Source organism: Desulfogranum mediterraneum DSM 13871, from assembly GCF_000429965.1.
In the GTDB taxonomy this organism is placed as follows: Bacteria; Desulfobacterota; Desulfobulbia; order Desulfobulbales; family Desulfobulbaceae; genus Desulfogranum; species Desulfogranum mediterraneum.
Map to the genome: position 1 here is coordinate 115,344 of NZ_AUCW01000015.1, position 57,671 is coordinate 173,014.

The window sequence follows — 57,671 nt, forward strand, 5'->3', positions numbered from 1 at the left end:
CACCAGGGGCATGGCCCCCGAGATGCCGAAGGTCCCGGCCAGGGCTGAACTGGTCCTGCTCCTGGACATGCTCCACTACCTGGATGAGCAGACCGCAACCGCCCTGCTCCAGGCAAGCCGCCGCTGCCTGGACCCAGGCGGCCGGGTGGTGATCCGCTCGGTACTCGCTCCCCCTGGGCGACGTTCCTGGTCCTGGTGGCTGGAAGAGTACCGGATCCGGCTCTCGGGCCACCGGGCCAGCTACCGCAGCCAGGCACAGTTGGCCGAACTCCTGAGCAGAACAGGCTACCGCGTCACCATGAGCCAACTCAGCCCTGCAAACCCCGAACTGTTCTGGCTGGTGGCCTGCTGCGATCATCAGCCCTGCGAATCCCCCTGACCATGCAAGGACCGAGATTTTCCAGGGCAGAGCAGTGCGGATTCCTGGCCCTGGGCCTGGCCCTGGTGATGGCCTGGATCCATCCCCTGCTCCCCCTGATCCCCCTGCTCTTTTTTCTGCTCTGCTGCCTGGTGGCCCCCTTTCTCCCTGGATATGGTTTCTACCTGGCCATCACCCATCGGGCGCCGGCCAAAACCAAGCGGGTCGGACTCAGCTTTGACGACGGCCCCTCAGCGGCCACCACCCCGGTGGTGCTGGAATTGCTGGCCCGCTACCAGCTGCAGGCCACCTTCTTTTTGATCGGAGAAAAGGCGGCAGCTGCCCCTGAGCTGGTCCGGGCCATCCTGGAACAGGGCCACACCATCGGCAACCACTCCTGGCGCCATGACCCCCTGCTGATGCTGCGCTCCCCGGCCACCATCTGCCAGGACCTCAGGGCCACCCAGGAACTGCTGGCCCGCTTCGCCATCCGCCCCCTGCTCTTCCGCCCTCCGGCCGGAATCACCGGCCCCCGACTGCGACAGGCCCTGGCCCGGGAGCAGCTGACCACGGTGACCTTCAGCTGTCGGGCCCTGGACCGGGGCAACCGACAGGTCAGGGACCTGGCCAGGAGGATCCTGAGCCGAGTGCGTCCCGGTGACATCATCATGCTCCACGACCTGCCGCCCCAGCCAGAGGAACTGCTGCCGCTCTGGCAGCAGGAACTGGAGCAGCTCCTGGCCTCCCTGGCAAGCCAGCAGCGGGTGGTGCCCCTGGATGAGCTCCTGGGACGAGCGGTCATGGAGAGCAACTGTGGTGCGGAGGGGAAAACGGCCGCCCCCCTTGCCAAAGGCAGAGCATCCGGTCTATAGTAGGCTACCTTGGCCGGAGACCAGCCAGGGAGCACAGGATCCAGGCCTGCAGTAGGCTGCCGGAGCCTTGCACTTCACTCGTATCAAAAACGACACAGGAGGCGCCATGAAGAGCCGCATAAAGATCTGGAGAGAGCCGCAGGGATGTCCGGGCCAGCCACGGCCCTGCACGCCTCTACAGCTGTCCACTGCAGCCCTTATGCTCGTCCTGCCCCTGCTCCTCACCCTGCTCCTGACGGCCCTGTCCCCAAGCACCCTGGCAAGGGCCGCCGAGTTCTCCCAGGACAGCTCCCGGGACCGCTGGGCCCTTTTGGGAGGCTATGGTCAGAGTTTCCCGGGCTGGGGCCGCACCACTCAACGGGTGGAGACCATCGACCTGGTCCCCCGCTACCGTCACATCATCTTCGACCAGCTGGGCTCCGGCTGGTACCGAGGCTTCCACTCCATCCTGGTGGAGGCCCCCCTGTCGGTGGTGCTCCGCCCGGAGGTCTCTGCCATGGTGGCGGTCAACTTTCTGGCCGCCTACACCTTCACTGCCCACGATCTCTGGCAGCCCTACCTCTTTGGCGGCGGCGGTCCGGTCTACTCCTTTGCCGATATTCCGGGCATGGGAGCAGACCTCAACGGCAACTACCAGTTCGGCCTGGGCCTGGAGTATCGCGGTAACCCTGCACACCGTCTCCTCCTGGAGCTGCGCTATCATCATATCTCCAACGCAGGCAGCAAAGAGCCCAATGAGCCCCTCAACTCCTGCAAGCTCCTCCTGGGGATCACCTTCTAATCACCTTCTAAAGTGACCATGAACCAAGACAGCAGCAGCCCCGATGAAGATATCGCCCAGGGGGTGACCACGGTCAGCTACGTGGCTGACGCCTGCGGCAGGCAGCAACTGACTCCAGGCAGCTTCTGGCAACCGGTCGAGGTGGTCAACCGCCAGGCCTGGCTCGTAATCGAGCAACAGGTCGCCCGTTCCAAGGCCCAGGTCGCAGCCGGCAGGCGCAGTCGCCTCCACTACTATATGACCGCCAACCAGATGAACCCCGGCCTCCTGGCCCGCTACACCGGCCAGCCACGCTGGCGGGTCCTGCTCCACCTCTGCCCCTTTTTTTTCCAGAGAATGGCCGCCCAGACCATCACGCGCTATGCCCAACTCTTTCAGATTAGCCCGGAGGAGCTGATGAGCGGCCTGCTCAAGCCAGCGATCCCCAGCCGCCAGGACAACAGCCACCATGCAGACTGAATTCCCCCACAACCAATCTGCCCACTGCGAGAGCGGGGTCGCCGCCAACCTGCTCAGCCACCGGGGGATCCCCTTGAGCGAGGCCATGGCCTTTGGCATGGGCGGCGGCCTCTTTTTCGGCTATCTGCCCTTTATCCGGATCAACCAGCTGCCCCTGGTCACCTACCGCTCCGCCGCCGGCTCCATCCTCAAACGACTGGCCAGGGCCCCGGGGGTCAGACTCCACCAGCGCACCTTTCGCAGCCAGCAACAGGCCATGGAGGCGCTGGATCAGGCCCTGGCCCGGTCCATCCCGGTGGGTCTGCAGACCGGGGTCTACTGGCTGCCCTACTTTCCCCGGGCCCTGCGTTTCCACTTCAACGCCCACAACCTGGTGGTCTTCGCTAAAGAGGGAGACGACTACCTGATCAGCGATCCGGTCTTTCCCCAGCCGGTCCGCTGCCCGGCAGCAGACCTGGCCCGGGCCCGCTTTGCCTCCGGAGCCCTGGCCCCCAGGGGCAAGATGTACTACCTGGAACAGGTGCCCGAGTCGCTGGAACCGGCCCCCCTGATCCGTGCAGGGATCGGCTCTGTCTGCAGGATGATGCTGAAGAGCCCCTTGCCCCTGATCGGGGTCAAGGGAATCGACTTCCTGGCCCGACGCCTGGCCAGCTGGCCCCGAAGGCTGGGCCGGGAGCGGGCCGACCTCCACCTGGGCCATGTCGTCCGGATGCAGGAAGAAATCGGCACCGGCGGGGGCGGCTTTCGCTTCATGTATGCCGCCTTTCTCCAGGAAAGTGCGGCCCTCCTGGCCGAACCCGGCCTGGAGGCGGCTGCCAGTGCACTCACCGCAGTCGGTGACCGCTGGCGCAGCTTTGCGGTGATGGCCGCCCGGATCTGTAAGGATCGGCCCCAGGCAGAAGACAGCTACCCGGCCATGGCCGCGATCATCCATGACTGTGGTGCCCGGGAACGACAGGTCTATCAGGAGCTGTCGGCATGGCTGCGCTCAGCCCCGTGCCGATGAACAGCATCCAGCCCGCAGCCCCTGGAGCGACCAGGGCCCTGGTCGCCCGAAACCTGGTCAAACACTACCAGGGGGCCCCGGCAGCGGCCCTGAACCAACTCTCCCTGGAGATCAACCAGGGAGAGTTCTACGGCCTCCTGGGGGCCAACGGGGCCGGCAAGAGCACAGCCGTGGCCATCTGCAGCGGCCTCTTTGCTCCGGACAGGGGCACGGTCTCGATCCTGGGCCGGGATTACCTCCACCAAGCCAGGAGAACCAGGGCCCTGATCGGCCTGGTCCCCCAGGAGCTGGCCCTCTACCAAGGGCTGACCGCCCGGGAAAACCTCTCTTTCTTTGGCCGCCTGGCAGGACTCAGCGGCAGCAGCTTGCAGCAGGGGGTGAACCAGGGGCTGGAGTTTGCCCGCTTAGAGGAGCAGGGGCACCGCCGGGTGGTCACCTTTTCCGGGGGCATGAAACGGCGCCTCAACCTGGCCGCCGGCCTGCTCCACCGGCCCAGACTGCTCTTTCTGGATGAACCCACCGTGGGCATCGATGCCCAGTCCAGGCACCTGATCCACCGGCAGCTCAGAACCCTCAACCAGGAGGGTACCACCATCCTCTACACCAGCCACTACCTGGAAGAGGCCAGGGAGCTCTGCAGCCGGATAGGGATCATCGACCAGGGGAGTCTGATCGACGAGGGCACCACCGACCAGCTGCTCCGCCGCCACAACTGTGAGCGTTTGGAAGAACTATTTCTGAACTTGACAGGTAAAGAGCTTCGCGATAGATAGTGGCTGTCCCTAAAAAGTCACTCAGTCTCGGCATCATGCTCAAAAGAAGATCCTCGAAATATCATTGCGTTTCGATGTCTGCGCCGCTTTTTTCCGCACCCCTTGACCTTAAGGATACCTTAAAAAATGAGATTTTTCGATCAAGGTCAAGGCGCGCGATAAATTTTTCCGCAGACATATATCTGATATTCCGAGGATAAAATTTTGAATGCAACGCCGAGATTGGAAGGAAAGGCCATTTTTCAAGGTGACCTTAAGCGAATTAAGCGAACTATCTCAGTTATGGCCAGCCAGGAGATAAGGATGCCTTAAAAGAGGTGCCCCGGACCCGGCGAAGCCCCATTTCCAGCGGCCCCGAGCTACTTCGCGGACATTGGCACAGACAAGACCGTACCAGGCCCATAAACACGTCCAGCCCTGCTCCAAGGGCCCTGAATCATTACCCCATGCCAAAACTCTTCACAGCCACGGCCAAAGAACTACTCCTCCTGAAGGGTGACCGCAGTGGTCTGTTGGTCCTCTTCATGATGCCGGCCCTGCTGGTGCTGATCATTACCCTGGTTCAGGAGAATGTGCTGGAACTCACCGGCCAGTGCCAGGCCAGGGTGGCGCTGCTGGACCAGGATGGCGGCCCCCTGGGGGCTGCCCTGAGCCAGGCACTGGTGGCCGAGGGGGTGGAACTGGTGCGCTGGGACCCTCAGCTGAAAAGCCCGGCAAAACTGGAGTCTGCGGTCAGGGCCGGCCGCTACCAGGCAGGGCTGGTGCTCTCGGCCGGTGCCTCTGTTCGCCTTGAGCAGGCCGCAGGCCAACTCTTCAGCGCCTCGGCCGGCGGGCTCACGCCCCCGCCGCTGCAACTGACCCTGTTTTTGGATCCGGGGATGATGCCGGCCTTTCGCTCGGCCCTCCAGGGACAACTCCGGCTGAACCTGGAGGCCATAGCCCTGGAGCGCAAGCTTGAGCAGTTGAGTGCCCGACTCGGGACCCTCTTTGCCGGGAAAGCACTCCCTGCCGGAGCTGCCCTGCCCGCCCGGGAAGAGCTCCGGCAACAACTGCAACGTCCCCTGCTCCAACTGGAACAACCTGCCCCCCGGGAGCAGGGGGAGCTGCCTCCCTATAATCCGGTGCAACAGAATGTACCGGCCTGGGCCCTGTTTGGGATGTTTTTTACGGCCATCCCCATTGCCGGCTCCCTGCTGGAGGAGCGAAAATCAGGCATCTGGATCCGGCTGGCCACCCTGCCGGTCTCTTCCCTGGAACTCCTGGGCGGCAAACTCCTGGCCTACCTGGGGGTAAGCTGCGCTCAGTTTGCGCTGATCACCCTGATCGGGACCCTGCTCTTTCCCGCTCTCGGCCTGCCGGCCTTTACCCTCAGTCACAACCTGCCGGCAGTAGTGCTGATCGTCCTCTCTGCCGGCCTGGCTGCCGCTGGCTTTGGTCTCCTCCTGGGCATGATCTGCACCAGCTATGAACAGGCCTCCACCCTGGGGGCAACCGGCGTGGTGACTGCCGCGGCCCTGGGCGGGGTGATGGTGCCGGTCTATGCCATGCCCCTGCCGATGCAGCAGCTGAGCCGGATCTCCCCTTTGAACTGGGGATTGACCGCCTTTAACGACCTCTTAAGCCGGGGCTACAGCATGACCGCCATTGGTGATGAACTCGGCCGCTTGCTCAGCTTCTTTGTCCTGAGCCTGGCTGTCGCCCTGCTGCTGGCCAGGTCCCGGAGCTAAGCTCAGCTGCCGCGCAACAGAGCGACGGCGTCCTCTGCGAACTGCCACCATTGTCAAATCCCTGTTCACCCTTACCCTAACCGAGCCATCGATAAATGCCCATGGAACCACTTGAGCGAGAACTACTGGAACTGATCTGTACCACCTGCAACCTCCGGGAGGTGGAGATCGACCGCTTGGAGGGGGATATCCCCCTGATCGGCCCGGACTCCCCTCTGGGGACCGACTCCCTGGACGCCCTGGAGATCGCGGTCACCGTCCAGCAGCACTACGGGGTACGGATGGATTCGGAAAACAACAGCCGGGTGGTCCTCCAGTCCCTGGCCAGCCTGGCGGCCTATATCCGGGAACAGGGCGGGGCCAAACCCTAGAGCAGCTGGGCCCCTTAGACCACCTCCAGCCCCAGCCAGCCCACGGAAAAGCGACCGCTCTCCGGGACCATGGCCAGGATGCGGTCACCGGGCTGCAGTCTGCCCGAGGAGACCAGCTCTTCCAGGATGATATAGAAGGAGGCGGAACCGGTATTGCCCTTGGTGCCCAGGTTGGTAAACCAGCGCTCTTCAGGGATGGGAAAACCGATGGCCTCCAGTTGGGCCAGCAGAGGGGCCCTGAAATACTCGGAAGAGTAATGGGGCAGGAACCAGTCCACCTGTTCTGGCCTGAGGCCATGTTTGGCCGTCACCTGGGGCAGACTCCTGCCCACGGTGACATCAATGATCTCCCGGTTGAGCAGGCGGGCGTCCTGCTTGATGGTCATCACCCCCTGATGTTCCAGGCCTCCGCCTGCGAGGCATTCCCGCCAGCCCAGCAGGCTGCCGTCGGCCTGCTTTACCCCGCCGGCATACATACAGGCCTCCAGGCGATGGGCATGGGAGATACTCTCGATCCAGTCTATCCGCAGGCTGGGCCCCTCTCCTCGGGGAGTGGCCTCCACCAGCACGGCGCCGGCGCCGTCGGAGAGCATCCAGCGGAGGAACTCGGCTGCAAAGGAGAAGGCCGGCCCCTGCTCCTGCCCCCCCTGCTCCCCGGCTCTGCCGCTCATCCGCTCAAAAAAGTCCTGGCGGAGAAAGGTGGAGGCCAGCTCTGAACCGCTGGCCACCGCCTGACGGTGCTGTCCCAGGGCCACGGACATGGCCGCATAGTTCAGGGCGGTCACCCCGGTGAGGCAGACCCCGGCCGCACTCATCACCTCACAGGGGCCCAGGCCCAGTTCCCCCTGGACCATGGAGCCATGACCGGGAAGGAGCTGATCCGGTGTGGAGGTACCGCAACAGAGACAGTCGATGCCGGCTTCGCCCCCCTGATGATTTTGCCCGCAGTCAGGCCTCAGCCCTTTGAGCGGCAGCCGGCGCACCGCCTCGGCAGCCAGTCGGGCATTGGAATAACTGGTCCGGCCGCTGGCCGGATCGATGGCATAGTAGCGGCTGCGGATGCCGTTGGTGGCCAGGATGATCCGGCGGGTCTTGGCGGAAACAGCCGAAGCTGTTCCCAGGTAACGGTCCAGGTCCTGGTTCTCCACCGGCAGACCCGGCAGAAATGCTGATACGGCGTTGATATAGGCATTCATGGCTTACAGTCGTGCATGTTCATGACCCTGTTGAAGGAGTTCCGCATAGCGCGAATAAAAACGTTGCTCGGGCAGGCGGGTGGCAGTGACCGCATTGGTCAGGGTATAGTAGTCGAGGTTATGGTTGATGATCGCGCCCTGTTGACGCCGATAGAGCGGTGTCCCGGGCAGGGGGGTCATCACCGTCAGCATGGGCAGGTCGATCCGCTGACTGCCGAGATAGCCTGCCAGACGATCGAAGTCCTCTTCCCCGTAGTCCGGGGAGAGGATGAAGTCACCGACAATGGTGATCCCCAGCTGGTTGAGGATCGCGATGGCCTCGGTATTGCTCCGGACCTGGTTGGCCTTGTTCATGGCAGCCAGGCCGCTATCGCTGATCTCCTCAAAGCCGATGATCACCGCCCGCAGGCCGGCCTCTTTCCACTCCTCCAGCATCTCCGGATGACGGACCACGGTATCGGAACGGATATCCGCCAGATAGTGTTTGTTCAGAGCGGCATCACGCAGGGCCCTGCCCAGGGCCCTGGCCCGGGGAAGGTCGCCAAAGGTGTTGGCATCGACAAAACGGATCACCGGGATATCTTTGAGCAGGCCGATATCACGGATCACGCTCTCCACACTGCGGCTCAGGTAGCGGCCACCGGTCTGCCCCTGGATCGCACAGAACGAGCAGCGGTGTGGGCAGCCCATGGCCGAGACCACAAAACCCATATCCAGCCCCAACTTCTCCAGCCGGTAGTGGGAGCGATACTTCTGGACCAGCTGATAGGCAGGCGGCCGCTCTTCCACCAGATCCTGATGGCTGTTCTCCACCCTGGCTGCCCGGATGACATTGCCGGGGCGGGTGGGGATGACCCCAGGCAACTCGGACGCCGGAACCTGGCCGCGCTCAAGGGTCGCGACCAGCCGGGCAAAGACCCTCTTGCCCACCCCGATCACGATATAATCCACGCTCCTCTGGTTAAAGAAGGCGGGATCATTGCTGGCATGGATGCCGCCGACCACCACCACGGCACCACAGCCCTCCTTGACCTGTGCGGCCAGCTGCAGCATGGTATTGGCCTCACAGGTGACCCCGGTGATGCCCACCAGCTCGGGACGGAAACGGTTCAAGGCCTCTTCCAGGGTGCCTGGAGCGGCCTTGAGGTCAACAATCCGGACCTCATGGTCGACGAGATTTCCGGCCAGCTCTTCCAGGGCCAGGGGTTCGCCTCGAAAAATCTGCTTCAGGGAGTCTATCCCGAACCGCTCTTCGGGAATGCTCCGCCCACAGTTTGGTGGATTAACAAGGAGTATCTTCATCGTGTCCCCATCGTGTCCCCGTCAACTCCCGCCGGGCGGGCGCAGCGCCCCGGCTTCATGCCCTGGCCTGTACCCACCGCCTGCTTTCCGGCCGCAACGGCAGCCATGGTTCTCTTCTTCCCAGCCGGCACCTCTCCGGGCCGTGCTCCCATCCCTCTCCTGAAAAATAGCTGGGGCCTATTTACCCCAAAGACGGAGCAACTACCAGCTTAAAAACAAGGATTCTCAGCGGGCAGAGAACAGAGCGGGGAGGGGTGAAGCCGAGGCAAGATCCACAGCAGGGAGAGCAGCACGACAACTTGAAAAGCATGCGGGAAAAGCAGCGCAGCCCAGGAGGGAACAGGGCTGCTCAGGCCAAGGCCTCTTTGACGGCCTGGCCCAATTGGCGCAGGGAATAGGGTTTACCCAGAAAACCGCAAGCACCCAACTCAAGGGTGGCCTTGACATCGCTGCTTGCCGAGAAACCGCTCACCACCAGGGCGCGCTGGCCGGGAACCAGTTGGACCATCTGTTCGTAGGTGAGCCGACCATTCATCCCGGGTGCCATCAACATATCCAACAGGACCAGATCCACCCGGTGCGCCTGGAGATACGCCAGGGCCTGTTCACCCGAACCAGCGGTGACCACCTGGTAGCCGTAGCGGTTCAGCATGGAAGAGGCGATCTCCCGCTGCTGCTTCTCATCATCCACCACCAGGATCCGCTCCCCCCTGCCCTGGAGGATGGCTGGCAGGGCGTCCTCTCCATGGTCAGAGGCAGGCCCAGCCGGCGTCTCGGCAAGGGGAAGATAAAGTTCAAAGCAACTGCCCTCTGTTCCACTTACCACCGTCACCCCGCCGCCATGATCTCTCATGGTATTCCAGACCACGGAGAGTCCCAGGCCGGTACCGCTGGTCTTGCCCATGACCTTTTTGGTGTAAAAAGGTTCAAAGATATGGGCCAGATCCCTGGGAGCAATCCCCTCGCCGCTATCCTCCACCCGCAGGACCAGATACTCTTTGGCCTCCAGGCCGTTGGCTATTGCCCAGTGGTGGAGCGGACACTGCCAGGAGGTGCTCAGGATGACCCTGCCCGGTCCTGCAATGGCCTCGGCTCCGTTGGCCATCAGGTTCATGATGCACTTGCTGAGATGGACCGGAGAGCAGGAAATCTGGGGAATCCCGGGAGACAGTCGATGTTCGAACCTGATCTCGGGATTGGCAGACCTGAGGTAGTGGAACTCAGCTGAATCCAGATAGCCGAGGACCAACTGCTCCAGGGAGTGCACCTCTTTGCGACTGGCGATCCCCCGGGCCACGGTGAGAAGATCGGCGACCACGGCAGCGGCACGTTCGCCGGCCTGCTTTATGGTCTCCAGGGGCTGACGCAGCTCGCTGTGGGGCGGCAGATCACAGAGCAGCAACTCGGGATAACTGACGATGGCAGAGAGGATATTATTCAGGTCATGGGCCACCCCACCGGCAAGCAGACCGACAGCCTCCATCTTCTGGGCAGCCTGCAGCCGCTGCTCAACCGCCGACTTCTCCTCTTCCACCTCTTTCTGGGCGGTAATATCATCAAACACGGAAACCAGCTCCCCGCTGGGCAAACGGTAGGCCCTGACCTCCCGCCAGCCCTGCAGACGATCATCCGAGTAATAGGCGTTGGCTAGAAAAAACGGCTCCCCGCTCTGCCAGACCCCTTGATACCCCTCCAGCAGGCCGGACTCTTTGACCCCGGGAAAGGCCAGGGAGAGACGCTGGCCGATGAGCTGCTCCCGCGTGATCCGATCGATCCGTTCTCCGGCCCGGTTAAAATCCCTGAACACAAAGTCAGCCCCGTCGTCAACCGCCTCATAGACGGCCACCCCACTGCTGGAATGGTCAAAGAGCTGACGATAGAGAAACTGGCTCTGCAGACGCTCCTGTTGGGCCAGTTTCAGCTCGGCCAGGTCGATATCAACACAGTACATCACAGGTTCATCTCCATCGTACTGGACCACATGGGACGAATAGACCACCACAGCGCTGCCGTCTTTATGGCGCAGGGTGAGCTCAGAGGAGGGGATATTGCTCCTCTGGGCAAAACAGTTGTCAATATCCCGGATCACCGCCGCCTGCATGGACTCGGGAATAATAAGCTCCTCCAGTTGCCTGCCCATGGCCTCTTCAGCGCTGTAGCCGTAGAGGAGCTCACTGGTCCGGTTCCAGTAGATCACCCGCCGCTGGCGGTCATAGCCCTGGACCGCTATTTTGGGCAGGTCCTGGAGCAGATAACGGAAGCGTCGTTCACTGACGGCCAGTTCCAGGGTACGCTGTTCCACCTTCTTTTCCAGGTTCTCCACCAGATCTTCAATCCTGGCCGCCATATCATTGAACATGGCAGCCAACTGGCCCAACTCGTCCCGGTTCCGGCCCGGGACCCTGGCATCCAGGCGACCGCAGCTGATGGCGTTGGCTGCTGCGGTCAGGTCCAGGATCTGGAGGGTGATGCTGTTGTGCATCACCCTGGCCAGGAGCACCAACAGGCCGATGGCGGCCATGGTCAGCGCGGCCATGATCATCCCGGTGATCCGGTAGGCCTGCTCTATCCGCTCTTTAGCCTGGGATACCTGGCCACGGGCCTGCTGGACCATCTTCTCTGCGATCGGAGACACGCTCTCTTCCTGGAGGACAAAGTCCCGCAGCTTGGAGTGTATCCCCCTATCCAGTTCAAGGAGCTCGTCGGCATCGGTATAAAACTGTGTTATGATCCGGGCCACAGCCTGCCCTTTGGACGGGGACAGGAGCTCTTGCCCTGCCAGGGCCCGCTCAATGGTCTGGAGAGCGTTCAGGGCGGACTGGAGCAGAGAACGTCGCCCCTTAAGCAGATATTCAGCCAGATAGAGCGCGGCCTGATTCTGCTGCAGCCAGAGTTCCGGGTAGGGGGAGAGGAGCAGATCCAGCGCCGAACAGGCCGAGTCCAGCCTGCTTTCCACCCCCCTCTCGGGGGCGGCGCGGGCGGTGATCAGTTCCACCGCCTCAATGGAGGTATCGGCAAAGCGGCGGGCAGAGGCCAGGTAGAGGTTGAGATCCGCTGGCCTGATGCCGGTGATAGGGCTGGCTTGGCCTTGAAAGAGCACCTGCTGGAGCCTCTTGCTCAGGGTAATCACCCGGGAAACCTCACGCACCGAGGCCTGGGCATACTGCTCATGGGCCTGTTGGAGGCCAAGGGCGTGGTACTGGAGAAAAAAGGCAGCGTGCAGACGCCTGGATCGCTCCAGGCCCCGGTCCATCTCCAAGACCAGCTGCTCTACCTGGACGCTGTTGCGGATGTCAGCCTCACCCCCTCTGACATAGAGCAGCGAAAGAGAGCCGGTCAGGGCCAGCACCACCACAAAGAGCAGCAGCAGGCTGAACACCAGGGTAAACTTCCGGGTAATCCCCAGATCTCTCCAGCGAGGTTTGATCCTCTCGATGAATGCACTCCTGGACACAGCTCCCCCCTATTCCGCAGGTTTCCATGAGTAGAGCACGTTACGCTCCAGACCGGCAAGTCCCTGCTCATGGTCATCCAGTCGGAGGACATTGAAGGCAGGGGAGCTGCAGTCACCAAAGCGGTCACAACTCAGGGAACCGCCTAGCCCCTCATAGTCCCTGACCGCGTGCAGGGTGTCACGCAGGGCCTGCCGGCCAACCAGCAAGGAGCCGTCCCTGGCCGACAAGGCGCACTGCTCTATGGCATGGAAGAGCAGATCTGCGCCCTCATAGCCGCTGAGATAATAACTCACCCTGGGGGCTTCCCCGTAACTGGCGCGATAGGCACCATCCAGCTGCTCAACCCTGGGACCCTCGGGCCGACGGGGACCGATAAAGTAGAGGCCTTCAGCGGCCACGCCCACATCATCGAGAAAACTCTGCTCAATCAGGGCGCCGTCGCTGATCAGGACGATATCCTGCAGGGCCTCGATCTTGCGGGCCTGGAGCAGCACCCTGTTCCCTTCGGGTTGGAACAGGGGAAAAAAAAGAAGCTGGGCCCCGGAACGGGCCACTGCGGTGAGTACAGGAACCATGTCACGGTCCCCCTTATGGATCGAGGTTTCCAGGACCAGCTCCCCTCCCAACTCGAGGAAGGCCTTCTTAAAACTCTTGGTCAGACCCCTGGTATAGATATCGTTGTCATTGATGGTGGCGGCTCGACGCAGGCCGAGTTGATGATAGAGATAGCCGGCGGCAGCCTTGCCGGCATTCTCCTCATTGGTGGCGGTCCGAAAATACCCCGGTTGTCGTCCCGGGGCTGCTTCGCCGCCGATGGAGGTGAGATAGGGGGCCGAGTTGTTGCCGGACACCATGGTCAGGTTGGCCGAGGACATGGCCTTGGCCGCAGTGGCAGCGGCCCCGGAGCAGGTGGTACCGAAGATGGCCACGGTCTGCGGATCGGCGATCACCTTGAGGGCGGCATTGGCTCCCCCCTCGGCCGTGCAGCCGGTATCTTCTATCTGGAGGACCACCTGATGGTCCAGCAGCCGATGGCCCCGGGCAGCCAGGGCCAGCTCCAGCCCCCTGAGCTGGGCCTCTCCCAGGGGTGCGACCTGACCCTTCAGGGCCTGGAGCACTCCGATCTGAACAGGCTCCTCCGGGGCGATCCGGACGCATCCCAGGGGATCGCTGCACTCTAAAGGCGGGGTGTCCTGGGTGGAACAGGAAGAGAGCCAGGGGGGCAGCAGGAGTGCCCCAATCAGCAGCCAGCAGCGCTTCTCAACTCCAGTGAGCATGGAGTCACCTCCGGAAAAAATTATTGAGTGGACAAGCCGGGTCCGGCAAGCTATAGCAAGGCTATCTATAGATAGTAGAAGATATGACAGGGAAGGTCAATGCGCCAGCAGGAGCGCTCTTCTTCCTGGATTGCAAGGCCTACGCAGCTGTCCCCTGTACAGTGACCATACCCAAAAATCAACCGCAGCTCACCCGGAAAACCGATGCCATCACCTTTTCTTCCACCGCCAGGCCTGCGCAGCCCTCACCTGCAGACCACCCTGGCCTCCCTGTTCCCTCGCAAACTGGCAAGCCGGGCCCGTACCCGCCGGCTGCGTGCCGAGAGCCGGGAACATATCCTTGACTGTGGACAGGGGGTGCGGCTGTCAGGGGCCTTTAGCCCGGCTCAGCAGCCGGCCAAGGGGCTGGTGACCCTGCTCCATGGCTGGGAGGGCAGTATGGACTCCGCCTACCTGCTCTCTGCAGCAGGGGTCCTCTATCAGCACGGCTACAGCATCTTCCGCCTCAACCTCAGGGACCATGGCCACAGCCACCACCTTAACCGTGAACTGTTCAACTCCAACCGACTCACTGAGGTCGTCCGGGCAGTGGCCGAAATTCAGGGGCGATTCCCCCATGAGCGGACCTTTCTGGTGGGCTTTTCCCTGGGCGGGAACTTTGCCCTGCGCATCGGCCTGGAGGCCCCTGCTGCAGGGATCCACCTCAACGGGATAGCAACCGTCTCCCCCCTGATCAATCCACAGACCACCACCGACCAGCTGGAGGCGGCACATCCCCTCTATCACCACTACTTTGTCCGCAAATGGAAGAGATCGCTTCACAAGAAGCATGGCTATTTCCCTGAGCTGGGCCTGGATCAGCAACTGCTGCGGCTCAACTCTCTCTCCAGGATGCACGACCACTTTGTCCCCCGCCACACCGACCATGCCACCACCCGGGAGTATCTGGCGAGCTACCGGCTGAGTCCGGCCCGACTCCAGGCCCTGACCATCCCCAGCCACCTGATCGGCTCAAAAGACGACCCCATCACCCTGTATCAGGATCTGGCTCCCATCCAGCCGGCCTCCCAACTGCAGGTAGAGGTGGTTGACTACGGCGGCCACTGTGGTTTTCTCCAGGATTACCGGCTCACCAGCTGGGCCGACAACCGCCTGAAGGAGATCCTTGACGCTTACTGCGGCTGAACGGATCACGATACTCAGGAGCCGTGTCCCTTGCCCCCTCCCCTGCCCGGGCCGCTGAGATGAAAGCCCACCAGGCGGGCAACGAAGATGGCCACAAACATCTGGCCGACCAGGGCCTCAAGGATGGTCAGGGTCCTGGCCATGTTGCCGGTGGGGGTGATCTCGCCAAAGCCCAGGGTGGTCAGGGTAACGAAACTGAAGTAGCCCAACTCAGCCCGCAGGGACTGGATAGTATCCACCTGCTCGCCCAGGGCAAAGGAGCCGGGTGCCAGCAGCTCGACCATCACATAGAGTTCAGCCCATAGGAAGGCCAGGAAGAGGTAGATACAGACTCCTCCATAGATGGTGTCCGGCCGCGGCTTTCGCTGGTGCATGATGTAGTGGAACAGGGCATAGGCATTGAAGAGCATGAAGGCGGCCGAGGAGGCCGAAGAGAAGAGGAGCAAACCCTCCTGGGGCCAGTAAAGATACCACCAGCGCAGGACAGAGGCGGGCAGGAGGATCAACAGCCCGACCAGCAGGATCTTACGATTGTGGAACAGGCTCCAGATACCGGCAAAGAAGACCGCAGAGTAGACCAGATCAACCAGGATCGGCCTCTGATGGCTCTCGGCAAAGGGCGAGACCAGGATCAGGATGAGCAGACAGAGCAGCAGGGTGAGGAAGCTGCCGCTCTGTTCCCGGGGTGTGTTATGGAAGAGCATGATGGTCACCGCCCCCCGCTCTCTTTGCCTTCAGGGGCTGATGCCTCCATTTCTGCCCCCTCGACCCCCTCGGCCTGCTCGACTACATGGTCGACAAATCCCGCCCCAGCCTCGCCATAGAGATAAAAGACCCGTTCAACGCCACCCTGCCGCAGGGCCTGGAGCTCATCATCGTAGCGGGCCGTAGCAGCGATCACCATGGATTCCCGGCCCAGGGCCTCCTGGATGTTTTTAGCGGCCTTCAGGTTTGAGGGGTGGGACATGGTCAAGAAGAGCATGCTTAGCTGCCCCGGATTGGCGATCCCCCGCTGCCAGAAGATCTCGTCGGCCGCATCCCCCTGGATGACAGCTCGGCCTGCGGCCTGGTGGGCCGCCACCCGCTCCTCGTCGAAATCCAGGCCGATCACCCGGTAGCCATAGCGATCGGTCAGCTGCTCGTAGGCCCCGGTACCGACCCGGCCCATCCCCAGAACCGCCACCCTTGCCCCGCCGATATCCACCGCCTCCTCACCGCTCAGCCGCCTGCGGGTTTCACACCTCTTCAAGAGTCCGGCCCAACGTCTGTAGAACACTGGTGCCAGGCTGTTCAGGGGTGAGGCGGCCACCATGGAAAAGGAGACCGCCACGGCAATGATGACCAGCCACTCACTGCCCAGCCAGCCCTGGGTCACCCCGATGGTGGACACAATCAAGCCGAATTCACTGTAGTTGGACAGGTTGAGGGAGGAGAGCAGGGAGGTGCGGGCCCGGAGCCGAAAACGGGTCAGGAGGAGAAAGAAGAGCACGCTCTTCAGGGGAACCAGCAACACCAGGAGAGCGGCGATCAGCACGGCCTCCAGTCCGGGCAGCTCGGTCATGCCGATGGTGAGGAAAAAGCCCACCAGAAAGAGATCCTTGAAGCCGAACATGGCCTTGGCCAGCTCATCAGTCTTGGCATGACCGCCAAGGAGCATCCCCAGGATCAGTGCCCCCAGGTCCGGCTTCAGGCCCACATGTTCAAAGAGAGCGGCCCCGGCAAGGGGCAGGATGCAGGCCAACAGGACCAGCAGCTCACCGTGACCGCTGCGATCCAGAATCTTGCCCAGGGGTCGTTTCACAAAGAGCAAGAGCAACAGTCCCAGGGCCAGGGGTGAGGGAAGCTTGCCGCTGGAAAAGGTGATAAAGAGCACCGCAAAGAGATCCTGCATAATCAGGATACCAATGGCCAGCCGGCCATGGCCTGAGGTCATTTCCCCCTGTTCCTCCAGGATCTTGACCGCAAAGACGGTGCTGGAAAAACTGAGGGCAAAGGCGAACAGGAGGGTGGTCGACAGCTCCAGGTCACGGAAGCAGCCAATCCCCAACAGACCAAGTCCCTGGAGGATGAGTGTAAAGCCGATCACGGTCAGGAGCATGTGGCTGGCCGCACTCCCCCAGACCTGAGGCTGGAGGAGCCGTTTGGGCTGGACCTTCAGGCCGATACTGAAGAGGAGCAGGAGGATGCCGACATCTGCCAGCTGGTGGAGGGTCTCACTGGCCTCCTGGCCCATGAGGTTTAAGACAAACCCTCCTGCCAGAAAACCCACCAGCGGCGGCAGCCCCAGCTGCCGGGCCAGAAAACCGAGCACAAAGGCAATGACGATAAAAAGGATATCCATGACGCTCCTCTTTGCTGGAGTGTGGTTTGAACCCAATCAGGCGGACACAGGGAGCAGATGATATCTGCCAGCCCCTCTGGACTCTTCTTCCCGGCGATCCGTGCTCCCTATCAGAGAAGGTAACGGACCCAGGCCAACCCCACCGCAGCGATCATGGTCAGAAAGAAGAGGGGGATGCCAACCTTGAGATAATCCCCCAGGACATAGGCCCCCGGGTCACGGACAATCATGTTGACCGGTGAGCCCACGGGCGAGATAAAGGCGGCAGAACAGGCAATGGCGACAATCATCCCACAGGCCTGGGGAGACACCCCCAGCTGGCTGCCCAGCTCCACGGCAATGGGGGCGATCAGCACGGCGGCGGGTGTGCTGGACAAGACCAGGCCCACAGCGCCGGTGAGCAGAAAGAGCACGCTGAGCAGCACCAGGGGGTGGACCGGGCCCAGGCCGGTCAGGAGCAGCTGGCAGAGCATCCCTGAGACTGCGGTTTTTTGCAGGGCCAGGGCCAGGGGCAGGATACCGGCAATGAGCAGGACCGTCTGCCAGTCGATCAGCCGGTAGCAGGCATCTGCCCGGACACAGCGACCCAGCACCAGGGCGAGGCCGGCGGCCATGACCGCAGTGACCGTGGTAAGCAGGTTGAAGACCAGGGCCCCTACCATCAGCCCCAACACGACCAGGACCAGGGGGGCCTTGCCGGCCGCGGGGATGACCTCCCGGTAATCCTCGGGCAGGGTAAGCAGCAGGTACTCGTTGCGATGTTGCCGCAACCGGATGATATCAGCCCAGGCCCCGCAGACCAACAGGACGTCACCAAACTGGAGGGGCAGTGAGGAGAGCTCCTCGCTCACGACCTGGTTGTTCCGGCGCACCCCCACCACCAGACAGTCAAACTGGGCGTGGAAGCGGATATCTCTCAAGCTCTTGCCGATCAACCTGGACTCAGGGGTCAACATCACCTCTGCCGCCCCGATGACCTGGAAGAACCCCCTGCGCTGGCTGGGTTCCGGGGGCAGGGGCAGACGCTGCAGCTGCAGCTCGGCCGCCACCTCGGCAACCCTGGAATCGGAACCGATCAGCACCAGGGTATCGTTGGGGTGAAAAACCGTCTCCGGCCGCACCGGGATAATCGCCCGGCCGCCGTTGACCGAGGTCTGGATGGCGATCAGGTTGACCCCGTACCTCTCCCGCAGCTGCACCCGGGCGACCGAGCGATCAATCAAGGGGGAGGCTGCCGAAATCTGCAACAGGCTGGCCTGCTGCTCCACCCCGTAACGCCTGGTCAGTTCATGGATAAAACGCCCCTGTCTCCTGGGCCTCAGCCGGGACTCCCTGGCCAGCAGATGCCGCCCCCAGAGGGCCATGAAGCCCACCCCCACCAGGAGGATGAGCAGTCCAAAGGGGGTAAAGGCGAAGAAAGAGAGGGGCTGCAGCCCATACTCCCTGAGCACACTGTTCACCACCAGGTTGGGTGAGGTCGCCACCAGGGTCATCATGCCGCTGATCAGGGCGGCCACGGCCAGGGGCATGAGCAGTCGTTTATGGTTCAGCCCCGCCTTTTCCGCCACCGCAATGGTCACCGGGATGAAGATGGCTGCAGTGGCGGTGGAGCTCATGAAGGCTCCGACCAGGCCGGCGACCCCCATCAACAGGACCATCAGACGGAGCTCGCTGCTGCCGCCCCTGGCAACCACCCACTCCCCCAGGCGCTGGGCGATCCCGGTATAGATCACGGCCTCGCTGATGATGAACATCACCCCTACAATCAGGACCACCGGGTTGGCAAAACCGGAGAGGGCCTCGGGCACGGTGAGCACCTTGCTCACCATCAGGGCCACCACCACCAGCATGGCCACCAGGTCCGCCCGCACCAGGTTGGTGACCAGCAGGCCGACGGTGGCGGCCAGGAGAACCAGGGTAATGACGGCTTCGGGGTGGAGCATAATCAGGAACAACGCCCCTCTATGGACAGATAGTTGAGGGTGGTATGCACCGTGAACAGGGGAAAGAGCAGGGCCATGAAAAAGACGTTGAAGACCGGAATCATACTGATGACCGCCGGCAAGAGGCCCAGCTGAAAGGCCTGGCTGCGGTGGAGCCGTACCCAGGATAACTTCCGGCCAAGTTTCCAGCGATACCTGGAGGCAGGGAAATCGATGAACATCAGGGCCGAGTAGAAGACATAGATCAGAAAAACTGCGGCCTGGCCGACCACGGGAATAAAATTCGCCACCAGGGCCACCAGGGTGGCGAGCAGGCCCACCCCACCGATCTTTATCCCCTCCAGGAGATCAACCAGGATACCGCTCACGCTCATGGTCGCCTCCCCGTCCCTGGCCTGGCCGGTAAAACGGTTGGCCGCCAGGTAGCTTAAGAAGACATAACCCGGGGTGGTCAGGCAGTAGGCCAGGAGAAAGGCCAGGTAAAAGGCGATCAGTCGGGAGACAATCAGAAAGAGCCAGCGGATGCCGGTCCAGCCCCAGAAGAGCGGCCACTGCCAAAAGTGGCTGGTCTCCGGCGGCTGGGCAAAGAACTCGCCGACCAGCGAATCGATCAGGTTCAGGCTGCCATAGGCACCGACCCAGGTCAGGATACCGGTGGAGGCGATCAACAGCAGGCTCAGGGTAATCAGTTTAGGGTAACGGAAGATAAACTTTGCCGCATAGCCCAGGGAAACCCAGGGCGGACGGGCAGGAGGCGATGAAGCGGAACAGGTATGCATACGGCTCAGGAAGAAGGATGAGGTTCAATGATTAGAGGACGGCAGGGTCCCGGGGAATGGACAGAGGCGTGAGCCCGGAGAGAACATGGTACAAAAAACGAGGTGCCCGCCGACCCGGCGGGAGGGAGTTTATCAGCCCTGGTAGGCACACCCCACCAGATCAGAGAGGCTGTACTCCACCTTCCGCCCGGCAAGCTCTGCCAGGATCTGCTGCAGCTGCTGGTTATCCTTAAAGGTGACCCGATTCAGGCCCCGCTCTTCCCGGACCAGGTAGCCACGCTCCCTCAGGACCGAGACCGCCTGCTCCAGCTGATGGACCACGATCCCCAGGACAGAAAAATCGTTCATGTAAAAGGTGGGGAACTCGGCCTGGCCGATATTGGCACAACGGTTTTCCACGATGCGAATCGATCCCATGACGTCTCCTCCCGGTTCGTCTGCTCAGGGCTTGATCTCCCCAGAGGGCAAGATCCTCTCTTGCCCGATTGTTAGCCGAAACAAGCTGAGCAGGCAAGCAAAATGTGGCGTCCGTACCTTCCTGGGCCGCGGACAGGGCCGCCCACCCCAGGGCGGATCAAGGGCAGACTTCGGGCCAGGGGCTGTCCAGGACCCTGCGAACCGTCTGGGCAAGAAGCCGGCTGGAGACAGGTTTGTGGAGGTAGGCACAGATACCCTCGGCCAGGGCGCTCTCCCGGTCATAGACATCAAAACTGCCGGTGCAGAGGATCACCCGCTGTCCCGGGCAAAGGGCAAAGATGGCCTTGGCCAGGGTCATCCCGGTGAGCATGGGCATGGTCATGTCGGTGATGACCAGGTCATAGCGCCCAGGATTCTCCTGAAAGGAGGCCAGAGCCGCCGGACTTTCGCTGAAGGCCGTCACCTCATAACCGAGTCGCTCCAGGGTCCGCTGCCAGATCAGGACAATGGCCTCTTCATCATCACAGAGCAGGACCCCCTCCCGGCCACGGGGTAAGGAGAGGATCTCCTCCTGAACTTCTCCAGGGAAGGGATCAGCACAGAGCGGCAGCTCGACTCTGACCTGGGTCCCCTGGCCGAGCCTGCTCTCCACCTCCAGCCCGCCCTTATGACGCTGGGCAATACCGGAGACAATGGAGAGGCCCAGCCCTGTGCCCTGATGATCTTCCTTGGTGGTAAAGAGGGGATCAAAGATCCGGGCCAGCACCTCCGGCCCCATGCCGATGCCGCTGTCTCTGACCTCGAGTCTCTGGTAGCGGCCCGGTCCCAGAGGAAAGGTTCCACCCAGCAGTTCCGGTTGCTCTCTTTCCACCACTCCCAAGCGCAGCGTCAACACCCCACCCTCGGGCATGGCATGGAGGGCATTGGTGCAGAGGTTGAGGATCAACTGGTGCATCTGGGTCGGATCGGCCAGGATCAGATCAGCGGAAGGCTCCAGCTGGGTGACAATCTCGATGCTGCTGGGAAAGGATGCCCGGAGCATCTTGACCAGTTCCTTGACCAGCTGCTCGAGCCTGAGGGGCTTCAGGTCTTCCTTACCCTGCCGGCTGAAGCCCAGGATCTGGCGGACCAGGTTCCTGGCCCGAATCCCGGCCTGCTCCACCTGTTTGAGATCCTCTCGCACCGGCCCGGGACAGGCCTCGGGGTCTGCCAGGATCATGCCGACATACCCCAGGATCACCGAGAGGATGTTGTTGAAGTCATGGGCGATACCGCCTGCCAGCACACCGAGGGCCTCCATCTTCTGGGAGCGACGAAGCTGGATTGCCGTATTTTTCTGCTCCGTGATATCCAGAGAGACCTGCATCCGGACCATTCGCCCGTCCACCCAGGGAACGATCCGGTCATGGTTCTGGTACCAACGTCCGTTGCATGGGCGCAGCCCTTCCCAGATAATATCCGGGCTATCCGGGCTGGTTTGCTTGAGGAGTTGGGGATTGGTGCAGAAGCTACAGGGCTGGTGCTGGTCCTGAAAGGTCCGGAAACAGAGCCGGCCGCGCTGATCCCCGCCGAAATCCCGGCACATCTTATGGTTCATATAGAGGATCTGGAAATCCTCAAGATCGACCACCGAAACATGGGCCTCCATGCCATCCAGGACCGCAAGCAGGCGCTCGTGCTCCCGCTGTTTGCGCTGAAAATCACTCTCCACCTTTTTCCGACTGGAGATGTCAAAGAGCATGACCACAAACTGATCCGCCGCCAGGGGGGAGACCACACATTCAAACCAGCGGTCGGAATAGGGGGAGAAATATTCAAAACTGGATGACTGCCTGCCAACGATCACCTGGTTGCAGGTGTTCAGCCAGTCAAAGGAGCCGCTCTCGATCCCCGGAAAGAGCTGGCTTGCCCTTTTCCCAGCGGGATCCAGGCCGAGCAGACGAATAAATGCCGGATTCACCTCCAGGAAGCGACTGTCCGCAGGCGCACCGTTCCGGTCAAACAGCAGCTGGTGATAACTGATACCGATGGGGCTATCCTGGAAAATCGCCTGATATCTGGCCGGCAACGGAGTCTGGTCCAAGCGCTCCTCTCCCTGTACGGCAGCGGTAGGTGTTGGTTCTGTGTAGCTTGATTGGTCCATGCAGCCTCCATGAGCCCTATGGATCAGAGCTCCATTCCACTGACAAGCCATCATAGTTGCACTATATCCCAAGCAAGATTCCTGGTCAAACAGGCCTGCCACTCCTTTGGGATACGAAAGAGTGGAGATCCGATATCTCGGGAAGACAGAACCAGGGGATACAACCTGGGGAGAAAGGATTTCTTTGCCCAAACCACGGCTTTTGGGTATAGAACTGAAAACTCCTTTGAAAAAATTTATTTCTCGATCAAGCTCAAGCCATGGGAAGATTTGTACCCTAACGCAGAGATTGCAAGAGAAGCAGAAGGTGGCGGCTTCCCCAATTCCTGGACATTTTTTATCGTCCTCTTTCAATCAAAGAGACACCATGATTCCAATACTCAGCTTTATCGGTTGGCATAACTCCGGAAAGACCACCATTGCCAGCCGAGTGGTCCGCCACCTCACAGAGGCCGGTTACAGCGTCGGGGTGATCAAGTCCAGCAAGGAAAGCGGCATTGCCGCTGACCAGCCGGGCACAGACACCCATGGCTATGCCCGGGCCGGGGCAGCGCAGGTGATGCTCGTTACCCCGGACCAGCTGCTCCTGCGCAGCCCTTCCCCGACACAGGACCTGCTCCAGCTGGTCGCCCTCCACTTCAGCACCATGGACCTGGTCCTGGTTGAAGGCTTCAAACACCACCCTGCCCTTGCCAAGATTGAGGTCCATCGGCGCGGTACAGACTTTCTCCATCTCCAGGTAGAGCAGGTGGTTGCCCTGGTGGCGGCAGAAGCTGTCCCGGGCCTTCCCTGGTTCAGCCCTGAGCAGAGCCTGGAGCTGGCCCGATATATCATCACCACCTTCCTCAGTCACCCCGCCATCCCGGAAATCCACAGCCGCCTCTTGGTCAATGGCCGGGAGAGAGAACTCCCTGCCTGGGCAGAGCAGTCGATCCTCCGCACCCTGCATTCGGTGGCCGGCTCCATTACCCGGGATAGGGCAGGGGCTGAGAAGACCCTGGACTTTTCCCTGGTCTCCACCCTGCCCGCCCCTTAATCCGCATCATCACCGCCAGCGGCTGAGCCCTGGCCGGCAGGAATCTCTCCGGCTCGGCAATTATCTCTGGAAGAGCTTCTCCTGACTGTGGTATACTTCCCGCAGAGCAAGCAGTGCACCCTTTGGAAAATACCTCTCCATTCTTTTCCCGGATATCATGACACCCAGCCGTCAACGACCGCAGCCTCCGGATCCCAGCAGTGACGGGGTCATCATCACCGACCGGGGGGGCCGGATCAGCTCCCTCAACCCCCTTGCCCGACAGTTAACCGGCTGGTCAACAGCCCAAGCCCTTGGCAGGCCGCTGGCAGAGGTATTTCAACTCCTCCAGCCATCAAGCGATCAAGCGCCCCCCCCTCAGCTTCCCCAGGCCCTGGCCCAGGGTTCCGGGCTGCAGCTCAACGACCTTCTCCTGCTCCAAGCTACAGGGGAGCGGCTGGTGATTACGGCTTCGGCATCTCCGCTGGAAGATGAACAGGGACAGCCCAGCGGGATGGTCCTGGTTTTTCGCGAGCAGAGAGCTGCGTACCAGGTACAACAGGCCCTGGAAGATAATCAGCGAACCCTTGCCACCCTAATGAGCAACCTCCCGGGCATGGCTTATCGCTGCCGGCTGGAACCTGGATGGACCATGGAGTTTGTCAGCAAGGGCTGCCTGCCCCTGACCGGCTACAGCGCCCAGGAACTCTCCTTCAGCAGCACGGTGAGCTTTGGTGAGCTGATCCATCCCGAAGATCGTCAAGGGGTCTGGGAAGGGGTCACCAGGGCCGTTGCCGCACACCAGCCCTTTCAGCTGGAGTATCGGATTAGCTGCGCCGATGGCCGGGAAAAATGGGTCTGGGAACAGGGACAGGGCGTTTTCGCCCCAGGAACAGATGAACCCCGTCACCTGGAGGGGTTTATCACCGATATCACGGCCCTTAAAAAGGCCGATGAAACCCGCCAACTCCACGAGCTCATCCTCTCCTCCACCGATGACCTGATGTCCTTTGTGGACAACAACCATGTCTACCGATTCGTCAACGATGCCTACCTCAAGGCCTTTGGCCTGAAACGTGAACAGATCCTGGACCACTCCGTTGAAGAGCTGGTCGGCCCGGAGGTCTATCATGAGATCATCAAACCCAAGCTGGACCGGGCCCTGAAGGGGGAGCTTGTTCGCTACGAGACCAGCATCGACTTCCCAGATATCGGGCCCAGGATTCAAAGCATCAGCTACCATCCCTTCACCAATGCCCAGGGAGAGACCAGAGGGGTGGTGGTGGTCTCCAATGACGTTACCTCCATCAAACAGGCGACCGCTGAAAAAGACCGCCTGATGTCGGCCATTGAACAGGCCTCTGAGGTGATCATGATCACCGACAGCCAGGGCGTGATCCAGTACGTCAATCCGGCCTTCAGCCGACTCACCGGTTACAGCAGGGCAGAGGCCATCGGTACCACCCCGAATCTGCTCAAGAGCGGGGCCCACCACCCTGACTATTATCAGGACCTCTGGCAGACCCTGCTTGCGGGCAGGACCTGGGAAGGACACTTTTCCAACCGGAAAAAAGATGGGACCATCTTTGAGGAGGAGGCCACCATCTCACCGGTAAAAAACAGCCAGGGGCTTATCACCAACTTTGTGGCGGTCAAGCGGGACGTCACCCGGGAACGAGCCCTGGAGGAACAACTGCGCCAGGCAACCAAGATGGAGGCGATCGGTACCCTGACCGGGGGCATAGCCCATGACTTTAATAATATCCTGGCAGTGATCATCGGTTATGCGGAGCTGATCCAGATGCGCGTACCACCAGAGTCAGCCACCAATCGAAACCTGGAGCATCTGCTCAACGCCGGCGCCAGGGCAACCGACCTGGTTCAGCAACTCCTCACCTTCAGCCGACAGACCGATCACAGCAGCCAGGAAATACCTGGCCATCTCCTGGTCCGGGAAAGCATCAAGATGCTGCGCGCAACCCTGCCCAGCAGTATCCGGATCGAGGAAGATCTGCCCGACTGCGGCACGGTCCGGGCCAATCCCACCAACATCCAACAGATCGTGCTCAACCTCTGTACCAACGCCGTTCAATCCATGGCCGATGACAAGGGAGATCTCCGGATACGACTCCGCCGCCAACAGCTCAACGCTGCTGACATTCCCCCAGGCCAGGAGGCCCTACCCGGCCCCTTTATGGTCCTGACCGTAGAGGATAGCGGTGCAGGGATTGCTCCCCAGGACATGGCCCGCATCTTTGAGCCCTACTTCACCACCAAACCCATCGGCAAGGGCACCGGCCTGGGGCTGTCCGTGGTCCACGGACTGGTCAGCGACTGCAAGGGCTTTATCAGCGTGGAGAGCAGGCTCAAGCAGGGAACCACCTTTCACGTCTTTCTCCCGGCAGGAAGCGGAGAGGGGGTACCCGCCTCCCGGCTGCCGGTTCAGCTGGTGCCGGAACAAAGCGCCAGCCCGCAGACCATCCTGCTGGTGGATGATGAGGAGATGCTGGTCACCATCAACCAACTGCGACTGGAGAAGGCAGGCTATCTGGTGGAGGCCTTTACCCGCCCCACCGAGGCCCTGAGCGCATTCCACCGGGAACCGGAGCGGTTCAGCCTCTTGATCACCGACCAGACCATGCCCGAGATGGGCGGCCTGGAGCTCTCCCAGGCCATGCTGGCCATCAAGCCATCCCTGCCCATCATCCTCTGTACCGGCTACAGTGCCACGGTTTCTCCTGAGCTTGCCCTCCAGGCAGGGGTTCAACAGTACCTTTGCAAACCCTTGAACACGAGCGAGCTGCTGACGGCTGTCCAAAAGGCACTCAGGCCGAGCTAATGGCAGTCCAAAAATGAGGTGTTTGGCTCAAGGGCTGGAAAAACAGAAAAAAACTGGATTGTATACAGAATTACCTTTTATATCTGGCAGAAATCCCCCCCCGCAGCCTCCTCTGCAGATCCGGGCGCCACACGCCTCAAGCCAGCGGCAATTTACTGCTGCTCCTCTCTCCTCAGGCTCCTGACAAGATTGAAAGAGATACGTTTTTTGCCTTTGCCGCAACGGCAGACATCCAGCAGGCAGAGAGGATTAAAAATGATCCAACTCAGTCAGGTATTCAAAAGACTCAGGACTCCTCAACACGCTGATCTTGCCATTATCGACACCGACGATGGCCGGCCTTGGAAAGGCAAACGTTGACGAATACGAAGAAAAATAGGCTCCTGCATCCATGACTGCGATGATGTCTCCAGGTTGAGCCTCAGGCAGCAATCGGTTTTTTGCGAGCCAATCTGCAGAAGTGCAGATCCTGCCCATAACCTGATAATTTGTGTTCATAGTTGCCTGCATGCGATTGGCGACAAATAGTTCATGGTACTCAAACTCTGCAGGGAAGGTCATGGACAACCTTCCGGCATCGGTTATAAGAAATCGAGTACCATTGGGTTTTGTCTTGACCGACAAGACCTTTGCCAACAATATTTCAGATCTGCTGGTTATAAATCTACCCGGTTCTATCAACAGTTTGGGTATCTTGAGACCAAGTTCCATACAGGAGACCTGCACTGCCGCGACGATCTCCCCTATAAAGAGATCAATGGCCTGAAACATGAGCGGGTCCGCAGGCTTTGGCAGGCAACCAAAGGTTCGATAGAGTCCGTACTCCACGCCACTCATATTTTTGGTTGTCGGTACACCGTAGCCTCCTCCTATATCGAGATATTCGATCTGAATATCCAGCTCCTGCTGTAAGCAGCTGATAAAGGCAAGGGCTTTTTCAGCGTTGATCCTGTGGATCCAGGAATCTTTGGCATTGCTTGTCACACTGAAGTGGACACAGCATAAATCCAGCCATTTTTCGTGGGCAATGATCTCCCTACAGACCTCCATTGCCTCTCCGCTATCGACACTCAAGCCAAACTGCGAGCTGTTTGACAACCCCAGGCGGACGCCGACCCTAGCCCTTCGACCGACGTCTTTGGCTGCCTGTACAATCCGCTGCACCTCTTCCCGATGATCCACGTTAACCGCCAACACATCCATTGTAACAGCAAGGCGCAAACTCTCATCACTCTTGTCGACACCGTTGTAGACCAGCTTGTCACCGGGGACATTCAATTTATGGGCAACCCATAGTTCGTAAGGAGAGATAACCTCCGCACCAAGCCCGTTTTCATGGAGGACTTGTAAAAGAGCTGGTATGCAGTTGGTTTTATATGAGTACAGCACCTTAGACCCTTCTGGCGCCTGGCGCATCGCCCCCATCATCTGCCCAATATCTTTCAAGAGTCTTTGATAATTAACAACCAGCAAGGGGGAGCCATAGTTATTTGCCAACTCTACACAGTCAAAATCGGCAACGCACAAGTGGCCTGCGGTACTTACAGTGCAATCCCAGAGGTCAGGGTCACGCAGCGAACTTGCCTGCTGCCATACGTGTGATTTCTTGACCAATGCCCTCGAAAGCACTCGCCAAAGATAAGGAACAGGATTCATAAGATCAGCCACCGATATCCGGTTACAATTACTTGAAATCAAACAACTTTCTTTGCCAGCTTACGGGTTCCCGTTTTACAGGAGGTGGTTCAAACAGCTCCCACATATCCTGCCGTTTTAAACAGATTTAACTGCAGTAAACGCAAAATTTGTGTAATGGCCTGATCATTTTCCAGAGATCTCATATAGGCCAGATTCAGCATGATAATAAGTCCGATCCAGATTTGCGCCAGGACCGCATTTCTGCTGACACCAAGGAATATTTATATTTTCAACCACATGAAAAACAGCTCAATCTCCCATCGAGCCTTGTAAATATCGGCTATCATTTTGGCGGCGAGGTGAAAGTTGTTGAGTACAGCAGGTCAAGAAAGAGCGTGACGACAGCAAACCCATAGCATTTTCTGTTATCCAACTGGATAATGCTTATTGGGGAGGCAAAAAGCGTGATGGTCGTAGTGGACACGGCGCCACAGGTAAACTTCCTTTTATCGCTCCACTATTCACCAATAATCCGGGCCATCCTATTGAAATGCGCTTTAGCCAAGTTTCCGCTTTTTCCAAAGAAATCATCAAGGCTTGGGCCTCCAAGCATCTCTGTGCAGGTGATAATGTTGTCTCCGATGACCTTAATTGCTTTAATGACCTTGACGAAGCAGGTTTTGACCACAAAACCATTATCACCTGAGGTGGAACAAAAAGTGTCGAGATAGCGAAACTCAAATGGGTTAGTACGATGATCAGTAATGTAAACAGGGCATTGCATGATACTTTTCACTCAGTCAGCAAAATGCATTTCCCTCGATACCTCGCTGAGTCCTGCTTTCGTTTTAACCGCAGATTTGACCTGCGCCAGATGATACCCAGGTTCGTCTATGTGGCACTCAGGGTGCCGCCCTTTCCCCAGAGGCTCATGAAAGTGGCTGAGCTTTGTGGGTAATCAGAATTGACTCAGTATTGTGTCACTATAAGCAATGGACTGAATGTCCTTTTATGTTAATGTGTTAGAGGGGTAACATCACTATACACAGAAGAAGCTCTTCAGTCCTAATCTATTTTCTTAACCGGACAGCAGTGAAGATCAGTAATCGACAACGAGGATTTTCTTAACGGTAGCCGGAATACCAAAGGCCAGCGCCCTTGCCGGAATCGTGCCGCGAACAAGTGATTTCGCTCCAACAACTGAAAATTTTTCAATGGAACTACCAGGCAACAGGGTGGAATCTGCTCCTATCCACACATTCTCATCAATAAGGATCCCTTCACTGTGCCTTGGATAGATTTCGCTTAATCGACTATCAAAAAAGCTCCCTGCATCCTGATGGGTCAACAGGCTGCACCCTGGGCCGACAAGCGAATTTTTGCCGATGGATACTTGAGCAGATAAATCGATCACAACATTTGTTCCTACAAATGCGTTGTTTCCACATTGCAGATTACTGACAGGATATTGTATTTGAATAAACCGTACATTTTCAATCCTCACACCTTCCCCGATACTCGCCCCAAGGAGCTTCAACCAAAGGGCTCGAATCTTGGGATGCGGAAGAAGAGGACTCAAAATGTTGAGCAAAAAATACTTCAAACAGTAGCTCATACAGCTCATATCGATTCACCAGCCAAGAGAGTATCTCAAATTTCACACTTGACCTCTTAGCACAAACCTGCCCTGATCAGTTACGTGAAATTATACCATATTAACATATAAGGCCTCTCTACCTTTGACAGATCTGCTGCAAGAAAAGACAATAACAGCAAAGAGGAAAGGCTTAAATAAACACTACCAAACAACACCAGGCACATCAAGAAGCAAAACGACTGGTTAAGCGAACGAGTCCCCTGACAGAGACTTCAAAACCAGAACCTTGCTCAACAGTAGCGGTATTCGAAATTTCAAGCTCGTCATCCGTCTGGAGTTGTTCACTCTACTCAACCTGATGATCCTGTTCCTGCTCGTTAACACACCTCCTGGGATTACAGGAAAGCAGGGGCTGAGCTTCAAAAAAGGCTATATCCGAATCTCCCAACGAGGTAATTCCTGCCACAACAACAACTGAAAACTCACGATACAATATTAGCATAACTGTCGCCTTTTTTTATTTCGTACTCTGCCTCCCTTGACAAACCATCGCCTGTCGCTCTATCCACAGAACGCCCATCCATGATGCTCTCATGGAAACCCATCGCCCAGTCTCCCCCCCCCCGGCGACCGTTCCTTCTTGACTGGGGAAGAGCTGCTGTTTTCGCTGCAATACACCCATACCGCTTAACCGACTCAGTTGGCCCGCCGGTGCCATGGGCGCATTCGCAACCAACCTACCGGCCCCTCCGGATATTGCCCATGACGATTTCGGAAAGACCAGCGAACCATTGCCCAGCAAGTTAGCCAAACTACACTTTTACCTGACAATTTATTTTAAATAACATTTCACGTTGCCTTAACAGCCAATCTCCTGTAAATATATTTGATATAGGTTGTAGTCCATCTCGACTTGCCTCTCTCTATTCGTCAACAGGAACTCCCCGTTATCCAGGGTAACCGGCAGCAGATCTAGACGTCACCAAGAGATGGGAATCGAATTCGTCACCCAAGCGACAACTCACCAAGCCAAGAGAACTCCATGCCCTTACAAGACCAGGCCATCGATATTCTTACCATCCTCTGGGACAACTTACAGCAAGATCGCCCTCCCCTCGTCCCTGCTGCACAGATCGCCGAAAAAATGGAGATCCATCCAGCCGGCCTTGAACCGGCACTCAAGGTCATGAAGGGGATGGGGGTCATCGAGAGTGATCCGGACCTGCACTACACCCTCATCACGAGGAAAGGTTTGGAATGGTTACAGGAAAAAACTCCTCAGTTACGCGACCGCCAGATCCCCTGCATGCAAGGGAACACCACCATGCCCGAAGAACGCTGGTGGCTGGATAACGCCTAACTCCGCCTTACGCCGCGTAACGTAGCCTAACGCAGTCTAACGCAGTCTAACGCAGCCTTATGCCCTAACCCGGCAGCGCGCGCCGCTCACAAAAAAAATGGGGGGGGGGGGACGGCGGCCCGAACCAAGGATCCAGGTTCAGAGGAGAATTCCCACAAAACGACGTCGATATCAGGACAGAAGCTCTATTCTCATACCCCGGTCCCTCTTTTCTCCACCTCGCCCCTCTTCCCAGCTCGCCTTCTCCCGGGCAGAGCCAGGCCCCTCCCTGCCCTGTCCCACGATTTCCTCTACCATTTTTTCCAACGACCAATTAAAAGAGACTGCAGATACCCTTGGTATCGCCAACCCATCGTGCTACGAACCATGAGGAGAACATGCTATGAAGATCGGATTCATCGGCCTTGGCCATCTGGGCAAGGCCATTGCCGGCAGGCTCATTGACTGTGAACATCAGCTCACGGTATGGAACCGCACCCCAGCCAAGGCAGAGGGCCTCCAGGCAACCCTTGGCCAAAGCCCTGCCACGGTGGTGGAGGCCGCAGAGATCATCTTTCTCTGTATGTTTGACAGTGCTGCGGTTCAGGCCGTGCTCAGCGCAGAAGACGGCGTACTCGCCGGCGATGTCAGGGGAAAAATCGTGGTCGACCTGACCACCAACCACTTTCGTGAGGTGGAGAGCAACCACCGGCTCTGCCGAGCAGCCGGGGCCACCTACCTGGAGGCCCCGGTGCTGGGCAGCGTGGTGCCCGCCACCCAGGGAGCATTGACGGTACTGGTCAGCGGTGAGGAGGAGGGCTTTAGCCGCAGCAAGCCGGTGCTGGAAGACATCGGCCAGCATCTCTTCTTTCTTGGGGAGCCTGGACTGGCCACCAAGATGAAGCTGATCAACAACCTCACCCTGGGCAGTTTCATGGCCACCCTGGCCGAGGCGATCTCCTTTGGCGAGGACGTGGGCATCGACCGGGCAGAGGTGCTGGATATCCTCAGCGTTGGCGGCGGTAATTCCCTGGTCCTCAATGCCAAGAAAGAGAAGCTGCGCAGCGGAGATTTCTCCACCCACTTCTCCAGCGCCCTGATCTACAAGGACCTGCACTGTCTCCAGGACCTGGCCTTCAGCCAGAAACGAGCCCTCTTCACCGGGGCCGTGGCCAAGGAGCTCTATGCCAGGACCTTTGAGGAGGGCATCGATCAGCTGGATTTTTCAGCGGTCTATCAACTCTTCAAGAAATAAGGGCCTGAAAACAAGATCACCCCCTGCCCTGGAGCTGGATAGCCGGAGGACAGGGGGTAATCGCCCTGACGACAGTTTTCTGGCAGCGCACCGCGGTGCAGCTAGGGCTGCGATCGCCTCCTGGCCTTCAGCCGCCGGTAACGAAACCAGAAGCCCGCCCCTGCCAGCACCAGCCCGACCACCATCACCGCGTACTTCACCTCCACCACATCGATGGCCCGGTAGGCCACACCCAGCAGCAGTCCGCCCAGGAGGATAAGCAGCCAGTCGGTGATCACCTGAAAGAGGTTGTTCAGGCGCCGGATCAGGGAGGTGGAGCCTCTGTTGTTTGCCATCAGCCCCTCACTGGTTATTCTTGGCATCTGAACGATTCAGGGCACTGAGCAGGGCCTTGATGGAGGAGATGATGATATCGGTGTCCACCCCGGCACCCCACCAGCCCTCCTGGTCCTGGTCGATGATCTCGATATAGCTCACGGCCTTGGAGGAACTGCCCCTGGTCAGGGCATGCTCATGGTAGGAGTGGAGGGTGAACCCCATGCCCAGACTATTACGCAAGCCTTCACAGAAGGCGTCCAGGGGCCCGTTGCCCACGGCCTCCACCCAGGTCTCCTGGCCATGGACCTCCAGCATGGCCTCAACCTCGGCCGTTGACTGCTCCTCGTCATCATCCAGGTGGCGTTTGATCACGTTAAAGGCCTTGAGCACAAAGCCATTGGCATTGAGCAGGTACTCTTTTTCAAAGGTGTGAAAGATGACCTCCGGGCTCAGCTCATCGCCGCTGGCATCGGCCACCTCCTGGATGACCCGGCCAAAACCGGGGTGCATCTCCTTGGGCAACTTGAAGCCAAACTCCTTATCCATCACATAGGCCACCCCGCCCTTGCCGGACTGGCTGTTGATCCGAATGATCGACTCATAGGTCCGGCCCACATCCTGGGGATCGATGGGCAGGTAGGGCACCTCCCAGAGGCTCTCCGGATGGGCCAGGAGGGCATCCATGCCCTTGTTGATGGCGTCCTGATGGGAACCGGAAAAGGCAGTATAGACCAGCTCCCCGGCATAGGGATGCCTGGGAGGAACATTCATCTTGGTGCAGCGCTCGTAGACGTTGATCACCTTGTTGATATTGGAGAGATCCAGGTTGGGGTTCACCCCCTGGGTGAACATGTTCAGGGCCAGGGAGACCAGATCCACGTTGCCGGTGCGCTCGCCGTTGCCGAACAGGGTGCCCTCCACCCGGTCGGCCCCGGCCATCAGGGCCAGCTCGGTGGCAGCCACCGCCGTGCCCCGGTCGTTGTGACCATGGATGCTGATCAGCGCGCACTCGCGACTGGAGAGGTTGCGGCAGAACCACTCAATCTGGTCGGCGTAGATGTTGGGAGTGGACATCTCCACCGTGGCCGGCAGGTTGAGGATCACCGGGTTTTCCGGGGTGGGCTCCCAGACCTCCATGATCGCCTCACAGATCTCCAGGGCAAATTCGAGCTCTGTGCCGGTGAAGCTCTCAGGCGAGTACTCATAGCGGATACGGACGTCGCTGTCCCTGGCCTGCTCACGGATCAGCCTGGCCCCTGCCATCCCGAGCTCGATGATCTCCCTGCGGCCCTTGCGGAAGACCACATCCCGCTGCAGGGTGGAGGTGGAGTTATAGAGATGGACAATGGCCTCCTCTGCCCCGACAAAGGAGGCAAAGGTCTTACGGATCAGGGCAGCCCGGGACTGGGTCAAGGCCTGGATCACCACCCCGGGCGGGATCCGCTGGCCGTCGATGAGCAGACGCATGAAATCAAACTCCACCTGAGATGCTGCCGGGAAGCCGACCTCGATCTCCTTGAAGCCGATGGCAGTGAGCAGCTCAAACATCTCCAGCTTTTCCTCGAGATTCATCGGCTGCACCAGGGCCTGGTTGCCGTCCCTGAGATCCACACTGCACCAGACAGGGGCGGTCTCGATGGTTTGATCCGGCCAGGTACGATCAGGGAGGTTCACCCGGCTATAGGGTTGGTATTTTCTGGTTGTGACAGCATCCATTGGCATCTCCACTGCGTTCAAAAAACAAAAAAAAAGCCACGGTTTATACAAACCGTGGCTGGAAGGGGCGGGTCTAATCGTCTACTCAGGATAAGGCTCCCTCTTCTCCCACGGCGGTGGTAGCTAGTTCATTCAGGAGTAGGAGTAGAGCGAGTTCGAAGGTCATTGGGCCATATTACGTTGGTATTCATGGTCATTGGTATGGATTCTATAGTACAGCCCGATTTTTGATTGTCAAGAAAGTTTTTCCCCTCCCCGGGCTCCCCAACCCGGACACAATCATACCACTTTGCCGGATCCGGCTAGGGAGCGGCCTGCTGTTTGCTGCGGTTCTTCTGCTCCAGGGTCTTAACGATCAACCGATAGGCAATATAGTACTTATAGATGTTGGAGACGTACTGGACCGTCTCCCGGCCGATGCGTTTGGCGGCAATCAACTCCACGTTGTTGAACCAGACATTGGGGTCCAGGCCACCCTCTGCAGCCTCTTTGCGCAGCCGGGCAACCCGGGCAGGACCGGCGTTGTAGGAGGCAAAGGCAAAGAGGTGGCGGTTGACCGGATCCATCTGCTCACCGGCGTAGTAGCGATCCACCATGAAACGGAGGTACTTGGTACCGGCGTGGACATTCTGCTCCAGGATATGGATATCCTTGATCCCCACATTGGGATCTGCAGCCGTACTGGGCAGCACCTGCATGATGCCCACGGCACCGGCCCTGCTCTTCTTGGACTGATCAAGCCCTGATTCCTGGTAGGCCAGGGCGCCGATCATGATCCAGTCAAAGGCGTACTTTCGGCCATACTTGCGCAGCAGGGCAATCACTGTCTTGAACTTTTCCAGCTGTTCCTGGCTGGTGTTGTTGCTGAGATAGCGACGATCCTTGAGATAACGCCTGGCCAGCATGTTGAAGTGGAGGCTGCCCTGGCGGTGTCCACGGACAAAACGGTTGACCTCCTCCTTCAAGAGGGGGCTGCCCTGGCGGATGGCCCAGCCGATTCTGCCGCCCCGGCGGAGGACAAGCCCATCGTGGACGACCAGGCCGGGAAAGACCTCTGCCCAGACCCTGGCCTTATGGAGATCAACCACCACCATGGGGATCAGGCCGGCACTGACCATCTCCAACAGGTCTTCATCTTCCAGGTACGGATCGGCTGCCCGGATGCGCACCGGTTTCTTGGCCGTGGCCTGGAGGGTCTTGTTCAGCCGGAGCAGGCTCTCATGGTAACTGGAGGATTTCCTGACATAGACCTCCCTGGCGGAGAGTTCAAACAGACTCTTCAGGCCGGAGACAGCGGCAGTGCTGACCACCACCTCCCTGGCATCGTCATAGAAGGGCTCGCTAAAATCGACCTTGTGCAAGCGCTCCGGAGTAATGGTCAGGTTGCCGGCAGCCACATCGCCGTAGCCCTGGGCAAGGTCGGTCAGGAGGCGATCCCTGGGGGTGGGAATCACCACGGCCTTGATCCTGATGTGTCCCTTCTGGCGGTGATCGTTGACCTCCTCTTCAAACAACTTGATCATCTCGTAGCTCAGGCCGCGCTGATGGGCCTGATCGAGGAAGTAGAAGGTCTTGCTGAAGGGGACCAGGAAGCGGATCACATGGGCCTGCTCCAGCTGATCAAGATCCCCCAGCCGGATCTCGTTGTGATAGATATCCAGCTCATTTTCTGCAGCAAGAACCGGCATGCCGCCGAGGCTGCAGAGCAACAGCAGGGCCGCTGCCGAACACCACCGTTGCACACGAGTCGAAAACTGCCTCACCATGGTGCCCCTTGACCGCGCGCCGACCTTCATGGAACCACCCCCTTACAATCGATGAACAGCAGAGAAGGACAAGGCGGATCAGCCTTGACTGCGGAAAAATTGTTCCGCCAGGTCGACTTCCTGCCTGGAGCCGATGATCAGGGGAACCCGCTGATGAAGGGAGGTCGGCTCGATATCGAGGATCCGGCGACCGTCATCGGTGATGGCCCGACCACCGGCCTGTTCCACCACCATGGCCAGGGGTGCCGCCTCGTAGAGCAGCCGCAGCTTACCCTCTGACTTTTCCGGACTCTTCTTGTCCCTGGGATAGAGGAAGATGCCGCCCTTGACCAGGTTACGGTGAAAATCCGCCACCAGGGAGCCGATGTAGCGCAGGCTGTAGGGCCCCATCCCCTCTTTCTCCTCCTTTAAACGGGTGATGAAGTCGCGGGTGGCGTCAAACCAGTAGTTGCTGTAGGCCTCGTTGACCGAGTAATAGGGACAGACGGCGGGAATGGTGATATCCGGGTGGGATAGGAAGAATTCGCCCACACTGGGATCCAGGGTAAAGCCATGGACCCCGGAGCCGGTGGTGTAGACCATCACCGTGGAAGAGCCGTAGATGATGTAGCCGGCTGCCACCTGCCTGGAGCCCTTCTGGAGAAGGTCGGCCTCACTGCCCTGGCCGCTGCTGGAGAGGCGACGATGGATGGAGAAGATCGTGCCGATACTGACATTGACATCGATGTTGGAGGAGCCGTCCAGGGGATCAAAGGCTATGGTATACTCCCCCTCATAGCCCTGGAGCACCGGGATCACCTCGTCATCCTCTTCCGAGGCCATCACGCAGACATAGCCGCACTGCTCCATCCGCCGCTTGATGGTCTGGTTGGCAAAGACATCCAGCTTCTGGACCGTCTCCCCCTGGATGTTGGTCTTTCCCGACTGACCGAGGATGTCGGCCAGGCCGGCCATGTTGACCTCGGCACTGATGATCTTCCCGGCCACAACCAGGTCATTGAGCAGGCCGGTCAACTCACCGGTGGCCTCGGGATGAAGTAACTGATCATCCATGATCTGTCGGGATACGGTGATCCCTTTTCGCTTAACTAACATTGCACCTCCCTGAGAAGCGTCTCTCAGTGAACATAAATAGGGTATAGGTATGCCAGGGCCTGGCCCTGGATTGTTCCATAAGTAGCTCGGCTGCCCGGCAGCGCGGACCCCCTGCCCGACCGATGCGAGCTGAAAAAGCCAGCCTCAGCTCTGCTGCTCGCCCGGGGAGAGCGATTTCCAGCCTCGCAAGAGGTTGACCAGGGTCCTGGCCGCGATCCCTGAGGGACCTTTGGGGATATAGGACTTCTCGGTAAAGCCCCAGGCCGTGCCGGCGATATCCAGGTGGGCCCAGGGGGTTTCGCCGACAAACTCCTGGAGATAACAGGCTGCGGTGATGGTGCCGGCACTCTTACCGCCGGTATTCTTGAGATCCGCCACCTGGGAATCGAGCTGTTTTCTATATTCAGGCCCGATGGGCAGACGCCAGAGGGGCTCGCCCGAGCGCTCACCCGCCTCCAGCAGCCGCTGGGCCAGCTGATCGTTGTTGGAGATCAGGCCGCTGCGGTGATGGCCCAGGCCGACAATCACGGCCCCGGTCAGGGTGGCCAGATCGATCACCGCCTCGGGCTCGTAGCTCTCGATACCATAGGCCAGGGCATCGGCCAGGATCAGCCGCCCCTCGGCATCGGTGTTGATGATCTCCGCGCTCTTGCCGCCAAAGTGGCTGATGATGTCGCCTGGTTTCAGGGCAGCGGCACCGGACATGTTATCGGTGGTGGGAATAAGACCGATCACATTGACCCCGGCAGGTTGTTCCTCGCCAATGGCCTGCATGGCCGTGAGCACCGCGGCGCCGCCGCACATGTCATACTTCATCTCTTCCATGCCGGCGGCCGGCTTGATGCTGATCCCGCCGGAATCAAAGGTCAAGCCCTTGCCCACCAGCATCACCGTGGGGTTGTTCTTGTTGGTCCGATACTCAAGGATCACCAGTTTGGGGGGTACGGCAGAGCCCTGGTTCACCCCCAGGATTCCGCCCATACCCAGTTTCTTCATGGTCGCCTTTTCGATAATCTTGCACTTCAGAGGACTCTTCTTGGCAATCTTCTTGGCATAGTCGGCAAACTCGGCAGGGGTCCAGCTGTTACCGGGCTGGTTGGCCATATCCCGGGCACTGCAGCCGGCCTCGGCCAGGATCCGCCCCCGATTCATGCCCCGGCGGACTGCGGCTGCGGAGAGTCCGCCATCGCTTAGGAGGAAGGTGGCCACAGGTCTGGCCTTATCCTGGTCCTGCCCAGGGGTCTTGTAGTGATCAAAACGGTAGTTGCCCAGGAGCAGTCCCTCGGTCATGGCCTCGGCAATCTCGGCTGCGGAGAGGACGACGTCTTCGGGCAGCACCACCAGGACCTCTTCAGCCTTGACCTTGGCCCCCTGTTGGGCAATGACCCCTCCGGCAAGGCGCAGCTGTTCCAGCCGTCCGGACATGGTCTCATCCTGTTTACCCAGGCCCACCAGCAATACCCGCCTGGCCTTGCAGTCGGGTTCCGCCTCACCTGTTATCCTGGGGTAAAACCAGAAGAACTCTTCCTGTTTGCCGCTGAAATCGCCATGGGCCTTGATCTGATAGAGTACCCGGTTCAAGAGGGCGCTGGCCTCGCCGCCCAGGCGATCGACCTCTTCTTCAACCAGGTAAACGAGAAGATCCCCGGCAAACTCTTCAGGAGCTCTTTTTGTCAGTTTTATCATATCCCCTCATCTCTCTCTGTTTTTTTTTTTACAGAACTTGCCTGGTCTCCATTGAACCGAGGGGGACCGCCTCTTTCCCCCGGCCCCGCACCGCACCGGGATCCGGACAGAGGCAAGGCCACGGCCTGACCCAGGGCGCTGAACCGATTCATACACCATAGTCCCCTGAACCTCAATTGGCAAAACTATAATTATCCGCTACTATAGGCAAACATTTTCACCACATCCAGGAGGTCCCCTTGCTTGCCGTGCTCATTTTTTCCGTTAGCTTCGCCATTCTCATCTCCGCACTCTGCAGCGTGTTTGAGGCAGTGCTCTACTCCCTGTCGCCGCCCCAGGTGGAACTCATGGCTGAAAAGCACCCTGCCAAGGCCAAGGAGATGCACCAGCTCAAAGAAAATGTGGAACGCCCCATCACCGCCATCCTGACCCTGAACACCATTGCCAACACCATCGGCGCCTCGGTGGCCGGGGCTGCGGCAGTGGCGGTTTTCGGTCAGCATTCGCTGGTCTGGTTCTCCCTCTCCTTTACCCTGGCCATCCTGCTCTTCTCAGAGATCCTGCCCAAGACCATCGGGGTGGTCTACAGTCGCCAACTGGCCCCCTTTATCGTGGCCCCGCTCCAGGTGATGATCACCCTGCTCCGCCCCATCATCTGGCTCTGCCGGGCGGTGACCAGGTTGGTTCCCAACAACAACCAGTCGCAACTGATCTCGGCTGCCGAGCTCCAGACCATTGCCAGTCTCAGCCGCAAATCTGGCCAGATTGAGGCCGACCAGGAGACCGTCATCGCCAACATCCTCCAGCTGGACCAGAAGTCTGTACGCAAGGTGATGACTCCCCGAACCGTCACCTTCTCCGTGGAACAGTCCCTGACCATCAGCCAGGCCAGTCAGGAGGAGGAAAAGTGGCGGATGCACAGTCGGGTACCGCTCTATGACACCGATCAGGACAACGTCGTGGGCCTGGTACTGAGCCAGGATGTCTTGATGGCAGCGGCCCTGGACCAGGATGAGCTGGAACTTTCCCGGTTGATGCGGCCGGTTCACTTTGTCCCTGAGACCGCCTCCCTGGACCGGGTCTTTATCGACTTTTTTGAGAATCACCAGCACCTGATGGTGGTGGTGGACGAGTATGGCAGCGTCACCGGGGTGCTCAGCCTGGAGGATATCATCGAGGAGATCCTGGGACGTGAGATTGTCGATGAATCGGACAAGAACCGGAGTATGCGCGAGTTTGCCCGGCTCAAGAAAAAAAAGCTGCCCAGCCGTGAGCTGGGAGATGAGAACCATCCTTAAGGAGAGCCTGATACCCGGCCTGGCCGGCCGCTGCTTGGCTGGTTGCTCTCAAAACAAGGATCAGAGTGGCAGGCAGACTCAATTGATGGTAGAAATAAGCTCCGGTCCTTGCTCCCCCAAACCGGGAGAGCGGCCGCCGAGCGACGCCTTTGCCGGCATCAACCAGCCCCACCCACATCTCCACAACCAGAACAGAATCTATGAAAAAGCAAGGAATGTTTCTCTCCACCAGCCTGCGGCCGGCAATCCGCCTGGGCAGGTCGCTGCTCACCGCCTCGCTGCTGCTGGCAACCACGGCCACGGCGCAGACCCTCTATGTCCAGCCCTCGGCAGAGATCCCCATGCGCCGCGGCCAGGGCACTGACTACAAGATCATCGCCATTGTCTCCGACGGTACTGCGGTAACCCTGCTCAAGGAAAAAGCGGGTTGGGCCCAGGTCCGGCTGAAAAACGATAAACAGGGCTGGATCCTCAAGCGCTACCTGAGCCCCAGCCCACCCCTGAGCCAACAGCTGGGACGGCTCACCAGCGAAAACCAGGAGTTGACCACCACGCTGGCCGAGCTGCGCCAACAGCTCGAGGAGCTCTCCACCACCCAGGGCAGTACGGCCCAGGAGCTCTCCGCCTGTATCGCCGAACGAACCGACATCCAGGAACGATATCAGACCCTGGAACGGGACACCATGGATGTGGTCCAGACCAAGGAGGCACTGAGCCAGGCCAGGCTCAAGATTGAAAAGTTGAAACAGGACTACTCCGGAGTGAAGATAGCCAACTCGGTGTTGAAAAAAAACGAGTCCATCAAATGGTTCCTGGCCGGTACCGGGGTTCTGCTCCTGGGCTGGCTGCTGGGTCGGTTCTCCAAAGGCTCCCGCAACAAAAAATCCAGCCTGCTCTCCTAGCAGCGCACCCTGAGGCAAAAGCCGGACCTGCCTCCCAGACATCCCCAGTGGGACGCCCGGGAGGCGGGCTGATCGGCAGCTGCCGTCAGCCGTCGGCGGCTTCCAGCTGAACGCGGAGTTCAATCACCCCGCCTTCCCGCAAGATCTCTAACACCACCTCCTGCCCCACCTGATAGCGTTCCAGTTCATCCCGCAGGGAGTCGTAATCATCCACCTGCACCTCGTTGACCCCAAGGATGACATCCCCCAGGATCAAGCCGCCCCGCACCTGCCTGGTACCCCGTAGGCCAGCCTGTGCTGCTGTAGAGCCGGGCATCACCTTGAGGACCAGCACCCCTTCAAGTCCAAGCTCACGGCCCAGACGTCGATTGGCCAGGGCAATCCCCAGGCCGGGCCGGATCACCTTGCCCTGGCGAATGACCTGGGGCACCACCCGGTTGACCTCGCCCACGGGCACGGCAAAACCGATACCCGAACTGCCGCCTGAAGGGCTGTAGATGGCGGTATTCACCCCGATCAGCCGGCCGGCGCTGTCCAGGAGCGGCCCCCCGGAGTTGCCGGGATTAATGGCCGCATCGGTCTGGATCACGTCATGGATGGTCCGACCGGTGACCGCCTTGATCTCCCGACCGATGGCACTGACCACCCCGGTGGTCAGGGTCTGATCCAGGCCAAAGGGGTTACCGATGGCCAGGACCTTCTGCCCTACCTGGAGATTGGAGGAGTCGCCGATGGCGATGGGCTGAAGCCCACTGGCCGGGGCCGAGATCTGGAGTACCGCCAGATCCCGATCAGGGGCCGCCCCCACCAGCACCCCTTTCCAGGTGGTGTGGTCGGCCAGGGTCACCTGGATGCGGTTGGCATCGGAGATCACGTGGTAGTTGGTGACAATCCGGCCGGACTTGTCCCAGATAAAACCGGAGCCCGTGCCCTGGGGAATCTCATAGACATTGAGATTGAAGAGATCCCGCCGCACCGCGGTGGTGGTAATATAGACCACCGAAGGAGCGGCCCGACGAAAGATCTCGATGGTGGTCTGTTCGTCTGCGGCCAGATCCCCGCGAGCCTCGATGGACCTGGGCACGGCGGTTGGATCCAAGGACCCGGGCTGCAGGGTCTGAAAGAGCAGCCAGGCGCAGGTGGCGGCGATGATCAGCAGCCAGACAGTCCGGCTGCTGAGCCGCGCTGGTTTTCCGGAAAATGGAGAGTGCATCGAAGGCGGGCGCTCCTGCTTAGAGATTGAGCAACATCTTGGCCACCATGAAGTAGAGGCCGATCCCGAGGACATCGACGGCTGTGGTGATAAAGGGACCGGTGGCCACGGCCGCATCGATATTCAGCCGTTTCAGCATCAGCGGCACCATCGAGCCGACCATGGCGGCCATGACCATGACCGCAAAGACCGAGACCCCGACCACCAGGCCCAGCTCCATGGGATTGGCGTAGGAAAAGAAGGCGATCACCCCCAGGAGCAGGCCAAAGATCGTGCCCAGGGCCAGCCCCACCAGGGACTCCTTAAAGACGATCTGAAAGAAATGGTGCATGTTCACCCGTCCCGTGGCCAGGCCACGGACGATGATGGTACTGGACTGGGTGGCGATGTTGCCGCCCATGCCGGCAATGATGGGGATAAAGGCCGCCAGGGCCAGGACCTGGAGCAGGGCGGCTTCAAAGGAGTTGATGATGTACATGGCCCCGACCCCGCCCATCCAGGATGCCAAGAGCCAGGGGGCACGGATCAGGATCTTCTGGTGGAGCGGCTTGAGCAGGATCTCCTGGTCGCGTCCGGCTCCGGCCATCTGCATGAAGTCTTCGTTGGCCTCTTCCCGGAGGACATCGATCACATCATCCACGGTCACGATACCCACCATGGTATAGGCGGCATCCACCACCGGCACGGCCAGCATATTGTACTGGGAGACGATGTGGGCCACCTCATCCTGGTCCGTATCGGTGGTCACCGAGACCACGTTGGTGTTCATGATATTTTTCAACTTGCGGTGCATGGGGTGGAGCAGCAGCTCCCGCAGGGAGAGGACCCCGGTCAGCTGGCCGTCGCCGTGGGTGATGTAGAGATAGAAGACCATCTCTTTCTCCTCACTGCGCTTCTGCACCTTGACAATGGCCTCCTCCACGGTGAGGTCCTCGTCAAGGTACATGAAATCCGGGGACATGATCCCGCCGGCCGTGGCAGGGTCATATTTGAGCAGCTCCTCGACCTCGTAACGATCCTTGAGCTCCATATGGGTCCGGATCTCGACCGCGGTCTCATTGGGCAGGGCCTCCAGGAGGTCAGCCGCATCGTCGGAGGCCATCTCGGTGACCACGTTGGCCATGAACTGCGCCGACAGGCCCTCGACCAGATCCACCATGATCGACTCGTCAAGCTCACTGAGGAAGTCGGCCACCTGATCGGTCTGGGCCAGGATCTCAAAGATGTCTTTCTGTTCGGTAAAACTGAGGGAACGGAACACCCAGGCGATATCAGCCGGGTGGGTCTTGACCAGGAGCTTACGGATATTTTCCACAGCTCCACGACGATGGAGGCGACGCAGGGTATCACGAAGGACCTTTCCTTCCAGCCCAACCATTTCTCTTTTTGGAGTTTTTTCCATAACCTGCACCTTGTGCACCAGAGGATGTATCTTCAGACCATCACGCACACACGCCGGTCCTGTACGAGGGAAACGTCATGGTTCAGCGACCGGAGTGAGATCACTGAACCTTTCCTGCCCAGGCAGCAGGGGCTTCACACACCAGGACAGCAAGGGCAAAATATTGTATTCTAATGAACCACGGGGATAAAAGTCAATGGCTAAACGGCCGACACAGCGGCCAAGCGGAGCAGGAGCCTCCGCCAGCCACACTGTGGTCACAGCATCAGGAAAAGAGTCCGCTGCGCTGTCCGATAAAACAGAGGATAAAACCGACAATCATGGCAACAATGCCGATCAGCCGTAACTGCTCGGAACTAAGCTCCAGCAGCTGTTTGAGCCATCGCCGCATCCCTTCAGGGGAAACCACATAGGGTAAACCCTCCAGGATAAAAACAAGGCCGATTAAGGTGATCAACAGTTTCATCCCCTCTCATTACCAGATAGCGACGCTTGGTGCAATCCTCACAAACATATTGACAGTACTCAGCAAAAAAAAGTAGTTTACAGGTGTGTTCTCGATGCATTATCAATACGCTTTTTTCGCTAACCTCAGCAGCAGTCCCCGCTGTTCAAGCCTCCAGCTCGCAGCGGCCTCTCTTAAGGAAAACGACCTTTTCGGCAGGCATGGTGTTGATATCCCGACTCTTTATCTGCACCAGAAAGTCGACAAAAAACGTATCTGCAAGGATGCGTACAGAAAAACTCCAGCCAGCCGACGCCTCAGCCGAGCTGTCTGCCAACAGATGATCCTATGACACAATCGACCTCAAAATACGCAGAAGCCGGTGTTGATATCGACAAAGGCAACCTTTTTGTTTCCCGCATCAAAGATATCGTCGCCGACACCCATCGACGTGGGGTGCTCAACGATATCGGCGGCTTTTCCGGCCTCTATGCCATCGGCAATGAAGACGTCAAAGACCCGGTGCTCATCGCCTCCACCGACGGCGTGGGGACCAAACTCAACATTGCCAAGCTGTGCAACAAACACGACACCATCGGTATCGATCTGGTGGCCATGTGTGTCAACGACGTGATCGTCAGCGGGGCCAAGCCGCTCCTCTTTCTGGACTACTTCTCGACCAGCAAGCTGGACCTTGAGGTGGCCACCGAGATCGTCACCGGCATCGCCGCAGGCTGTAAGCTGGCTCAATGTTCGCTGATTGGCGGCGAAACCGCTGAGATGCCGGGCCTCTACCAATCCGGTGACTACGACCTGGCAGGATTCGTGGTCGGCATCGGCGACCGCAACTCCATCATCGACGGCAGCGACATTCGGGTGGGCGACAAGATCATCGGCCTGGCCTCTTCCGGACTCCACTCCAACGGCTACTCCCTGGTACGCAAAGTCTTCTTTGACGACCTGGGCATGAAGGTGGACGACTATGTCGAGGAGTTCGGCTGCACCCTGGGTGAAGAACTGCTCCGCCCCACCCGCATCTATGTGGACAGCCTGACCAACCTGATCCGCCGCTACCCGGTGAACGGCCTGATCCACAACACCGGCGGTGGCTTTATCGATAATATCCCCCGGATTCTGCCCACGGGCTGTGATGTCCACCTCCAGGCCGGGAGCTGGCCGGTCCTGCCGGTCTTTGCATACCTGGAGGAGCAGGGCAAGATCGCCAGCGAGGAGATGTACCGGACCTTTAACATGGGGATCGGAATGCTGGCCATCGTCGGTGCCGACCAGGTGGACGACATCCTTCACCAGCTCAAGGCCCTAGGCGAACAGCCCTACCTGATCGGCGAGGTGGTTGCCGCGGCCAAGGATACAGAGGGCAAGAATGTGGTCATCCACGAGGCCTGAACCCTGAACCGCCCTTGCCTGAAGGACAAAGAAAGCCCCCTGTATCCCGCGATACAGGGGGCTTTCTCGTTCAAGCGGGCTGTTGCTGCCCTGGCCGGCAGTCAATACGGAGAAGCAGGCTGATCAGGGTGCACAGTCTGCCGTACTCCCCTTGAGTTTATCCAGACCATGCTCCAGGGCCGGCAGTACGGCGGCCAGGTTTTCTCCGGCCGCCTTCCTGCTCCCCGGCAGGTTGATGATCAGACTCTGGCCGCGAATCCCGGCAATGGCCCGGGACCAGACCCCCTGGATGGTCTTGGCCAGACTGGCGGCACGCATGGCCTCGGCGATGCCCGGAACCTCCAACTCAATAACCCTGCGGGTCGCCTCCGGGGTCCGGTCACTGGGCGAGACCCCGGTGCCCCCGGTGGTGAGGATCAGATCCAGCCCTTGCCGGTCCACCCACTGGATCAGGGTCTGCCGGATCAGGGCCTCCTGGTCCGGCAGGATCTGGTAGGCCCGGACCTGGTAGCCGGCCTCCGTAACCATCTCCCTGAGCAGCGGTCCGCTGGTATCCTCCCGCTCACCGCGGGAGCCCTTGTCGCTGAGGGTCAGGATCCCGCAGGAGTAGCCATGGCCGGTTTGTGCAGCCCCACCAGACACGACCACCTACTCCGCTGCCTTCTGGTGCTCGGCAATGATCTTTTCGGCAATATGAGAGGGCACCTCCTCGTAGTGGGAAAAGTTGACCACAAAGGTTCCCTGACCACCGGTCATGGAGGTCAGATCCAGGGCATAGAGCAGGATCTCGGCCTGAGGTACATGGGCATTGACGATCTCGTACTTGTCGCTGGAGTCCATGCCCAAGACCTTGCCGCGGCGGCTGTTGAGATCACCCATCACATCGCCGACAAAGTCCTTGCCCACCCGCACCTCCAACTCCATGATCGGCTCCAGCAGGATGGGCTGGGCATCCATGACCCCCTTCTTGAAGGCCAGGGAGCCGGCCACCTTAAAGGCCATCTCCGAGGAGTCCACGTTATGGTAGGAGCCATCGATCAGGTTGACCTTGAGATCGACAAAGGGGTAACCGGCAACGACGCCCTTCTCCATGGCCTCAAGGATCCCCTTCTCCACCGCAGGTCGATACTGCTGGGGAATGACCCCGCCCACGATGGAGTCGACAAATTCAAACTGTTCGCCCCTGGCCAGGGGCGAGAGTTCCACGGTACAGTCACCAAACTGACCGCGACCACCGGACTGTTTCTTGTGTTTACCCTGGACCGTGGTGTTCCCCTTGATGGTTTCGCGGTAGGGTACCTTGGGGGTGCGCAACTCCATCTCCACCCCGAATTTACGTTTGAGTTTCTCGCTGATCATCTCCAGGTGCACCTGGCCCACCCCTGAGATCAGGACCTCCCTGGTCTGTTGTTCCCGGATCAGCTTCAGGGTCAGGTCCTCATCCAAGAGTTTGGTGATCGAGGCAAAGAGCTTCTCCTCATCGCCCTTCTTGGCGCTGATGGCATAGGCCAGCACCGTGGGCAGGGGCTCGACAGACTCGATGACGATCGGCTCGGCCTCGGTACAGAGGGTGTCCCCGGTGGTGGTCTCCTTGAGCTTGGCCACGGCAATGATCATCCCGGGAACGGCCCGGTCCACCGGTTTCTGCTCCTTGCCTTCCATGATATAGAGCTGACCGAATCGTTCGCTGCTCTCCCTGTTGGCATTGTAGAAGCTGTCCCCCTCCAGGGTACCGGAGAAGACCCGGAAGATGGTCAGGCGGCCGGCAAAGGGATCGGCCATGGTCTTGAATACCAGAGCAGAGAAGGGTGCCGCAGCATCTGCCTCCCGTTCCACCAGCTCATCATCGTTGGGACTGATGCCGGAGACGGCGGGTCGCTGGTCCGGAGAGGGCAGCAGGTCGACGATGGCGTCCAGGATCACGCTGGAGCCCTTGTTGACCAGGGAGGCGCAGGCACAGACCGGTGCCAGCTGGGCGCGGCGGACCGCCCGGGCCAGGCCGCTGCGGAGCTGCTCATCGGTCAACTCACCCTCTTCCAGGAAGGCCTCGAGGAGCTCGTCATCGGTCTCCGCCACATACTCCATCATATTTTCCCGGAGTTCAGCCACCTCATCCGCCATCTCGGCCGGAATATCCGCGGCCTTGGCTCCACCCTTGTCGTCAAAGATCAAGGCCTTTTGGGCCAGGATATCCACCACGCCCCTGAAATCATCCTCTGCGCCGATGGGCAGCGAGAGCACCACGGGGTTAAGTGTGAAGGCGGAACGGATGGCTGCCACGGTCTTGGCAAAGTCGGCCCGTTCCCGGTCCATCCGGGTGATACAGATCAGACAGGGCAACTCCCGCTCCTGAACCAGATCGACAAATTTTTCGGTCTGGGGACGCACCCCCAGGACCGCGCCCACGGTGAGGATGGCGCTGTCGGCCGCCTGGACGGCAAAGCGGGTCTCGTTGACAAAGTTGTCATCACCCGGGGTATCGGTAAGAAAGATCTCCTGCTTCTTCCAGCTCAGGTGATTGAAGGCCGCGCTGATGGAGACCTGACGCTTGATCTCTTCGGGCTCAAAATCCATTGAGGCTGTCCCATCATCCACCTTTCCCAACCGCTTCACCGAGCCTGCCGTGAACAGTAAGGCCTCAGCAAGTGTTGATTTACCGCTGTTGCCATGTCCGAGAATAACCGCATTCCTGATTTGTTGTACGTCCTGCATGGATACCTCCGGTGAAACGGGTGGTTAATGTTAGGTGTATACGGCCGCCATCCTCCGCTGGAACAGATAAAACACTTCCTCTTTCCCCTGCGGGATGGTAACCATCAAGCCCAGAAACAAAATTCTATATATTCAGATTAATCTGACAAAGTCAAGTGATAACCTAGTGATATCTTCAGCGCCCCATGACTGCCCCAAAACCTGATCAGGCCAACGCTCCCAGCGGTTCCACCGCCAAAATAGCACGATCCGCCGGAGCCGTGGGAGGCGCGGTGATGTGCAGCCGGGTCCTCGGCCTCATCCGTGAACAACTTTTTGCAGGCCTCTTTGGCGCAGGCTATGCCTACGACGCCTTTGTGGTGGCCTTTCGCATCCCCAACCTGCTCAGGGACCTCTTCGGGGAGGGGGCCCTGTCCGCCGCCTTTGTGACGGTCTTCTCCGACTACGATACCAACCGGGGGTCCCAGGCCACCTGGGCCCTGGCCTCCACGGTGCTGATCTTCTTTGCCCTGCTGCTCAGCGTCCTCACCCTGGTGGGGATCTACTTCGCCGAGCCCATCGTCAACCTGCTGGCCCCCGACTTTGCCAGCGTGGCCGGCAAGACCCTGTTGACCGTGAAGCTGACCAGGATCATGTTTCCCTTTCTCTTCTTTGTCTCCCTGGCCGCCGTGGTCATGGGCATCCTCAACACCAAGGGCCGCTTCTTTATCCCTGCCCTGGCCTCGAGCTTCTTCAACCTGGGATCCATCGTCGGCGGGGTCTCCCTGGCCCTGCTCTTTCCCCTCTTTGCGCAACCGGCCATCGCCGGCATGGCTTGGGGTACCCTGATCGGCGGGGCCCTCCAACTGGGAATGCAGCTGCCCACCTTACACAAGACCGGCTTCCGCTTTAGCCCACGCCTCCGGCTCAAAGATCCCGGCCTGCGCCGGATCCTGCTGTTGATGCTGCCGGCAACCATCGGCCTCTCGGCCACCCAGCTCAACATCTTCATCAACACCAACTTTGCCGCCGGCTGCGCCGAGGGCTCGGTCTCCTGGCTCAACTATGCCTTCCGCCTGGTTCAGCTGCCCATCGGCGTCTTTGGGGTGGCCCTCTCCATCGCGGTGATGCCGGTGATGGCGAAACAGGCAGCAGCAAAACGACTGGACCAGCTCAAGCAGTCCTTTATCTCCTCCCTGATCCTGGTCTTCAGCCTGACCATCCCGGCCACCCTGGGCCTGATCCTTTTGGCCGAGCCCATCATCCGCCTGATCTTCGAGCATGGGGTCTTTGCAGCCAGTGACACCCTGATGACGGCCCAGGCCCTGCGCTACTATGCCCTGGGCCTGTTTGCCTACTCAGCCATCAAGATCATGGTCCCGGTCTTCTATGCCATCAACACCACCCGCTACCCGGTGATCGGCAGCTTCCTGGGAGTGGCGGCCAACCTGATCATCATCAACCTCCTGATCGAACAGTTTCAGCACCGGGGTATTGCCCTCTCCACCTCCGCTGCCATGAGCTGCAACTTTCTCTTTCTGGGATGGGTACTGATCCGCAAGCTGGAAGGACTGCCCCTGGTCTATCTGGCCAGGGGAGTGGGGAAAATTCTCTTGGCCACTGGGGTGATGGCCGGCGGGGTCTGGTGGTTGCGGGAACTGCTCCAGGGCTGGCTGCACGGCTCGATTCCGCTCCAGGCCCTTGCGGTCTTTCTCCTGGTAGCAACCGGCGGCCTCTCATACGGCCTCTGCCTGCAGCTGCTCAGGCTGCCGGAGTTGACCCTGCTGACCGGAAAGCTGGCTCAGCGCTTTTCCAAGGCACCCTCCAGCTCATAGAGCAGCTGCAGTTGGGAGAGCAGCGCCACCACGGCGGTATCCACGTGGAGGATCCGCTGGCCCATGGTAAAGGAGGAAAATCCCTGGGCAGTGAACAGCTCCACCTCAAAATCATTCCAGCCGCCCTCTGGCCCCACGGCCAGGAGGATCCGGGGCATGGTCTCCTTCCAGGGGAGCTCCAGGCTTGCCAGGGAGTGATCGCCGCCTGGATGGGCAATGATCCCCTGCCCCTCCAGGGTTGGGAGGACATCCTCGGCAAAGGGTTTGAAGCGGGGATGAATGATGACCTGGGGCAGCCAGGTATCCATGCCCTGCTCCATGCCCTCCAGCAGGAGGCCGTGGAGCCTGTCCGGCTCCAGCACCGGGCTCTGGAAGAAGGATTTCTCCACCCGCCTGGAACGGATCAGGTGAAAACGCCGCACCCCCAGGACCGTGGCCTGCTTTATGATCCGCTGGAGCATGATGGGCCTGGGCAGGGCCAGGATCAGTTCCAGCTCAAACTGGGGCCTGGGCAGCTCAGCAAGCTCCACCTCCAGGCCGACCCGCCCCTGATCGAGAGAGACCACCCGGCCACTGCCCACCCCAGCGTTGACCATCCCCACCCGGACCTTATCCCCCAGTTCCACCCGGAGCACCTTGCGCAGGTGGCGGGCCCGACGGCCGGAGAGCTCCAGGAGGCTGCCCTGGAGCTCATCGGCAGCAAAAATTAAAAGGTTCATCCGCTGCTCGTCCTAAGGCCGGAGGCTGTCCGGGGTAAAATCCAGGGTGGCAAAGTAGTCGGCCGGGGTCTCCTCCCGCCGAATCAGCTCGACCCTGCCGTCGCTCTTCAAAAGCAGTTCCTTGGGGCGGAGCTTACCGTTGTAGTTAAAGCCCATGGCCGAGCCATGGGCACCGGTGTCATGGATGATCAGGGTATCGCCGTCACTGATCCGCGGCAGCTCCCGCTGGATGGCGAACTTATCGTTATTCTCGCAGAGCGAGCCCACCACATCCACCAGCTCGGTTTCACTCTCCCCGTCCTTGCCCAGGACCTGGATATGATGATAGGCGCCGTAGAGGGCCGGTCGCATCAGGGCGTTCATGCAGGCATCCACCCCCACATAGGTCCGGTAGATATCCTTGCGGTTGATGGCCCGAACGACCAGGGCTCCATGGGGCCCGGTGACGAAACGACCACTCTCCATGTAGAGGGCGGGCTGATAGCCGTTTCTGCCGGCAAACTCGGCAAAGAGGGTGGTGATCCGCCTCCCCATGGCCTCCAGGTTGAGGGGCTCGGCAGCCGGGGTATAGGGGATCCCCAGGCCTCCGCCGATGTTGATGAACTCAAAGCTGATCCCCAGTTCGGCCTGGAGTTCTTCAATCAAATCCAGGAGCATCTCAGCGGTCTGGATCATGTAGCCATGGTAGAGCTCATTGGAGGCCAACATGGTATGGATGCCGAAGCGGCTGGCGCCCCGGTCACGGGCCCTTTGGTAGGCCTCCACGATCTGCTCATGGCTCACCCCATACTTGGCCTCCACCGGGTTGCCGATGATGTCGTTGCCCGAACGGCGGGCCCCGGGGTTATAGCGAAAACAGATCAACTCCGGCATCTCCTCCACCCGGTCGATCAGATTGATATCATCCAGGTTGAGGATACAGCCGCCGTCGGCTGCGGCCAGGGCAAACTCTTCCGGGCTGGTGTTGTTGGAGGTGAACATGATGTCCTCTCCCCGGGCGCCGAGCTGCCGACTGAGCATCAACTCGGTGTCTGAGCTGCAGTCAAAGCCAAAACCCATATCCTGCATGATGGCCAGGATGGCAGGGTTGGGCAGGGCCTTGACCGCATAGTACTCCCGAAAGGTGTCGATGCCGGCAAAGGCCTCTTTCAGCCGTGCACCGGTGGCCCTGATCCCGGCCTCATCATAGAGGTGGAAGGGAGTCTGGAAGTGATCCACCAGGGTTGGCAGATGGGGAAAGAGTCGACTCTGAAAATCAGCTGACATGGGCATGGTTCTGTTCCTTGAAAGATATATTGTCGTTACTTGGATTGTCGTTACTTGCTCGGGCCGTTTGTGGTGACAGAGGGATCGCTTAAGGGAAGTTTGGCGCTCTCCTTGTAGGTATGCAGGACCGTTGAGGTCCGGGTGGACTTGACCCCGGGAAGGGCGGCAAGCCGCTTTTGAAGAAGATGTCCCAACTCCCGGGTATCCGCCACCCGGACCTTGAGCAGAAAACTGTCTTCCCCGGCCACATAGTGGACCTCCTGGACCTCGGCAATGGCGGCACAGGCTTCACCCAGGCGGGAGTGATCGGCTCCGGCCGCAGTCAGCACCTGGATAAAGGCGACCTGACGACGGTTGAACTGCTCCGGGTTGAGGCGGACCTCATAGCCGTCGATGATCTGCTGACGCTCCAGCTTACGGATCCGCTCCAGCACAGCCGAAGGGGCCATCTCCAGCTGCCGGGCCACCTCCACATTGGGAATCCTGGCCTTTTCCTGAAGTATTTGGAGGATCTTCATACTGGTTGCATCTATCATCTTCTCCACCTCTGTTCCGATTTCAGGACCTGGTTCCAGCAGCAGCCACGATCCGATTGCCTCCACCATACTCCCGAGGCCGCCACTGTCAAGAACATTGTTCGCCACAAATCAAGAAACAAAGACGATCGTTCTGGAAAGCCCCGCAAAATGCCATAAAAAATCAGCAAACAATCCTGACAGGAACAGCGCCAGGCCCACCACAACACCACAGACAGATTCAGGGGGCGGCGAACAGCGTTTACCAGGACAGTTCTCTTTCCTTTTGATTTCATAGCTCATTTTCGGTACCATGGGAGGCGAGACTGCGTTTTTTTAAGGGCCAGCCACCCGGCTCAGCCATTGCGGCTGGATGGTGCAGCAAGGGCAGTGAGCAGAAGAGGGGTCCCAGCAAGCGGCTGCCAAGGCCAGGCTCCGGAAAATGGTCTGCAGACAGGCAAAGGCTTGCAGAGTTCGGCGACAGCGGGTATCCATTGGCGCCTCAAGGGGGCAGGCCCCACCTGCCCAAAGATCCTTTAGTCGGCTCGTCACGACCCAACCGACCATCAAACCAAGCTGGAGTTCCCCGGTGTATCGCCTTTTTCTCAGCCTGTACAATCTCATAACCATCCTCGGAGGCCTGACCCTCTCCCCCCTGATCGCCCTGATCGTGCTCCTGACGCCGAAATATCGCTCCCGCATCCTGGGTCGTCTGGGTTGGGGCATCCCTCCAATCACTCCCAGCCAGGCCGGCCCCACCATCTGGGTCCATGCCCTCTCCGTGGGAGAGACCACCTCGGCACTGCCTCTGATCAAGGGACTGCGACAAGAGTGGCCCGGGGCTGTGCTGGTCTTCTCCGCCACCACCCGCTCCGGCCAGGTCCTGGCCCAGGAACTGCTCAGCCCCCATGTGGACCTCATCATCCCCTCCCCCCTGGACCTCCTGCCCACGGTGCGCCTCTTTCTCCGGCGCCTCAGGCCCGAGCTCTTCATCCTGGTGGAGACCGATCTCTGGCCGAACTGGCTGTTTTCCCTCCAGCAGCACGCCATCCCCACGGTGCTGGTCAATGGCCGCATCTCTGCGGCTTCCCTGAACCGCTACCTACGCTTTCGCTGGTTCTTCCGACCGCTCTTTTCCTCGTTTTCCCTCCTGAGCATGCAGTCCCGTTCGGACCTGGAGCAGATCCAACGCCTGGGTATCCCGGTCCAGCGGGTCCAGGCCCTGGGCAACCTCAAGCTCGACACCACCATCCTGAGCTCCGCTGCAGACCCTGGGGCAGCATCCCGACTCAAACAGGCTTACGCCATCCCCGAAGGGGTCCTGACCTGGATCTGCGGCTCCACCCATCCGGGCGAAGAAAGCATGATCTTTCGGGTCTTCCACCGACTCAAGGCCCACCACCCTGGCCTCAGGCTGATCCTGGCGCCGCGTGATATTCAACGCGCCGGCCAGCTCTCAGATCAGGCTAGAGAGCTCGGCTTCCACCCTGACCGCAGGACCACCCTGGAGGCGGGCCGTCCCTTTGAGCTCCTGATCCTGGATACCATCGGCGAGCTGGCCCAGGCCTACCAGTTGGCAGACGCGGCCTTCATCGGCGGCAGTCTGGTGGACAGCGGCGGACACAACCCCCTGGAGGCGGCCGTCTTTGGAGTGCCGCTCTTCTTTGGTCATCACATGGAGGATTTCAGCGAGATTGCCGCCGAATTGACGGCATGCCGGGGTGCGGTTCAGGTCCAATCTGCAGAGGAACTCTACCAGGGAATCCAGGAGATACTCGACGACCGGGCCAAAGGGCAACGGCAGGGGCAGGCAGGCCGGGAGTGGGTCCGAAAACATCAGGGGGTGATTCGACGCCACCTGGAGGCACTGGAGCCCCTCCTTGCCCCCAGCCCCTAGTCAAGGGCTGGAGCCATGAGGGCCACCTTGGAGCCGCTGCGCCGCCACCTCGACCACAACCTGCTGCCTTGGACAACAGTCTGCTATATGGTGGGGGCCACCCTGGCCTTCAAGGCGGGCCTGCGGCTCCCCCCCTTCTCTCTGACAGGGCCGGCCACCCTGATCCTGCTGTTGTTGGCAACCCTGTTCCACCGGCGCGGCAGCAGCTCCTGGACCAGCCACGCCGGGATGGCCCTCTTTATCCTCCTCGGCCTGATCCTCACCGATCATGCCCTCCAGGGCCCCCAGTCGCCCAGCCGGATCAGCAGGATGATCCGCGCCAAAACCAGGGTAACCGTGATGGGGACCATCTGCAGCATGATCCAGTTTGACGGTGAAAAGAGCAGTCTGCTCCTCAAGGTCGAAGAGGTCCTCCTCCCAGGGGACGGCAGGCATGGGCAAGGGTTTCGCCCGACCCGGGGAACCATTCGGATGAGCGTGGGGGGATGGGTCCAGCAGGAACTGCAGCCGGGTGACCGGCTCATGGCCGTGGCCTACCTGTCCCCCATCCGCAACTACCAGACCCCGGGGGCCTTTGATTACCGCAGCTATATGGCGGAAAAGGGGATCTACCTGAGCGGCTGGGTCTCGTCCCCGGCCTACCTCCTCCCTGTGGATACCGGTCCCAAGGGACTTATCGAAAAGATACGGTGGCTGCCGGAACGGATCCGCCAGCATACGGCCCGCTTCCTGGCTCAGAGGCTGGACCAGACCAGGGCCGCCCTCTTCCAGGCCCTGCTCATCGGCGAACGGCGCACCATCCCGCCGGCTCTGCTGGAACAGTTCAAGGCGGCCGGCTGCATGCACCTCCTGGCCATATCCGGGCTGCACCTGGGCCTTCTCGGAGCCATGGCCGCCCTGACGATCAAGCAGCTGGCCGGACGCTCAACCTGGCTGCTCCTCCATACCCATGTCCCTACCCTGGCCCTTGGCCTGACCTTTCCCCTGCTGCTCGGCTACAGCTTTATCGCCGGGATGAACACCCCGGTCCTGAGGGCCCTGCTCATGGCCATGCTGGCCCTCTACGGGCTGGTGGTACGACGACAGAAAGACCTCATCCACCTGATTGCCGCAGCAGCGCTGCTGGTCCTGGTCATCTCCCCCCTGGCCCTGGCCACGGCCTCGTTTCAACTCTCCTTCAGCGCGGTTCTGGCCATTGCCCTGATCACACCCAAGCTCTGGAACAGGCCCCCAGAGAACGACCGCTCGGCGGCTCGACGCCTGCTCCAGCTGCTGTTCTCCCTCCTGGCCGTCTCCTCTGCAGCCACTCTGGGGACCATGCCCCTGATGCTCTACCACTTCAACCGCTTCTCCCTGCTCGGCCCCCTGATGAACCTGATCATTGAGCCGCTGCTCTGCTTCTGGGCCCTTCCCGCCGGTCTGGTGGCGATCCCCCTCTCCTACCTCGCCCCCCAGGCAGCTGAAGCTATCTTCAATCTTGGCGGTATTGCCCTCTGGATCGCACGCAGCTGTCTGGCCGGGATCCAGCACCTGCCCATTGGCTCGGTGTGGACCATTACCCCCCATCCCCTGGAGATCTGCCTCTTCTTCACGGCCCTCGCCCTGATCCTGATCCCAAAATCGGTCCGCCGCCCCGGCCTGGTCCTGGGAGCCGCCTGTCTGCTGCTCTGCCTCGGCTCGTTCACCCGCGGGCTCTGGGCACCGCCCCAGCGAAGGGTCACCACGGTACACTATCTGGACGTCGGCCAGGGCAGCGCCACGGTACTCTTCCTCACCGACGGCAACAACATCCTGATCGACGGCGGCGGCGCCTCCTCGACTCGCAGCTCCGTGGGGCAGCGGGTGATTGCCCCCTTCTTACGCAAGATGCGGGTCTGGCGGTTGGAGGGCATCATCATCTCCCATCCGGATGGCGATCATTACAACGGCATCCCCTTTCTCCTGGAGCAGTTCCCGCCCAGGCAGCTCTACATCAACGGCCACCCCTCGAACAAGCGCAGCTACCAGGCCCTGCTTACCAAGGCCAGGCAGGAACAGATCCCGATCATGATCCCCCAGTCCGGCACCCCCATTGCCGCAGCACACGACTACACCCTGAGCTGCCTGGGCATGAACGGTGTGCTGCCCCAAGACAGAGCCAGCTCATCCAACGACAGCAGCCTGGTGGTGGAACTGCGGCAGCGAGGCTGGTCCCTCCTCTTTCCTGCCGATATCAGCCGCCGGGCAGAGGTCCTGCTCCTGAGACACCACCCCGGGCTGCACACAGATATCCTCCAGGCAGGCCACCATGGCAGCATCACCTCCAGCGGTCTCCCCTTTCTCAAGGCCCTCAGCCCCCGGCTGATCGTGGTCTCTGCCGGAATAGGCAGACAGGGCACTCATCCCCACCAGCAGAACCTTGAGACCTGGCAAGAACAGCAGATCGAGGTCCTGATCACGGCCAGAGACGGCACCATCTCCTCCACCATCGATCGCAAGCGCCTCCAGGTCAGCACCTTTTCAGGCCGGCAGCTCACCTTGCCGGCAAGAGCCCTCTCCCCCGCCACCCACCTTACCCGGGAGTCAGCTGCAAGGGGATCCTTACCCAGATAAGGGGCGGCCGACGGCTGGCCAGATGAGCTCAGAAGAGACAGGGGGAGAAGAATCGGTTGCAGGGGGTGGGGAGAGGAGCGGGAAGGATGATCTTCCAGAGAGATCATCCTCCCGACTGCGGGAAAAAAGTGGTGGCCGACTGCACAGGGTTGGCGGTGAGCGCTGCCCGGCCCGGAGCCGCCTCCCTGCCGCAGCGAATCCAGCTGAATCCAGCTATATCTCGGTAAAATCAACCGGAGGTTTGCGGAGATACTTGACAAACTTCTGCTTTTCATAGCAGTTGGTGTAGGCATCTTCCGGACTGATCTTCTTCTTTTCCAAGAGCTCCAGGATCGCATCATCCAGGGTCTGCATGCCGAACTTCTTTCCGGTCTGCATCACCGACGGAATCTGGTAGGTCTTGGCCTCACGAACCAGGTTACGCACCGCCGGGGTGCAGATCAGGATCTCCAGGGCCGCCACCCGCCCCTTGACATCGACCCGCTTGAACAGGGTCTGGGAAACCACCGCCTTTAAGGCATCGGCCAGGGTGGAGCGAACCTGCCCCTGCTGGTTGGCGGGAAAGACCTCCACCACCCGGTCAACGGTCTTCATGGCGTTCATGGTATGGAGGGTGCCGAAGACCAGATGACCGGTCATGGAGGCCTCCATGGCCAGGGAGATGGTCTCCAGGTCACGCAACTCACCCACCAGGATAATATCCGGATCCTCACGCAGGGCCCCACGCAGGGCGGCGGTAAAAGAATGGGTATGGGTGCCCACCTCCCGGTGATTGACGACACTCTGCTGGGACTTGTGGACAAATTCAATGGGGTCTTCGATGGTCAGGATGTGATCCTT

At 59.9% G+C, this 57,671-nt stretch carries 47 protein-coding genes and 2 pseudogenes (2 of these 49 cut by a window edge); 20 read left to right on the forward strand and 29 right to left on the reverse strand.

Annotated elements, in window-relative coordinates; translation table 11 throughout:
* The 8 genes from G494_RS0107745 to G494_RS0107780 form a co-directional block, all read left to right on the forward strand.
* Positions 1–379 carry the 3' portion of a methyltransferase domain-containing protein gene (locus G494_RS0107745; RefSeq protein WP_028584076.1) on the forward strand. The gene continues 2,702 nt to the left of window position 1, outside the view, so only the last 379 of its 3,081 coding nucleotides appear in the window; its start codon lies beyond the left edge, outside the window; its stop codon occupies positions 377–379.
* A gap of 2 nt (positions 380–381) precedes the next feature.
* Positions 382–1,230: a polysaccharide deacetylase family protein gene (locus G494_RS22455; protein WP_051305510.1), complete on the forward strand. Its 849-nt coding sequence runs from the start codon at positions 382–384 to the stop codon at positions 1,228–1,230.
* A 106-nt stretch (positions 1,231–1,336) separates the two neighbouring features.
* The gene (locus tag G494_RS0107755) at positions 1,337–2,011 is read left to right on the forward strand and encodes an acyloxyacyl hydrolase (RefSeq protein WP_084456543.1); all 675 of its coding nucleotides are present in this window, start codon (positions 1,337–1,339) and stop codon (positions 2,009–2,011) included.
* A gap of 18 nt (positions 2,012–2,029) precedes the next feature.
* Positions 2,030–2,470: a hypothetical protein gene (locus G494_RS22460; RefSeq protein ID WP_051305511.1), complete on the forward strand. Its 441-nt coding sequence runs from the start codon at positions 2,030–2,032 to the stop codon at positions 2,468–2,470.
* Positions 2,460–3,476, forward strand: a complete 1,017-nt coding sequence (locus G494_RS0107765) for a BtrH N-terminal domain-containing protein (protein ID WP_028584078.1) — start codon at positions 2,460–2,462, stop codon at positions 3,474–3,476. Before G494_RS22460 ends, G494_RS0107765 begins: the two co-directional genes overlap by 11 nt.
* The gene (locus G494_RS0107770) at positions 3,449–4,249 is read left to right on the forward strand and encodes an ABC transporter ATP-binding protein (protein WP_232362508.1); all 801 of its coding nucleotides are present in this window, start codon (positions 3,449–3,451) and stop codon (positions 4,247–4,249) included. Before G494_RS0107765 ends, G494_RS0107770 begins: the two co-directional genes overlap by 28 nt.
* A gap of 446 nt (positions 4,250–4,695) precedes the next feature.
* The gene (locus G494_RS0107775) at positions 4,696–5,976 is read left to right on the forward strand and encodes an ABC transporter permease (RefSeq protein WP_028584080.1); all 1,281 of its coding nucleotides are present in this window, start codon (positions 4,696–4,698) and stop codon (positions 5,974–5,976) included.
* A gap of 101 nt (positions 5,977–6,077) precedes the next feature.
* Complete coding sequence (locus tag G494_RS0107780) at positions 6,078–6,347, forward strand: phosphopantetheine-binding protein (protein ID WP_051305523.1); 270 nt, start codon at positions 6,078–6,080, stop codon at positions 6,345–6,347.
* A 14-nt stretch (positions 6,348–6,361) separates the two neighbouring features.
* Here G494_RS0107780 and G494_RS0107785 read toward each other — a convergent pair whose 3' ends face one another.
* The 4 genes from G494_RS0107785 to G494_RS0107805 all read right to left on the reverse strand — a co-directional run bounded on the left by G494_RS0107785 (position 6,362) and on the right by G494_RS0107805 (position 13,577).
* A complete protein-coding gene (locus G494_RS0107785; protein WP_028584082.1) occupies positions 6,362–7,543 on the reverse strand; it encodes a beta-ketoacyl-ACP synthase III in 1,182 nt (393 codons plus the stop codon).
* A gap of 3 nt (positions 7,544–7,546) precedes the next feature.
* A complete protein-coding gene (locus tag G494_RS0107790; RefSeq protein ID WP_028584083.1) occupies positions 7,547–8,845 on the reverse strand; it encodes a B12-binding domain-containing radical SAM protein in 1,299 nt (432 codons plus the stop codon).
* Positions 8,846–9,194: 349 nt separating this feature from the next.
* Positions 9,195–12,299: a hybrid sensor histidine kinase/response regulator gene (locus tag G494_RS0107800; RefSeq protein WP_028584084.1), complete on the reverse strand. Its 3,105-nt coding sequence runs from the start codon at positions 12,297–12,299 to the stop codon at positions 9,195–9,197.
* A 9-nt stretch (positions 12,300–12,308) separates the two neighbouring features.
* Positions 12,309–13,577, reverse strand: coding sequence for a branched-chain amino acid ABC transporter substrate-binding protein (locus tag G494_RS0107805; protein WP_028584085.1), 1,269 nt, complete (start codon positions 13,575–13,577; stop codon positions 12,309–12,311).
* A 204-nt stretch (positions 13,578–13,781) separates the two neighbouring features.
* Between G494_RS0107805 and G494_RS0107810 the strand changes: the two genes are divergently transcribed.
* A complete protein-coding gene (locus G494_RS0107810; RefSeq protein ID WP_028584086.1) occupies positions 13,782–14,762 on the forward strand; it encodes a YheT family hydrolase in 981 nt (326 codons plus the stop codon).
* A gap of 14 nt (positions 14,763–14,776) precedes the next feature.
* Here G494_RS0107810 and G494_RS22465 read toward each other — a convergent pair whose 3' ends face one another.
* The 6 genes from G494_RS22465 to G494_RS25285 form a co-directional block, all read right to left on the reverse strand.
* A complete protein-coding gene (locus tag G494_RS22465) occupies positions 14,777–15,466 on the reverse strand; it encodes a potassium channel family protein (protein WP_153305799.1) in 690 nt (229 codons plus the stop codon).
* Between the two features lie 5 nt (positions 15,467–15,471).
* Complete coding sequence (locus G494_RS0107820) at positions 15,472–17,103, reverse strand: cation:proton antiporter family protein (protein ID WP_028584087.1); 1,632 nt, start codon at positions 17,101–17,103, stop codon at positions 15,472–15,474.
* 110 nt (positions 17,104–17,213) lie between these two features.
* Entirely contained in the window at positions 17,214–19,046 is a 1,833-nt protein-coding gene (locus G494_RS0107825) for an SLC13 family permease (protein WP_028584088.1), read from the reverse strand.
* Positions 19,047–19,048: 2 nt separating this feature from the next.
* Complete coding sequence (locus G494_RS0107830; protein WP_028584089.1) at positions 19,049–19,825, reverse strand: EI24 domain-containing protein; 777 nt, start codon at positions 19,823–19,825, stop codon at positions 19,049–19,051.
* Between the two features lie 132 nt (positions 19,826–19,957).
* Positions 19,958–20,242 carry a hypothetical protein gene (locus tag G494_RS0107835; RefSeq protein WP_028584090.1) on the reverse strand — a complete coding sequence of 95 codons (285 nt, stop codon included), beginning with the start codon at positions 20,240–20,242 and terminating at the stop codon, positions 19,958–19,960.
* A 157-nt stretch (positions 20,243–20,399) separates the two neighbouring features.
* Positions 20,400–22,385, reverse strand: coding sequence for a PAS domain-containing hybrid sensor histidine kinase/response regulator (locus G494_RS25285; RefSeq protein ID WP_161629953.1), 1,986 nt, complete (start codon positions 22,383–22,385; stop codon positions 20,400–20,402).
* A gap of 367 nt (positions 22,386–22,752) precedes the next feature.
* Between G494_RS25285 and mobB the strand changes: the two genes are divergently transcribed.
* Both mobB and G494_RS25295 read left to right on the forward strand, forming a co-directional pair.
* Entirely contained in the window at positions 22,753–23,421 is a 669-nt protein-coding gene (mobB, locus tag G494_RS25290; protein WP_051305515.1) for a molybdopterin-guanine dinucleotide biosynthesis protein B, read from the forward strand.
* Positions 23,422–23,578: 157 nt separating this feature from the next.
* Positions 23,579–26,239 (forward strand): hybrid sensor histidine kinase/response regulator, encoded by a 2,661-nt coding sequence (locus G494_RS25295; RefSeq protein ID WP_051305516.1) that lies wholly within the window; start codon positions 23,579–23,581, stop codon positions 26,237–26,239.
* A gap of 249 nt (positions 26,240–26,488) precedes the next feature.
* Here G494_RS25295 and G494_RS22485 read toward each other — a convergent pair whose 3' ends face one another.
* Positions 26,489–27,895, reverse strand: coding sequence for a diaminopimelate decarboxylase family protein (locus tag G494_RS22485; protein WP_208597648.1), 1,407 nt, complete (start codon positions 27,893–27,895; stop codon positions 26,489–26,491).
* A gap of 263 nt (positions 27,896–28,158) precedes the next feature.
* A pseudogene (locus G494_RS28055) lies at positions 28,159–28,242 on the reverse strand (transposase); the annotation flags it as partial.
* Between the two features lie 68 nt (positions 28,243–28,310).
* Here G494_RS28055 and G494_RS28060 point away from each other — a divergent pair.
* Positions 28,311–28,835, forward strand: a pseudogene (locus G494_RS28060) (IS1595 family transposase).
* A gap of 141 nt (positions 28,836–28,976) precedes the next feature.
* On the opposite strand, the gene G494_RS0107870 reads toward G494_RS28060, so the two are convergent.
* Entirely contained in the window at positions 28,977–29,480 is a 504-nt protein-coding gene (locus G494_RS0107870; protein WP_208597649.1) for an acyltransferase, read from the reverse strand.
* A gap of 1,036 nt (positions 29,481–30,516) precedes the next feature.
* Here G494_RS0107870 and G494_RS0107875 point away from each other — a divergent pair.
* Positions 30,517–30,834 carry a hypothetical protein gene (locus G494_RS0107875; RefSeq protein ID WP_028584092.1) on the forward strand — a complete coding sequence of 106 codons (318 nt, stop codon included), beginning with the start codon at positions 30,517–30,519 and terminating at the stop codon, positions 30,832–30,834.
* Positions 30,835–31,216: 382 nt separating this feature from the next.
* Positions 31,217–32,068: an NAD(P)-dependent oxidoreductase gene (locus tag G494_RS0107880; protein WP_028584093.1), complete on the forward strand. Its 852-nt coding sequence runs from the start codon at positions 31,217–31,219 to the stop codon at positions 32,066–32,068.
* Between the two features lie 101 nt (positions 32,069–32,169).
* Here G494_RS0107880 and G494_RS25300 read toward each other — a convergent pair whose 3' ends face one another.
* The 5 genes from G494_RS25300 to G494_RS0107905 form a co-directional block, all read right to left on the reverse strand.
* On the reverse strand, positions 32,170–32,403 hold the full coding sequence (locus tag G494_RS25300) for a hypothetical protein (protein ID WP_028584094.1): 234 nt from the start codon (positions 32,401–32,403) through the stop codon (positions 32,170–32,172).
* 7 nt (positions 32,404–32,410) lie between these two features.
* A complete protein-coding gene (gene leuA, locus G494_RS0107890; RefSeq protein ID WP_028584095.1) occupies positions 32,411–34,102 on the reverse strand; it encodes a 2-isopropylmalate synthase in 1,692 nt (563 codons plus the stop codon).
* A 302-nt stretch (positions 34,103–34,404) separates the two neighbouring features.
* Positions 34,405–35,844 (reverse strand): MltF family protein, encoded by a 1,440-nt coding sequence (locus G494_RS22495; protein ID WP_161629955.1) that lies wholly within the window; start codon positions 35,842–35,844, stop codon positions 34,405–34,407.
* 102 nt (positions 35,845–35,946) lie between these two features.
* Positions 35,947–36,963, reverse strand: a complete 1,017-nt coding sequence (fbp, locus tag G494_RS0107900) for a class 1 fructose-bisphosphatase (RefSeq protein ID WP_028584096.1) — start codon at positions 36,961–36,963, stop codon at positions 35,947–35,949.
* A 144-nt stretch (positions 36,964–37,107) separates the two neighbouring features.
* Entirely contained in the window at positions 37,108–38,649 is a 1,542-nt protein-coding gene (locus G494_RS0107905; protein ID WP_051305519.1) for a leucyl aminopeptidase, read from the reverse strand.
* Between the two features lie 248 nt (positions 38,650–38,897).
* Between G494_RS0107905 and G494_RS0107910 the strand changes: the two genes are divergently transcribed.
* Positions 38,898–39,947: a hemolysin family protein gene (locus tag G494_RS0107910; RefSeq protein WP_232362512.1), complete on the forward strand. Its 1,050-nt coding sequence runs from the start codon at positions 38,898–38,900 to the stop codon at positions 39,945–39,947.
* A gap of 200 nt (positions 39,948–40,147) precedes the next feature.
* The gene (locus G494_RS0107915; protein WP_084456555.1) at positions 40,148–40,849 is read left to right on the forward strand and encodes a TIGR04211 family SH3 domain-containing protein; all 702 of its coding nucleotides are present in this window, start codon (positions 40,148–40,150) and stop codon (positions 40,847–40,849) included.
* Between the two features lie 85 nt (positions 40,850–40,934).
* Here the strand turns inward: G494_RS0107915 and G494_RS0107920 are convergent, their stop codons facing one another.
* The 4 genes from G494_RS0107920 to G494_RS27360 all read right to left on the reverse strand — a co-directional run bounded on the left by G494_RS0107920 (position 40,935) and on the right by G494_RS27360 (position 44,246).
* Positions 40,935–42,062 carry a S1C family serine protease gene (locus G494_RS0107920; protein WP_028584100.1) on the reverse strand — a complete coding sequence of 376 codons (1,128 nt, stop codon included), beginning with the start codon at positions 42,060–42,062 and terminating at the stop codon, positions 40,935–40,937.
* A gap of 19 nt (positions 42,063–42,081) precedes the next feature.
* Positions 42,082–43,464: a magnesium transporter gene (gene mgtE / locus G494_RS0107925; protein ID WP_051305520.1), complete on the reverse strand. Its 1,383-nt coding sequence runs from the start codon at positions 43,462–43,464 to the stop codon at positions 42,082–42,084.
* A gap of 265 nt (positions 43,465–43,729) precedes the next feature.
* Positions 43,730–43,930 carry a DUF2065 domain-containing protein gene (locus G494_RS0107930; RefSeq protein WP_028584102.1) on the reverse strand — a complete coding sequence of 67 codons (201 nt, stop codon included), beginning with the start codon at positions 43,928–43,930 and terminating at the stop codon, positions 43,730–43,732.
* 145 nt (positions 43,931–44,075) lie between these two features.
* Entirely contained in the window at positions 44,076–44,246 is a 171-nt protein-coding gene (locus G494_RS27360) for a hypothetical protein (RefSeq protein ID WP_208597650.1), read from the reverse strand.
* Positions 44,247–44,257: 11 nt separating this feature from the next.
* Between G494_RS27360 and purM the strand changes: the two genes are divergently transcribed.
* Positions 44,258–45,316, forward strand: coding sequence for a phosphoribosylformylglycinamidine cyclo-ligase (gene purM, locus G494_RS0107940; protein ID WP_028584103.1), 1,059 nt, complete (start codon positions 44,258–44,260; stop codon positions 45,314–45,316).
* A 123-nt stretch (positions 45,317–45,439) separates the two neighbouring features.
* On the opposite strand, the gene G494_RS0107945 is transcribed toward purM, so the two are convergent.
* A complete protein-coding gene (locus G494_RS0107945) occupies positions 45,440–45,964 on the reverse strand; it encodes a MogA/MoaB family molybdenum cofactor biosynthesis protein (RefSeq protein ID WP_232362510.1) in 525 nt (174 codons plus the stop codon).
* Positions 45,965–48,028, reverse strand: a complete 2,064-nt coding sequence (gene fusA / locus G494_RS0107950) for an elongation factor G (protein WP_028584105.1) — start codon at positions 48,026–48,028, stop codon at positions 45,965–45,967. It lies immediately after the preceding gene.
* Between the two features lie 185 nt (positions 48,029–48,213).
* On the opposite strand from fusA, the gene murJ reads away from it, so the two are divergent.
* A complete protein-coding gene (murJ, locus tag G494_RS0107955) occupies positions 48,214–49,842 on the forward strand; it encodes a murein biosynthesis integral membrane protein MurJ (RefSeq protein ID WP_028584106.1) in 1,629 nt (542 codons plus the stop codon).
* On the opposite strand, the gene G494_RS0107960 is transcribed toward murJ, so the two are convergent.
* From G494_RS0107960 to G494_RS26680, 4 genes are all read right to left on the reverse strand, one after another.
* Positions 49,809–50,561 (reverse strand): 16S rRNA (uracil(1498)-N(3))-methyltransferase, encoded by a 753-nt coding sequence (locus G494_RS0107960; protein ID WP_028584107.1) that lies wholly within the window; start codon positions 50,559–50,561, stop codon positions 49,809–49,811. The genes murJ and G494_RS0107960 overlap by 34 nt on opposite strands.
* 12 nt (positions 50,562–50,573) lie before the next feature.
* On the reverse strand, positions 50,574–51,833 hold the full coding sequence (locus tag G494_RS0107965) for a diaminopimelate decarboxylase (RefSeq protein ID WP_028584108.1): 1,260 nt from the start codon (positions 51,831–51,833) through the stop codon (positions 50,574–50,576).
* Between the two features lie 44 nt (positions 51,834–51,877).
* Complete coding sequence (locus G494_RS0107970; RefSeq protein ID WP_028584109.1) at positions 51,878–52,363, reverse strand: Lrp/AsnC family transcriptional regulator; 486 nt, start codon at positions 52,361–52,363, stop codon at positions 51,878–51,880.
* A gap of 111 nt (positions 52,364–52,474) precedes the next feature.
* On the reverse strand, positions 52,475–52,645 hold the full coding sequence (locus G494_RS26680; RefSeq protein ID WP_153305802.1) for a hypothetical protein: 171 nt from the start codon (positions 52,643–52,645) through the stop codon (positions 52,475–52,477).
* 286 nt (positions 52,646–52,931) lie between these two features.
* Between G494_RS26680 and G494_RS22500 the strand changes: the two genes are divergently transcribed.
* Positions 52,932–54,239 (forward strand): 3-deoxy-D-manno-octulosonic acid transferase, encoded by a 1,308-nt coding sequence (locus tag G494_RS22500; protein ID WP_051305521.1) that lies wholly within the window; start codon positions 52,932–52,934, stop codon positions 54,237–54,239.
* 15 nt (positions 54,240–54,254) lie between these two features.
* The gene (locus G494_RS0107980) at positions 54,255–56,831 is read left to right on the forward strand and encodes a DNA internalization-related competence protein ComEC/Rec2 (RefSeq protein WP_028584110.1); all 2,577 of its coding nucleotides are present in this window, start codon (positions 54,255–54,257) and stop codon (positions 56,829–56,831) included.
* A gap of 213 nt (positions 56,832–57,044) precedes the next feature.
* On the opposite strand, the gene G494_RS0107985 is transcribed toward G494_RS0107980, so the two are convergent.
* Positions 57,045–57,671 carry the 3' portion of a type IV pilus twitching motility protein PilT gene (locus tag G494_RS0107985; RefSeq protein WP_028584111.1) on the reverse strand. The gene runs 456 nt beyond the window's last position, so the window shows 627 of its 1,083 coding nt (coding positions 457–1,083); its start codon lies off the right edge, out of view; its stop codon occupies positions 57,045–57,047.

Bases quoted from the DNA above. Each gene is read 5' to 3' on its own strand.
- G494_RS22455 (WP_051305510.1), top strand. From the start codon at position 382: ATGCAAGGACCGAGATTTTCCAGGGCAGAGCAGTGCGGATTCCTGGCC.
- G494_RS0107755 (WP_084456543.1), top strand. From the start codon at position 1,337: ATGAAGAGCCGCATAAAGATCTGGAGAGAGCCGCAGGGATGTCCGGGC.
- G494_RS22460 (WP_051305511.1), top strand. From the start codon at position 2,030: ATGAACCAAGACAGCAGCAGCCCCGATGAAGATATCGCCCAGGGGGTG.
- G494_RS0107765 (WP_028584078.1), top strand. From the start codon at position 2,460: ATGCAGACTGAATTCCCCCACAACCAATCTGCCCACTGCGAGAGCGGG.
- G494_RS0107770 (WP_232362508.1), top strand. From the start codon at position 3,449: ATGGCTGCGCTCAGCCCCGTGCCGATGAACAGCATCCAGCCCGCAGCC.
- G494_RS0107775 (WP_028584080.1), top strand. From the start codon at position 4,696: ATGCCAAAACTCTTCACAGCCACGGCCAAAGAACTACTCCTCCTGAAG.
- G494_RS0107780 (WP_051305523.1), top strand. From the start codon at position 6,078: ATGGAACCACTTGAGCGAGAACTACTGGAACTGATCTGTACCACCTGC.
- G494_RS0107785 (WP_028584082.1), bottom strand. From the start codon at position 7,543: ATGAATGCCTATATCAACGCCGTATCAGCATTTCTGCCGGGTCTGCCG.
- G494_RS0107790 (WP_028584083.1), bottom strand. From the start codon at position 8,845: ATGAAGATACTCCTTGTTAATCCACCAAACTGTGGGCGGAGCATTCCC.
- G494_RS0107805 (WP_028584085.1), bottom strand. From the start codon at position 13,577: ATGCTCACTGGAGTTGAGAAGCGCTGCTGGCTGCTGATTGGGGCACTC.
- G494_RS0107810 (WP_028584086.1), top strand. From the start codon at position 13,782: ATGCCATCACCTTTTCTTCCACCGCCAGGCCTGCGCAGCCCTCACCTG.
- G494_RS22465 (WP_153305799.1), bottom strand. From the start codon at position 15,466: ATGCTCTTCCATAACACACCCCGGGAACAGAGCGGCAGCTTCCTCACC.
- G494_RS0107820 (WP_028584087.1), bottom strand. From the start codon at position 17,103: ATGGATATCCTTTTTATCGTCATTGCCTTTGTGCTCGGTTTTCTGGCC.
- G494_RS0107825 (WP_028584088.1), bottom strand. From the start codon at position 19,046: ATGCTCCACCCCGAAGCCGTCATTACCCTGGTTCTCCTGGCCGCCACC.
- G494_RS0107830 (WP_028584089.1), bottom strand. From the start codon at position 19,825: ATGCATACCTGTTCCGCTTCATCGCCTCCTGCCCGTCCGCCCTGGGTT.
- G494_RS0107835 (WP_028584090.1), bottom strand. From the start codon at position 20,242: ATGGGATCGATTCGCATCGTGGAAAACCGTTGTGCCAATATCGGCCAG.
- G494_RS25285 (WP_161629953.1), bottom strand. From the start codon at position 22,385: ATGGACCAATCAAGCTACACAGAACCAACACCTACCGCTGCCGTACAG.
- mobB (WP_051305515.1), top strand. From the start codon at position 22,753: ATGATTCCAATACTCAGCTTTATCGGTTGGCATAACTCCGGAAAGACC.
- G494_RS25295 (WP_051305516.1), top strand. From the start codon at position 23,579: ATGACACCCAGCCGTCAACGACCGCAGCCTCCGGATCCCAGCAGTGAC.
- G494_RS22485 (WP_208597648.1), bottom strand. From the start codon at position 27,895: ATGAATCCTGTTCCTTATCTTTGGCGAGTGCTTTCGAGGGCATTGGTC.
- G494_RS0107875 (WP_028584092.1), top strand. From the start codon at position 30,517: ATGCCCTTACAAGACCAGGCCATCGATATTCTTACCATCCTCTGGGAC.
- G494_RS0107880 (WP_028584093.1), top strand. From the start codon at position 31,217: ATGAAGATCGGATTCATCGGCCTTGGCCATCTGGGCAAGGCCATTGCC.
- G494_RS25300 (WP_028584094.1), bottom strand. From the start codon at position 32,403: ATGGCAAACAACAGAGGCTCCACCTCCCTGATCCGGCGCCTGAACAAC.
- leuA (WP_028584095.1), bottom strand. From the start codon at position 34,102: ATGGATGCTGTCACAACCAGAAAATACCAACCCTATAGCCGGGTGAAC.
- fbp (WP_028584096.1), bottom strand. From the start codon at position 36,963: ATGTTAGTTAAGCGAAAAGGGATCACCGTATCCCGACAGATCATGGAT.
- G494_RS0107905 (WP_051305519.1), bottom strand. From the start codon at position 38,649: ATGATAAAACTGACAAAAAGAGCTCCTGAAGAGTTTGCCGGGGATCTT.
- G494_RS0107915 (WP_084456555.1), top strand. From the start codon at position 40,148: ATGAAAAAGCAAGGAATGTTTCTCTCCACCAGCCTGCGGCCGGCAATC.
- G494_RS0107920 (WP_028584100.1), bottom strand. From the start codon at position 42,062: ATGCACTCTCCATTTTCCGGAAAACCAGCGCGGCTCAGCAGCCGGACT.
- mgtE (WP_051305520.1), bottom strand. From the start codon at position 43,464: ATGGAAAAAACTCCAAAAAGAGAAATGGTTGGGCTGGAAGGAAAGGTC.
- G494_RS0107930 (WP_028584102.1), bottom strand. From the start codon at position 43,930: ATGAAACTGTTGATCACCTTAATCGGCCTTGTTTTTATCCTGGAGGGT.
- purM (WP_028584103.1), top strand. From the start codon at position 44,258: ATGACACAATCGACCTCAAAATACGCAGAAGCCGGTGTTGATATCGAC.
- fusA (WP_028584105.1), bottom strand. From the start codon at position 48,028: ATGCAGGACGTACAACAAATCAGGAATGCGGTTATTCTCGGACATGGC.
- murJ (WP_028584106.1), top strand. From the start codon at position 48,214: ATGACTGCCCCAAAACCTGATCAGGCCAACGCTCCCAGCGGTTCCACC.
- G494_RS0107960 (WP_028584107.1), bottom strand. From the start codon at position 50,561: ATGAACCTTTTAATTTTTGCTGCCGATGAGCTCCAGGGCAGCCTCCTG.
- G494_RS0107965 (WP_028584108.1), bottom strand. From the start codon at position 51,833: ATGCCCATGTCAGCTGATTTTCAGAGTCGACTCTTTCCCCATCTGCCA.
- G494_RS0107970 (WP_028584109.1), bottom strand. From the start codon at position 52,363: ATGATAGATGCAACCAGTATGAAGATCCTCCAAATACTTCAGGAAAAG.
- G494_RS26680 (WP_153305802.1), bottom strand. From the start codon at position 52,645: ATGAGCTATGAAATCAAAAGGAAAGAGAACTGTCCTGGTAAACGCTGT.
- G494_RS0107980 (WP_028584110.1), top strand. From the start codon at position 54,255: ATGAGGGCCACCTTGGAGCCGCTGCGCCGCCACCTCGACCACAACCTG.